Source organism: Marinifilum sp. (assembly GCF_965230805.1).
Taxonomy (GTDB): Bacteria; Bacteroidota; Bacteroidia; order Bacteroidales; family Marinifilaceae; genus Marinifilum.
The window spans coordinates 4,671,388-4,729,058 of sequence record NZ_OZ246019.1; the positions used below are offsets into that span (position 1 = coordinate 4,671,388).

Genomic DNA, 57,671 nt, shown 5'->3' on the forward strand with positions numbered 1-57,671 from the left:
GTCTGTTCTAATTCTTTTGTATTAGAATTAAGAACAATTCAAACTCGCGGTAAACATAGATATTTTTTTTAACTCCCAATTTAAAAGAGCTTATTTTTTAACGATTTTTTTCTTTAATTATAAATGACTAAAAATAAGGCTCATGAATGAATTCACGAGCCCTATTTAGTCTATATTCCATATGCTTTATAACCTATTTGTACTTTCTACTCAAAATCGAGAGCCAATTTTTTCTTGAGAAAAGCCAAAGATGGATTTTTTTCGGATAATAATCTTAAAATATCAGTCTCGTTGTACACTTTTTTTGTGCCCGTTGTTTGCTCCAATCTGGTGATCAGTTCCACTTTAGGATTCTTAAAAATTCGGCGCAAATAATTCTCAAGTTCTAATTTCAGATTGTTGATATCTTCCAATTGGAGGTTATTAAAAGTTTTAACCAGTATTTTTGCTTCCTTGATTTCTATTTCGACAGTAGAAAGTGATATTCTTATTCTTTCATTCTTATTCTTTATTTTGGCGAATTCTTTAAGTTGAGAAAGAACTCCGCCTTTGGTATACTCATAAACTCTATCTGTAGTTGAAATATCGGCTGAGCCTTCTTTAGTATTGCTATTTTTGGATTGAACCTGTGGTCGCTGTATGCCTGTTTTTAATGCTTGCTTAATGGAAACTGTTGGAGAGTAGGAATTTCTGCTAACTCCTGAATTTACACTCTTTTTCTCAGAGGTTTTCTGTGGGTAAGCATTCCTTGAATCGTGCACAGCAGCAGGTGCAGCTGCACTAGGCTTGTCGTTCTTTGGCTGAACAATCAGACTCCTGCCCTCAACAATAATCTTTAATAATTTCTTGGAATTCTTTTTTAGCTTAGCTCCTTTTTTTTTTGATTCAATTATCTGGGACAATTGAATTAAACTAAGCTCTATTAATAATCGGGGATTCTGACTGGATTTGTAAGTAACATCGCATTGATTTAAAATCGTGAGTGCCTCGTACAGGAAATCGACCGGGCACTTCGCGGCCTGATCGACATATTTTTGCTTTATACTATCGCTAACCTCAAGCAATTGAATGGTAGCTTGATCTTTTCCCACAAGCACATCACGAATGTGAGCACTTAGTCCACCAATAAAGTGATGTCCGTCGAAACCTTTTTCGAAGATCTCGTTAAGCATTAACAATACATCCGTAACCTTTCCTTCTAAAGCAGCATCTACCATCTTAAAATAATAATCGTAATCCAATACATTTAAATTGTGAATTACATTTTCGAATGAGATGTCTTTGCCTGAGAAGCTCACAATCTGGTCGAAAATTGAAAGTGCATCACGCATAGCTCCGTCTGCTTTCATTCCAATCACATTCAAGGCTTCTTCGTCGATATTTACAGCTTCTTTCTCGGCAATGCTTTTAAGATGCTTCACTGCATCCTCTACTTTAATTCTGCTGAAATCGAAAATCTGACAACGAGATAAGATGGTTGGTAAGATTTTGTGTTTTTCTGTGGTTGCCAATACAAATATTGCATGAGCAGGTGGTTCTTCCAATGTTTTAAGAAAAGCATTAAATGCTGATGCCGATAACATGTGAACCTCATCGATAATATATATGCTATAACTTCCAATCTGTGGAGGTATTCTTACCTGATCTATTAAAGTACGAATATCATCAACTGAGTTGTTCGAGGCTGCATCCAGTTCGTGAATGTTATAAGAACGATTTTCATTAAATGCTATACATGATTCACACTCATTACAAGCTTCAAAATCAGAAGTTATATTAGAGCAGTTTATTGTTTTGGCAAAGATACGTGCACATGAAGTTTTACCTACTCCTCGAGGGCCACAAAACAAATAGGCATGAGCCAAATGATTGTTTTTAATTGCATTTTTTAAGGTTAGGGTAATAGACTCCTGCCCCACAACTGTAGAGAAAGTTGAGGGACGATACTTACGAGCTGAAACAATAAAATTATCCATATATAAATAAGACCGAAAAGGGTCGATTTTCTTTTTTTGAATTTCAAATATACTGAATCAATATCAATATAGCCTCACGAAATAGTGAAGAATTTAAAAGCAATTTTTCGTCCATTTTATTATCTGCCATGAGCCAATTAATTAGCTTCAATTAGCAACAAAAAATACGCTTTAAAAAAAGAAGTTTTTACCAATAAATTAATTGGGAATCCAAACTTTACTTAAAATCCCAAACCGAAAACTGCTAAGTAACTGTATCATAACGCGACACGCGATGCACACCTTTTATGCGGCGCAGTTTCACTATTAATGTATTTAAATGATCAATATTAGAAACCACTATTGTAAGCTTTCCTTCAAAACTTCCTGCGTTGGTTTCAACTGAAATGGAACGCATCTGCACTCGTAAATCCTTACTAATCACCTCCGAAATATTGGTAATCATTCCCAATTCATCATCACCTGTAATATGAAGAACTGCCTGGTAGGAAGCAGCACCCTTTTCTGTCCAGTTGGCTTTAACCACACGATACGGGTATCTACTCATCATCTCCTTGGCATTTGGACAGCCTACTCTGTGAATTCTAATTCCTTTTCCAATAGTGATAAAGCCAAATATATCATCACCAAAAATTGGATTACAACATTTTGAAAGAGTATAATCTACATTGGCTATATTCTGGTCAACAATTAAAACATCCTCGCCTGTTGAAACTTGATTGTTTCTAGATGTATAATCAGGCATTTCTTCAGGCAATTTCTCTTCAACAAGCTCTTCCCTGGTTAAAATGTCCTTTATTTCTGATAAATCGTGCAGTTCCGTTGCAATACCATAATACAGATCAACCGCAAGCTTGTATTTGTATTCGCTCATTAACTTACGGATATTTTCGTCGCAGAACTCTATCTTCCAGTTTTTCATTCTGCGCTTTAAAGTTTCTTTACCCAAATCGGCCTCTTTGAGCATTTCCTCCTTCATCGATTGGCGAATCTTGTTCTTTGCCTTTGTGGTAACAGCAAAGTTTAACCAATCTGATTTTGGCTTTTGGGTATTTGAAGTTGTAATGGCAACCTGATCCCCATTTTTTAGTTCATGACGAATGGAAACATTTCTCTGATTCACAGTGCCACCAATACATTTCCCCCCTAAATCGGAGTGAATAGAATAAGCAAAGTCTAATAGAGTAGCACCAAGAGGCAATTGCTTTAAATCTCCTTTTGGCGTAAATACATAGATCTCCTTGTTGTATAAGTCAGCTTTAAATTTATCAATCAAGTCAATGGAATCGCTTTCCTGACTTTCCAATACTTCACGAATATCCTGCAACCAATTGTCAAGTCCGCCATCTCCTTTTCCACCTTTATACTTCCAGTGAGCGGCAAAACCCTTTTCGGCAATTCGATTCATACGTTTACTACGAATCTGTACTTCAACCCATCTGTTTTGCGGCCCCAATACTGTAGTGTGCAATGATTCATATCCATTCGATTTTGGAATGGTAATCCAATCGCGCAAACGCTCGGGGTTTGGTCTGTACAAATCACTTACTGCCGAATACACTTTCCAACATTCCGATTTCTCTTTTCTGGGAGAAGCCTTTAGGATAATACGAATTGCAAAAATATCATACACCTCTTCGAACTCTACCTGCTTCTTTTTCATTTTATTTAAAATGGACGCAACGGTTTTTGTTCTTGCCTTTATCTTATATTTCAAATCTTGCAGATCAAGCTCTTTTTTTATCGGATCCACAAAATCTTGAATAAACTTCTCACGTTCTTCTTCCGAATCTTCAAGCTTCTTAACAATCTCAAAATAGATATCCGGTTGCAAGTAACGCAAAGCCAAATCTTCCATATCCGACTTTACATTGTACATTCCCAAACGATGAGCCAGTGGGATGTATAAGAATTCAATCTCTTTTGCCAATGCAATTTGCTCCTCATTAGGCTTATGTTCCATATTTCTCAAATGAAACAACCTGTCTGCCAAAATGATTAGTACAACGCGAACATCATCGGCAAAGCTTAGCAATAGTTTTCTAAAGTTCTCGGTATGTTGTGTAAGATTTTGATTGTATACATTGGTTACTTTTACCAGCCCATTAATAATCTGCGCTACTTTAGGCCCGAAAAGCTCGGTAATTTCATCAATATTAACATGTTCTTTTTGAACAATATCGTAAAGAAGGGCACAGATTACAGAGGTTCTTCCCAAGCCCAGTTCTTCAACAACAATTTGGGCAACCGATAAGGATCTGTAAATGGCCGGGTCGCCATTGCTTCTTCTCGATTCTCCGTGGTCTTGTAAACTTAAATCGAATGCCTTTCTTACCAGTTTGATATCTGCTCGGGTAACAATGTTTTTACAGGTATTAAGTAAGTGTTTGTACCTTAACAATATTTGCCTTCTTTCTTCTTCTTCCCTATTTAATTCTGCCATAACTTTCCCACTTAATCAAGAGATATACCCATATCGGCATGTAACGAATAATGTTTTATTAAGCCTCGCTTCTGTTTTTTTGAGTTTATTAGCCAGTTCGGCTTTCTAAAACTCAATAAAAGTATAAAAGTTAACAAAAACAGACAAGAAGATTAATACTTTTTAACGTATTGCAGGCATATGGAATTTACAACAATTTAATTAAACGATTGTGTAAAACTCATAATCAATCTATTGCCAATTTCTTACCATTTGAGTATTAAAAACTGCTCGGATTTCTTAAATTTGTTTGCTCAGCATTAGAATAAACAGCGAATGAATACTGGTAAATTGCAGAATGTACTCTTCACCCGTAAGATTATCGAGAAGCACTGCGACTTCGGTAAAAAAATGGGATTATCGATTGAAGACCATCCTTTTATTGACATTGAATTATGTAATTTCCCTAATTCAGTCATCGAAGCTCTTAAAACAAAGGAAAATGCTATCTGGGTATTTACTAGCACGAATGCAGTAAGGAGTTTACTTGAATCAATTCCCAATATTTCGGATTACAACAAAAGAAAATGTTTTGCAGTTGGCGAAAAGACGGCTGAAGAGCTCCGAAAACATGATTTCGAGGTAATCGTAGCGGAACAGCACAATGCGGTTTCTTTGGTTGACCGACTGGCGCAAGAGTCAGCCAGTGCCTTATACTTCTATTTCTCAGGGAATATGCGTAGGAAAACAATCACAAACTTTTTTAACAAAAATGAAATCGAGTACCAAGAAATTGAATGCTATATTACTCATTTAATACAGCCCAAATTGAACATCGATCGGTTTAATGCCGTTTGTTTTTGTAGTCCGAGCGCTGTTGTAAGTTTCTTTTCAAAATATCAGCTAAAGAAAGAAGTTGCATGTATTGCCATTGGAAATACCACTGCCCTAAAGCTGTTAAATTACACCGAGAATGTAGTTATGTCGGAAAAGGCAAACATTTATTCTATGCTCGAAATTTGTAATGAATATTTAAATTCTTAAAAACCATACAATATGCATCAATACAAAAGAAGTTCCGAACTATTTGATGAAGCGAACAAGTACATTCCAGGTGGTGTAAATTCGCCTGTAAGAGCTTTTAAATCGGTAGGTGGAACACCTGTATTTATCAAGAAAGCAAGAGGCAGTATTTTAACTGATGCCGACGGTAATGAGTATATCGATTACATTTCGTCCTGGGGACCAATGATCCTTGGTCATGCTTACCCTAAGGTGATTGACGCAGTTAAAGCTAAAGTTGAAGATTCAACCTCATTTGGCGCTCCAACTGAATTGGAAATCGATATCGCCAAATTGATCGTTGAAATGGTTCCTCATATCGATAAAGTAAGAATGGTAAACTCGGGTACCGAGGCTTGTATGAGTGCCATTCGAGTTGCCAGGGGTTACACGGGTCTTAACAAATTCATCAAGTTCGAAGGATGTTATCACGGTCATGCCGATTCTTTCCTGATTAAAGCAGGTAGTGGCGCCAGTACTTTTGGTGTGCCAAACTCGCCTGGTGTAACACCGGGAACTGCTAACGATACCCTAACTGCCAAGTACAACGATATTGAAAATGTAAAACAATTGCTTGCTGAGAATAAAAATGAAATTGCAGCTATTATAATTGAGCCAATTGCTGGCAATATGGGTTGTGTTCTTCCTAAAAAAGGATTTCTGGAAGAACTAAGAGAACTATGCGATCAGGAAGGAATTCTGCTGATCTTCGACGAAGTGATGAATGGTTTCCGTTTGGCAAAAGGTGGTGCACAGGAATATCTGGACATTAAAGCTGACTTGGTTACTTTTGGAAAAGTAATTGGAGGCGGCATGCCTGTGGGGGCTTATGCGGGTTCTGATGAAATTATGAAGCTGGTTTCTCCTCTTGGACCTGTTTACCAGGCAGGAACTCTATCAGGAAATCCCATTGCAATGATTGCCGGTTATACTTTGTTGAAAGAATTAAACGAGAATCCACAATATTTTACCGAACTGGAAGAGAAAACAGAATACTTGCACAAAGGTTTGGATAAAGTTTTTTCTGCTTCGAGATTCGATTACAAGATTAATCGTTGTGGATCGATGATTAGCGTTTTCTTTACAGATGTGGATGTGATTGATTTCGATACAGCAGCTACTGCCAACAATGAGAAATTCCCTCGTTTTTTTCATGAGATGCTGAAAAGAGGCATTTACCTTCCTCCATCATCATTCGAGAGCTATTTCTTGTCAAATTCTCTTACCTATGAAATGTTAGACAAAACCATTCGGGCAGCTAAGGAATCGTTAGAAGCAATGAAGTAATTTGTTTTAAGGCTTTCCGTTTAGAGCTTATTTAGAAATCTATTTATTGGAATATAAGCAGAAGTACAATCGGATATAGATCTGTTACCAGTATTGATTTATGAATTCTCCCCTTTTGGGGAGATCCTGACAAGGGAAAAGGTACTTCAATCCATATATCTTATGCCAAGGTTATCATTTCATTTCTATTGAGGTTCTCCATCAATCACCAATTTTTTGTATCTCGATTCGAAAATCGAAAAATACCTAACCAAACAAGCCATTAAAATGATCATCACCAAACAAAACTTACTCGAAACACATCAAAGAATAAAGAATTACATACACCGAACTCCTGTCCTCACCTCCCATCTGATAAACGAGATGGCGGGATCCGAACTTTTCTTCAAGTGCGAGAACTTTCAGAAGATGGGCGCTTTTAAGATGCGCGGAGCCACCAATGCCATTCTTCAATTATCGAAAACCGAGAAAGAATTTGGTGTAGCAACTCACTCATCGGGTAATTTTGCGCAAGCCTTGGCATTGGCAGCCAAATTGCAGAACATCAAGGCTTATGTTGTTATGCCATCGAACGCCCCTGAAATAAAAAAGGCTGCAGTTTGTGGATATGGTGGCGAAATTATAGAATGTGAACCCAATTTACAGGCCCGGGAGAGTACTTTAAATGATTTGGTAAACAAAACCGGAGCCGTTTTTCTTCATCCTTATAACCATTATCATGTAATTCAGGGACAAGGAACCGCAGCCATGGAGTTAATCGAAGATCATTCGGATTTGGATGGCATTTTTACTCCTGTAGGCGGAGGTGGATTACTTGCAGGAACTGCTCTGGCAGCGCATCATTTCACTAAAGGTACAAAAGTGTTTGCGGGTGAACCCATAGGTGCCGATGATGCATGGCAATCTTTCCAAAAAGGTGAAATCATCCCTCAAACCAATCCAAATACCATAGCCGATGGCTTGTTGACCTCACTTGGCGACAAAACTTTTCCTATCATCAAAGAGCATGTTCAAGATATCCTAAGAGTGGAAGAAGAGGAAATTATTGCCGCCATGCGATTGATTTGGGAAAGAATGAAAATTGTAGCAGAACCATCAAGTACCGTTGCTCTAGCCGCACTCCTTAAAGAGAAAGAAAAGTTTAAAAATCAGAAAATTGGCATCATCATTTCGGGAGGAAATGTTCAGCTCGATAAACTGCCATTTTAACACGGCTTAGCTCATGGATCTAAAAAAATTACTTGACCCCTTCCCAATGAAAAAGGAAGCTGAGCTGGTTGCACGAAGCATCGCCAAAGACCCAAAGTATGTTCAACAATTGTGGGAATGGTGTATCAGCAATGAAAAACATTCATGGCGTGCCAGCTGGTTAATGGACAAGGTATATGATATTGATCCGGCTTTGGTTCGTCCGTATATCTCAAAAATGATTGCTTTAATTCCTGAGCTTAAAGATGAAAGCAAACAGAGACAATATCTAAAATTAATTAGCTGCGAACCGCTTCCGCGAGATATTTCGGGTGAATTTATCAACCGATGTTTCGATTTGCTAACTAATGCAAGCACAGCTGTTGCAGTTAAGGTGCATGCCATGCAAATATTGTATCATTTCTCGCTAATAGAAGCTGATATTAAAAATGAACTCGCCTTGATTATTGAAGAACAGATGGAGAATGGTACAGCAGGATTTTGTTCCAGAGCAAGAAAACTGCTTAATAAACTTAATCAATAAAAACCCAATTGGCATTTGTTTTTTTCCACTCTAAGAGCGCTTAATGCCAAGATTGATTTCTGCTTTATACTCAGCGAAAGCTTTTAGCCTATTGATTTATACTGAAGTCGGAATATGCTTTGTTTAAAGTATTTGAAGATTATTTACAAACCAATGAAACTGTTAAAAAGGCTAAAAAAACTGCATAATAACCTGAACTTTGAACGTTAAAACATGAACTTTTAACGTAAAATCATGAGCTTTGAACACCTAAACCTTAGCTTGTAGCGTTAAAACATGAGCTTTTGACATTGAAAAGAGAACCTGTAACGTAAAAAGGTGAGGTTTTTACGTTACAAGCTTAAGTATTGATGTTTTTTACTGTCCTTTTAGCTTCGAAAAGCATGGTATTTCATTAAAAGTTGAGCTTTTAACGTTCAAAGTTGAGGTGGAAACGTTCAAAGCTTAGGTTTTAACGTAAAAAGCTTAGACGGAAACGTTCAAAGCTCAGGTTTTAACGTTCAAAGCTGAGGTAGAAGCATTCAAAGCTCAGGTTTTAACGTAAAAAGCACAATAAATAACATTATTTTCTAAACCGGGATACTATATTAATGCTTCAATTTTACCTTCCCCAATCCGATTCTTTTACTTTCTTCACCAAATATTCCACATTCTCCACCGGAATGCCTGGCAATAAACCATGACCCAAATTAAAAATCCACTTGTGATCTTTCCTTCCATAGTTCAGGTAATATTCAAATTCACGATTGATGGCTTCGGGTGTTGATTCCAAAATCCTAGGGTCAAAATTTCCTTGAAGAATCATCTCCTCTCCAACGATACTTCTTACCTCGTGCAATGGCATTTGCCAATCTACACTAAGGCAATCGCACAAGTCGTAGTTTACCATATTTATGCCAGTTCCCAATCCTTTGGGCAGATAAATGGTTTTTACTCCTGTTTGGCGAACCGCACCCAAAATCGCTTTTACCGATGGCAGGAAGACTTCTTTATACAATTCAACAGGAATTAATCCTGCATGGGTTTCGAACAACTGGAATGCCTGAACACCGTGCTCAACCTGCTTTAATGCATAATGAATACTCATTTCGGTGATTTTTGCCACCACCTTTTTCATCAATTCCTTATCGCGATAAATCGCGGGAACAAAATCAGGGAAATTTTGATTTCTACTAAATCCTTGGTACATGTAGCAGAGCGTAGTTAAAGGTCCACCACAAAAACCAATCAATGGAATATCTTTAGGTTTAATTTCAAGAATTCGGTCGATTGCTGCATAAATATGATCCAGTCTCTCCGGTTTATCAGTCAGGAAAGTCAAAGGATCGCTAACATCTTTCAAAGCCGTTTTGAAACTCGGGCCTTTGCCTTCAAAACTCAATTCCATTCCTAAAGCTTCGGGAATAACCAGAATATCAGAGAATAGAATTGCAGCATCAACACCTAAAACGTAAATGGGCAAGAGAGTAACATCAGCAGCCAAATTTGGTGTTTCCATCATCTCTTTAAAACCATAGGTTTCTCTTAGTTTCATGTAGGATGGCAACACTCTCCCCGCCTGACGCATAAACCACATAGGCGGTCGTTCACGTTTTACTCCGTTTATGGTATCTAAAAATATGGATTGGCTCATTTTTTTTAATTATCAATGAGTAATTAATCATGAGCAATAAAAAACCAACTCCTATTACTCATTATTCAACATTAATTATTTGATTCCTCTTAAGATTTCTGCTACTTCCTTAGCATGATAAGTAATAATAATATCAGCTCCGGCTCTTTTAATTGACATCATGATTTCCATCATTACACGTTTTCCATCAATCCAATCGTTAGCTTCAGCAGCTTTTACCATCGAAAACTCTCCACTTACATTGTAAGCCGCAACCGGCGCATTAAATTCATGCTTGGTGCGATAAATCACATCCAAATAACTTAATGCAGGCTTCACCATTACAATATCAGCACCCTCTGCAATGTCCATCTCAACCTCGCGCATGGCTTCATCGCTGTTTCTAGGATCCATTTGGTAAGTAGAACGATCACCAAACTGCGGAGCACTGTCGGCAGCATCTCTAAACGGACCGTAAAATCCTGAAGCATATTTAGCAGAGTATGCCATAATTGGAATTTTCTCGAAACAATGTTCATCCAAAGCTTTACGCATGTATCCAATGCGGCCATCCATCATGTCGCTTGGTGCAACCATATCCACACCTGCTTCGGCCATTGAAACAGCTTGAGCCGCAAGAGTAACCAAAGTCTGGTCGTTATCAACATCGCCATCTACAATGGTTCCGCAATGTCCGTGAGTAGTGTATTCGCAGTTACAGATATCAGCAATGATATACATTTCGGAATATTTTTCTTTAATGGCGCGAATGGCACGTTGCACTATCGAATGCTCATGAGTTGCTACTGTTCCGTCGGTATCTTTCGACTCAGGAATACCGAACAACATTACAGATTTAACACCTGCTTCCAATAATTCTCCACATTTTTCGACCAATAAATCAACTGATAACTGGTCATTACCAGGCATACTTTTTATCGGATTCTTAACCTTCTCTCCCGGACAAACAAAAAGAGGCATGATTAAATCATCAACAGAAAGCGATGTTTCGGCTACCATGTTGCGAACTACTTTGCTGTATCGCAATCTTCTCATTCGTGTTTCAGGAAAAAGTGGACGTAAACTCATAGTGTATATATTTTGTAATTATTTATTGATATTTAATTCAATTTTTTGAAAGACTTCTAAAGATAAAAATTTATTCTTTTCGCCTGGCAGGTTTCCTTCATTTGCTTAGCCAATTCTTTTGACTTGGTAAGGCCCTCGGAAACGGCTACTTCTATTTGCTCAACAATGAATTGATTGGTCTTCAAATCACCTACAATGGCTATCATGGTTAGCTTGTTATCGCCAACAACAGCATGAGCAGCCAAAGGAAATTTACAACCTCCTTCAATCTCTGCCATAAACGCTCTCTCGGCTAAAATCGCAAGCCTGGTAGGTTCATGATTTACTTTTTCGGCAATGGCAATGGTATCCATATCATTATCCCGGCATTCAATGGCAATGGCTCCTTGCCCAATTGCCGGAATACACTGATCGACATCTAAAAGCAGGTTCTCATGAAATTCTTTGCCCATTCTGTTCATTCCAGCAGCAGCAAGAATAATGGCATCGTATTCGCCATCCATTAGCTTCTGCATTCTGGTATCTATATTCCCTCTGATTTCTTTAAAGATTGTATCTGGTCGTTGAGCTGCCAATTGAACTCTTCTTCTTGGACTGCCGGTGCCCAAAACAAAACCTTCGTGCATTTGGTCAAGTGTGCTTCCATCACGACTTAAAAAAACATCCCGAACATCTTCTCGTTCTGGAAATGCTACTAGTTTCAAGCCAGCAGGATGAAAACTTGGAACATCCTTTAAACTATGAACTGCAATATCAGCCTCACCTTCGAGAAGTGCATGTTCCAGCTCTTTTACAAACAGCCCGGTGCTACCAAATTCTGTTAGAGAGCGGTTCAAAACCCTATCGCCTTGAGTGCTAAATTTAATCACTTCAAATTCAACATTCGGATTGGCATTTTGTAAAAGCTCTACGGTTTGCATGGTCTGTGTATGCGCCAATAAACTTGGCCGTGTAGCTACTCTTATCTTTCGTTTAGCTGACATTTAGGATTGTTTTTCGTGCATTATTTAGAAATAAAAAAGCCATATAAAACTTGTTTATATAGCTTTTTATCGAAAGCTCAAAAGGCTTTACGAATCAATATCTTTAAAAATCATATTAAGAGTTTCCATTGGGCTCGACTGCTTTTTGTGATGATCTTTCAGGTGATTGATGCATGCTCTGGCAATCTTATTAACAATGTTGGTGGTGATGTGTTCTACTTTCTTTAACTCCTCTTCCGACAATTTGTTTTTGTGATAATCAAGTTCCTTGCGCTGTACATTCTGAAGATTCTCTTTTAAAGCAACGATAACAGGAGAAAGATATTTTACCTCTAACCACCCGTAAAACTCTGCAATGGAAGCCTGAATAATCTTTTCTGCGTCAGGAATACAAGCTTTTCGCTGATCAATAGCAGCTGAAATGTGCTTCGAAAGTTCATCCACTGTAATCACCAGGACATGCTCCAGATCATCAATAGCAGCATCTACATTGCGAGGTACCGAAAGATCCAGAACCAATTTGCATGATTCAACTCCTTTAAAATGATCCAGCTTCAATGTTGGCTTAGAAGCACCTGTTGCAACAATAATAACTTCTGCCTTTTCAACCTCCTGGCTTAAGTTCTCGATTGGCTGATATTGAATTTTATATTTGTTTGCCAGATTTTCTGCTTTCTCAACCGTTCGGTTCACCAAAGTAAGGGAACGATTACTCATGTGCTTTAAAAGGTTGGAAACAGTATCTTTTCCAATATCACCAGTTCCATACAAAAGAAAATTGCATGATTCTAAAGTTGATACCTTATCCTTAATGTATTGAACCGCTGCATGAGAAACAGAAGCTGCACCCTTACTGATTTCTGTTTCGTTCTTTATTTTTTTGCTTGCCTGAAATACGAAAGAGAACAATCTATTCAGAAAAGAATTAACCATTCCCTTTTGTTCCGATTGGTGAAAGGCATTTTTAACCTGCCCCACAATCTGAAAATCACCAATAATTTGTGAATCCAATCCGGCAGTAACTTTATACAAATGACGAATACACTCGTTACCGTGCAAGCTGTATCCATTATAGTTTAAATCGTTTCTACTTCCTTTGGAGTATTTTAAAAACAGGTCTGTGATGACTTCAACCTCCGAAGAATGTGCATAAATCTCGGTACGATTACAAGTAGAAAGAATCACCATCCCTTCTATTTGAAGCTCTTTTGCCTCCCTCAATATGTTTTCCTGATTATCTGATGACAAAGAAAACATCTCCCTCACATCCAGAGCCGTTTTTCTATAGCTAATTCCTATAACAAATAATTTTTGTAGGTTTTCTCGAATTTGTAATGACATAAAAACGGAATTTGTTTGCTCATTCGTTGCGCACCTAATCATTACAGACGCAACAAACCGATTCAAATATAGCGGTAATTATTCAAAAATCCTCCGATTTTCAGTAAGTACATGAAGAAACATTGACCACTTTAATTATTATGAACAGTCCAAAAACCCTAAAAGGATTTTAATATCTTTAATACCAAAATAATCCAACATTCTTTCATAATCTGTGGATTTCTGATATATTGAATCATTCAAAATAAATTTTAAAGAGTTTTATAAAAGCAAATAACTTTAATCAATAACAAATCACATGAACAAAGCAAACTATAGAATAAGCATTTTAGGCTGTGGCTGGTTGGGATTGCCACTTGCGTTTTTTTTTGCTGATCAAGGGTTGGAAGTCAAGGGCTCTTCTACCTCACCTAACAAGCTAGAAGTACTGAAACAAAAAGGCATCAAAGCATATCAAATTGAATTAAACCCCTCTTTAAACAGCAAGTTCAATTCAGATTTTTTTAATACAGATATTCTAGTTGTTAACTTTCCTCCCATAAGAAGAGATGACATTATCGATTGGCATACTCAACAGATAGAATCGCTGATTTCAGCCGTTCGAAAATCTGAAATCAGTAAGCTTATTTTTGTTAGTTCAACTTCTGTTTACGCCGATATTAATAATGAAGTAAATGAATTAAACCGTGAAACTCCATCAAAAAACAGTGGAAAAGCCTTACGAATTGCAGAGGAATTACTTGGCAAGGAAACCGGTTTTAAAAGCTCCATTATTCGATTTGGAGGCTTAATCGGTTACGATAGAAAACCAGGTAGATTTTTTGCAGGCAAAAAAAGCATAAAAAATGGCGATGCTCCTGTAAATTTAATTCATAGAGACGACTGCATTAACATTATTAATCACATCATTAGTAAGAACATTTGGGGAGAAATACTAAATGCCTGCTGCCCCGAACATCCCAAGAGAAAAGAATTTTACAAAGAAGCTGCAATAATTCAACAGTTTAAGATTCCCGAATTCGAAGCTAACACAGAGGGATATAAAATTGTTAGTTGTGATAAACTCATAAAATCGGGCTATGCTTTTCTATATCAAAATCCTATTGATTGTTTAAAGTATTAAGCGATATTTTCTTTTAAACTAAAAAAAGATCAGATCATCCGGTTATTTCGCCCTATAATCAATTTTTTATAAAGCAACTTTTAATTTTAACTATTTTAGTAGAATTAAAGTTTGTGTGATGGTATATTTACTTTTAAAACAGCCTACAAAAAACATAAATTCTTGGACAGAATCCTTCGAACGTTTTTCGGAATATCGAAAAATTGGTGGGGAGATATCATGTAAGATTTATCAAACACCTCGAAACAAGAACGAATTAATGGTTGTGTCGGCATGGCGCAGCATGGATGAGGTAACAGAATTTTTAGAATCACAATCTTTTGAAATGATTAAAGAATTGGAAGAGAAAGAACCAATCATTATCAAAGTTCCCAACAAAAGGAATGTCACCAAATATTTCAAAGAACTACTATCAACTGCGTAAACTATACCCTTTATTTTAGCAAGTCTTCTACTTTTAGAATCATTTCCGAATTAATCGCTAAAATGGTTTTTTCTATCACTTTATGAAGTTGATCGGGGAAGTCATTCTCATAAAGATTTTCATCCAATTCAATTAACATCTCATCTAAGTCAAACCTATTGCTCTTTTCTTGATTAAGATTTCGGAGATATTCCAGTATTTGAATTTCATTTGAATTATCAAATTGGTTAAATGGTAAAATTTTCAGATCCTCTTTCGGAAAAACTTTATAAGATTCTTCTACAACAGAAATAATATATGAGTTTAACACATCTATGGTATCTTCCATATTAACATCACCACCTAATAGGGAAAGTAAATCTTGCATTGCCTCAACAAGCAATGAATTCATTAATAGAAGATACTCTTCCAGTTTCTCAATATGCAATTCGGAAACCCCAGGTTGAATTCTATAAAATTCAAGGATCTCCTGCACAATTGCCGATCTATATTCGGCTGTTGACTCTATAGCATTCTCATTAAATTCCTTCACTTCCTAATTGCAAATGTGTAGTTTCAAAAAATTGAGGACCTAATTTCTTTAGTATTTCAGAAACTGCTTTTGAGCACTGTTCAATTCCCAATATGGCATAACCTTTATTGCCTCTTTGTCCAAGCTTTAAATCCTTAATATTGATATTTTGTGATGCCAAGGCAGATAACAAAATCAATAAAACCCCCGAAGAGTTATTATGAATCGACAATATCATTTCTTTGCTGATAGCAATGGGCAAATTAACACCATCAATTTCCAAAAGATAATTCTTTCCCTTCTGTAATTCCGGAATATCAAGATTATCGCCAACGCGAATCTCAATAAAGCTATCTCCTCCTGTTCCTTTCACAAAATCCGCCGCTTCTTTTATGGCATTTCCATCTCCGCTAAGAGTTAAAAAAGCAGTTGCGGTTCCGTCATTATTGGAATTAAGATATGCAGTTTCTACATTAATTTCTTCTGATGCAAGTGCATTAAAGATCATCGATAATACACCCGGTTCATCCTTATGATGAGAAAACAAACCACTTGATTTTCCTAAAGCATTTTCGGATACAGAATTACTAATTGTGACTGATCTATTGCCTTTTCTTATGCGAATAGCCTCAAAGTCACCCAAAGAAGTAGCATTCTTATGATGTTCTAGAAAAGTTCGGAATTCTCCACCAAAAGAAAATTTAGGAATTCTTCTCTGTTTTCGATCTTCAAACCTGAGATTCAGCATCTCGATACCCAAATTCATTAGCTTGTATTTTTCTTCCTTAAATCCGGAATTTCGCAAAGGCCTTTTTTCCGGTATCGTCTTTGAGAAACTGAAGTAATGTTTATATCCTGCTTGATAAGCAAATTTGATTCCCGTTTCGAAATGATTTCCCAAATTTTGAATGGCATGGGTATCTGTTCCAAGTGAGATAGGAATATCAAGCTGTTTGGCTCTCTTTAAAATCGAAATATCCGGATAAATTCCACATCCTTTATTGATTCCCGCAAGGTTTACATCTAAGGTAAGATTATACTCACTTATCATTTCAAGCAGAAAACGCATTCTGCGAGCCAAAATATGATTGCTTGTTTCTAATTCCAGCAGTGCTTTCGGAATTGGTGCATATAACTTAGGCAAATCTATATGACCTACAACCTGGATCATCTCCCATGATGTATCAACCATTTCAATCAATTCCTCTATATACAGTAACCAATAATTCTCTACTCCCCCTCTCCTTTCAATTAATTCATTCGTTTCCTTCTGAGAACCATCATACGGAATACCTTCTTTCGAAAAATGTAATGACCCTATCACATAATCAGCATTTTGAGCCTGGAAAATCTTGGAACGATTCCATTGCATTCCTAAATCTGGACCTAACCACTCCATTTCAATACCATATTTTATTGAAATCTTATTTCCGTATTTCTCTTTTAAACTTTCTATTTTCTTCGGGTAGTTAAAATAAGCGTTATCACCTCGTATGAATTTTACATCTAATCTTTTTTCCGCAGCATATCGAAATCGCGTTAAGCGTGGCGTATGAATAATAAAGGAAATATTCGGGTGACCATTTGCAATAGCAAGTTCTGTAATCTTGTCCAGTTCGTCTACACCGTGTTTCACATGATCATTTCCAGTTCCTGCATGAATCCCGTGAGTTTCCCAAATGAAATATTCGGGTTTATCAATTCCTTTATTTGGCATTTGAAATTAATTTAGATTAATCGTGCAGTAAAATTAATCATTTGTAAATGAATATAAAGGACAGCTCTCTACAGTTAAAGCAAAAAAAAACAACCATTTCAAATACATACCATTATAAAAAGCAATTGATTCTCATGTATTTGATATGTAGTTCTGTACAGTAAAAGTTAGAGAAGATTATAGGTTAATTAAAAACCTTAATGTAGCATTCTTTTAAAAAAATTAACATTTTTTAGTTCGGAACCAAACGAACTAATTATATATTTGCATCAAAATTATTAAATAAATGATAAGCCTGAAGGAAATAGAAGAGAAAAAGAAAGAAATTGTTGAAAAATATGGTTTGTTTATGGAGAAGAATGAAGATTTCCCTCCTATTGCTGCCAGAATTTTCTCAACCCTACTATTCACTTCAAAGAAAGGAAATACCTTTGAGGAGTTAGTTAACTTTTTGGATGCCAGTAAAAGTACAATCTCTACTAATCTCCAGAAATTAAAAAGCATGGAGATCGTAGATTATTACACCAAACCAGGAGAAAGAAAGAAATACTTTAGATTATCTCCTGTTGGCTTTCTTGCTTTTATTGATAGAAACCTAAAAAAACTTAAAGATGAACGAGATATAATTGAAGAAGTTATTGCTTTTAAAAGTTCGGCAAATAAGGTCATTAAAGAAGCTAGTCAACAATTTGTAGTACACGATGAGCATCCATATCTGGATTATCTAAATAATTCAATTTCTGATATGGAAACACTCAAAAAGAGAATAATCGCCAAATGCATGAATCAATAAGCATTCTACACCTATCATTCCGGTTAAAATTATAAATCTGATCACCCAAACCATCCCTTTTTAATTTTTTAGTATATAAATTCAAATTAGTATATCATCTAACTGGTTCGTTTTTGATCGAACCACAAGAACTAAAGTAAAATAATAATGAGTAAAAACAATTTATTCGCAAGTTTTGCAATCATCCTGTTAGGATTTGCATCATGTCAGAGTGGAAATCAACCGCAAGCGGGCAAAAGTCCAATGCCATTCCCTGTGCAAAAAATTAAAGAATCAAATGTAACTACATATAAGGAATATGCAGCTAATATTGAAGGAGTTCAAAACATAGAAATCAGGCCAAAAGTTGATGGCTATGTCTCTCAGATTTTTGTTGACGAAGGCCAGCAAGTTCAAAAAGGACAACTCCTTTTTAAATTGAGTGCCGAAACCCTTAACCAACAGGCAAATGCTGCAAAGGCCAATATACATGTAGCAGAGGCTAAAGTTGTTTCTTCGCAAGTTGAAGTTGATAAAGTTAAACCATTGGTAAAGAAGAACATCATCAGCCCGGTACAATTAAAAACAGCCGAAAGCAACCTGCATGCAGCTAAAGCTCAATTAATTGCCGCCAAAGCTCAATACCAAAATGCAAAAGAAAACCTCGAATATACGATTATTAAAAGTCCGGTTGATGGTATCATTGGTAATATACCATTTAAGGTTGGGAGTTTAGTTGGGAGAACAGAAAATCAGCCATTGACAACAGTATCTAATATTAAAAATGTATATGCTTATTTTACCTTAAACGAAAAGCAACTATTACAGTTTAATCGTCAGCTAAATGGTAGCAGCGTTAATGAAAAAATTAAACAATTGCCAGAAGTTGAATTGGTTTTGGCTGATGGCTCGCTTTACGACCAAAAAGGAAAAATTGAAACGATTAATGGTATGGTCAATCCAAGAACCGGAAGCATTAGATACAGAGCAATTTTTCCAAACCCCAATAATTTGCTTCGAAGTGGCATAAGTGGTAAAGTAAAAATACCGAATAGAGTTAAAAATATAATACTGCTCCCACAGAAGTCGACATTTGAGCTTCAAGGTAAGAAGTTTGTTTACCTTGTGGATAAAGAGAATAAGATTAAATCGAAAGAGGTTTCAATCGATCTTGCTACAGATACTCATTACATCGTATCCAATGGTGTTGAATCAGGACAAAAGTTTGTTCTTGATGGATTAATTAAACTTCGTGAAGGAATGGAGATCATTCCTCAGACTGAAAATAATACACAATCCAACGCAGCATTTTCTAAAAAGTAAGATATTATACCAGTTTTATTATGAATCGAGCATGATTAAAATTATTAAACATACACGATAATAATTTTAATCATGCTCGATTCATCTTGAATTTATTCGAACTAGGTTTATTATAATTTTCAAATAAAAACATGTTACAAAAATTTATTGAACGGCCGGTATTATCGACCGTAATATCCATACTTATAGTCATTTTAGGGATTCTTGGGCTAACTTCTCTACCAGTTCAACAGTTTCCTGAGATTGCACCTCCAACCGTACAAATACGTACTTCATATCCAGGTGCAAATGCTGAAACACTGCTAAAAAGTGTGGTAATTCCAATCGAGGAAGCCGTTAATGGAGTCGAAGGAATGACCTATATGTCATCTACATCAAGTAACTCCGGAATTGCAGAGGTTAATGTTTATTTTGAATTAGGAACTAATGCTGATATTGCATCGGTAAATGTTCAAAATAGAGTTGCAACAGTAAATAGCCAGTTGCCTGCGCAAGTAATTCAATCAGGTGTAACTACAAGAAAAGTACAAAGTGGTGTTTTGATGTTCTTTGCATTATACACCAACAAAGACAATTTTGATGATACATTTGTTGAAAACTATGCCAAAATTAACCTGATCCCGATTATAAAAAGAATTAATGGAGTTGGGGATGCCAGGGTTTTTGGTTCTCGTGATTATTCGATGCGCATTTGGCTTAAGCCAGAAAAAATGGCTGTTTATGGCCTAACTCCTCAGGATGTTGTGAATGCACTAAACGATCAAAACCTTGAAGCTTCTCCTGGTAAATTTGGAGAAACCTCAGGTCAGGCTTTTGAGTATGTAATCCGCTATAAAGGGAAACTATCTTCACAAGAGGAATACGAAAATATAATTCTTCGATCAGATGGTGACAGCGATTTTCTTAGGTTAAAAGATGTAGCCAAAATAGAGCTGGGTGCACTTAATTACACAACAAAAAATATCACAAATGGTAAACCCTGTGTTGCCATAGGTATATACCAAACAGCTGGTTCAAATGCACAAGAAATTATTCAGGAAATTGAGCAAACGCTGGAAAAAGAACAAAAGAATTTCCCAAAAGGTATTAATTATGTAATTCCCTTTAATACTAATGATTTTTTAGAGGCATCAATTGATCATGTAATTAAAACGTTAATTGAAGCTTTTCTTCTGGTATTCCTTGTTGTTTTCATATTTCTTCAAGATTTTAGATCAACATTAATTCCAGCCATAGCTGTACCTGTGGCTATTATAGGTACATTCTTTTTCTTGCAACTATTTGGCTTTTCAATCAATATGCTTACTCTGTTTGCCTTGGTATTGGCCATTGGAATTGTGGTTGATGATGCTATTGTGGTAGTTGAAGCAGTACATGCTAAACTTGAAGAAGGTGCTGAAAATGCTAAGAAGGCTACTATTTCTGCAATGAATGAAATTTCAGGAGCCATTATTTCCATCACCTTAGTAATGTCGGCAGTATTTATTCCAGTATCATTCCTCGACGGTCCAACAGGAGTGTTTTATCAGCAGTTTGCAATTACTTTAGCAATAGCAATTCTTATTTCCGCTATTAATGCACTTACATTAAGTCCGGCATTAAGTGCATTGCTATTAAAACCCCATAATCCTGGAGATGCGCATAAAAAAGGATTGGCAAATCGTTTCTATATAGCATTCAATACCGGATTCAATACGCTTACAGATCGTTATGCCAACTCAGTTAAATTTCTAATAAAAAGAAAATGGTTAACCGGTGTGATTCTATTATTCTTTATAAGCTTAGCAGTTTGGTTCTTTAAAACAACGCCAAGTGGCTTTATTCCCAATGAAGATCAAGGTATCATATTTTGTGACATTACTTTGCCCCCGGGAAGTACATTGGATCGCACTTTTGAAGTTTGCAAAAATATAGAGAGCATTCTTGATGAAATGGAAATAGCAAAAGAAAACCAATTTATTGCAGGTTTCAGTCTTCTAAGTCGTTCAAGGGGTGCAAATAAATCATTTGGAGTTATCAAGCTAAAAGATTGGAGCGAAAGAAAAGAAGATCACGAAAAAGTTCAGGCCGTTATTAGACAATTATTTGGTAAAACAGCTGGAATTAGAGAAGCACAAATTGTGTTCTTTTCACCCCCAACCGTATTAGGATATGGTAGTTCCAATGGTATTGAAATGCGTTTGCAGGACAAAACAAATGGTACATCCGAAGATTTGATGACCAATAGTAAAAAATTCCTTATGGCATTAAATCAACGTCCCGAATTCCAGTATGCCATTACTTCGTTTAACACAGGTTACCCCCAATATAAAATGGATGTAAATGTAGAAAAAGTTAAAGAAGCCGGCGTATCGGTAAGAAATCTATTCTTAACCCTGCAGGGATATTATGGAAGTTGGTATGCTTCGGATTTCAACCGCTTTGGAAAACAATACCGTGTTATGGTACAAGCCTCGCCTGAAGACCGAGAAACCATAGAATCTCTCAATCATATATTTGTCAGAAATACAAAAAATGAATTGGTTCCTGTTAGTCAATTTATTAACATGAAAAAAGTCAACGGTCCCGATTTCATGAATAGGTTTAACCTATTTAATTCTGCAACAATAAACGCCAATATGAACCCTGGCTATAGCACTGGTGATGGAATCAATGCAATACGCGAAGTAGCAGCACAAACCTTACCTGCAAATTATGGCTATGAATTTTCGGGGATGGCACGAGAAGAAGAGAAATCTGGGAACAAAGCAATTATAGTATTCATTTTAAGTTTGATATTTGTTTACTTCCTGTTGTCGGCGCAATATGAATCATATATTCTGCCATTCTCCATCCTGCTATCTCTTCCTATAGGGATATTTGGAGGTATTTTCTTTGTTAAAATGGCTGGCTTGGAAAATAATATTTATTTCCAGGTTGCCCTGATCATGCTAATTGGCCTATTGGCGAAGAACGCCATTTTAATTGTAGAATTTGCAATACAACGCCGAAAGCATGGAATGAAACTAATTCAAGCGGCTGTTGAGGGTGCAAAAGCTCGTTTACGTCCAATTCTTATGACTTCTTTCGCTTTTATACTCGGTTTGTTACCACTTATGCTTTCGAACGGAGCTGGTGCTGTTGGTAACCGATCAATAGGAACGGGTGCAATTGGTGGAATGTTAATAGGAACTGTTTTTGGGGTCTTTGTTATTCCTGTATTCTTTTTGATTTTTCAAATCATACAAGAAAAAATTAGCGGAGCTCCAAAACCTGAAGAAAACGAATTGGAAACAGCAGAATAAATATTAATCATGAGAAAAAGATATATAATCATTAGTCTGGTGATGGCAGCATTCAGCTTACAATCCTGCTTTGTTGCTAAAAAATACCAGCAGCCTCAAGTCGATATTCAAGATCAGTACAGAAATGTATCAACTACCGATTCCACCACCCTTGCCAATATGCCTTGGAATCAACTTTTTACTGATGCAAACTTAAATGCACTGATCAAAGAAGCTCTTCATGCTAATTTAGACCTTCAGATGGCTATTGAACGTGTAATTGCCGCAGAAGCATATTATAAACAAGGAAAAATGGGCTATTTGCCTACTTTAAATTTAAATGCCAATGCGGGAAATTATGAGGCATCTGACAACAGTCCGTCCGGAATAGCTAACGGAGGAAATGGACCGAACTATGAAAATTACCAATTGAATGGTTCTATCTCATGGGAAGCTGATATTTGGGGAAAAATAAGAAGCAATAAAAGAGCTTCCCGGGCGGCATATTTACAATCTGAGGCATCAAGAAGGGCTATTGAAAGTAGTTTGGTAGCAGATATGGCGTCGGCATACTATCAGCTCTTAGCACTGGATGCACAAGTTGAAGTCGCCAAACAAACAGTAACTACCCGAAGAGAAAGTTTGGAAACCATGATCAGCTTAAAAGAAGCCGGACAGGTAACCGAAGCTGCTGTAAAACAAACAGAAGCACAATTGTATAGCACCCAAATTTTATTACTTGACCTAGAGCAAAATGTGGCTTTATTGGAAAATACAATCTCTCTCTTATTGGGGCGAAATCCAAGCACTATCGCAAGGAGCAATCTGAAAGATCAGGAGATAAAAATACAGCTTCATACTGGTTTCCCGGTACAATTGTTAAGAAATCGTCCGGATGTTATGCTTGCAGAATATGGCTTAATTCAAGCATTTGAATTGACAAACGTATCCAGAAGCAATTTCTATCCCAGAATTAGTGTGAGTGCCAATGCAGGATTTGAAAGTGTAAACTTTGAGGATTGGTTCGATTCGGGATCTGTTTTCAGTAATATTTTAGGAAATCTTAGTCAACCAATTTTTAACAAACGTAGCGTAAGAACACAGTACGAGGTAAGTAAGGCCAGACAATCGCAAGCAAAGCACAACTTTAAAAAAGCAATTTTAAATGCAAGTAGAGAAGTTTCTAATGCTTTGTATGGCTATCAAATTGAACAACGCATTTTTGAAATCAGAAAAAAAGAACTCAAAGCTTTAAGCAAAGCTGTTCAATATTCCGAAGAGTTGCTAAATAATGCCTATCAAAACACCACTTACCTCGAAGTGTTAACGGCAAGAAGCAATGCTTTATCTTCAGAAATCAATCTGATAGATTCTAAATACAAACAGTTAAATGCTATAGTAGAGTTGTACAAGGCACTAGGCGGTGGCTGGCAAAAAGAATAAAGTGAAATAGGGTGAACCTATCCATAGCAAATGAAACAGGTTTATACTGGTTTTTTAATACAATGATCTGTTCACATCCTTTTTCTAATATCTTCATTCATTAAAGATTCAACAGCATCGATTCTTAAGGAGTCGATGCTGTTTTTTTAAAGGATTCGACACAGAGTAAGCACTTTCAACATATGGTTGACATGCACAAACTAACTCACAGGATAAATTGCAGATGGGTTGTTTTGTAAATCCTTAACTCCTTAAACCCAAATTGTAATAAACTAAGTTTGATTAATACCATTTCTAAACCAAAAATTTAAATGTGTCTCCTGTTAAAGTTGCAAGTTGAGTACTTGATTTTACAATTATTTCATCTAAAAACAAGCACCTGAAGAACACATTCGAAATAAGGCTCACAGTGGTAAAACATTCATACCATCACTCATGTGAGAGCATCAAACGTTTTTGAAATTGGTAAACATGAATTGGAAAATAAAATATCAATCATTTTGATTCAGAATTGGCATAACATAGATACAAAAAAAGCTGTCCATATAATATAGACAGCCTCTTTAATTTCATTTGTCATGTAGAAGGAAACCGCAAGATTAAAATAATTATTTTATCATGCTCGTTTCATTTATATATTAACAAATTAGCCTTTCTTCACTTTATCAAGCTCCATAGCCAACTGATCAACCAATTCGCCTAATTGGTTAATAACCGCCATAATGGTTTCAGGCTTTGACAAATCAACTCCAGCTTTTTTCAACTGTTCCATTGGGAAGTCATTTCCTCCCGACTTCAATAATGTTAAGTATCTTTCCAAAGCAGCTTTCCTATCCTTCTTATCTCCTTCCATTACATCCTTGTACAACTTAGCTGACGAAGCAAAACAAGTTGCATATTGATATACGTAAAATGGAGAACCATAGAAGTGAGGAATTCTTGTCCATGGATAGTTTGAATATTTAGTTTTCTCTGTAGCATCGCCATAATACTCATTTGCAATATCTCCCCAAACATTGGTTAATATATCAGCGTTTACTGGTTTTCCCTGCTCAACCATTGAGTGTACCTGGTATTCGTAATCTGCAAACATGGTTTGTGCATAGAAAGTACCTATAATAGCTTCAATCGCCTGAGTTAACAAAGCAATTCTTTCATTAGGATCCTTAGTAGTTTCCATCATATGATCCAACAATAATCTCTCGTTAAAAGTAGATGCTACCTCAGCAACGAAGATTGTATATTTATGAGTTGCAAATGGTTGATTTTCGTTAGATAGTGTTGTATGCATTGTATGCCCCAACTCATGTGCCAATGTAAATACGTAATTTAATGTTTCGTCATAGTTCAATAACATGTATGGGTGAACTCCATACACACCTGCTGAAAAAGCACCCGTTCTTTTACCAGGATTTTCATAAACATCTAACCAACCACTTTCAGTTGCCTTTTTAAGTTTAGCCTGATAGTCTTTACCCAATGGAAGTACCGATTCCACTACGATATCAACTGCATCCTCATATGGATAGTTTTTGCTAAAATCAGTCAAGCTGATGGAACCATCAAAACCATAATATTTCTCAAGACCCAAAACTTTCTTTCTAAGCTCGATATACTTGCGCATTGGAGCCGTATGTTCCCTAACTGTCTTAATTAGGTTCAGATACACATCTTTAGGTATGTTATTGCCTTCTAATGAAGCATCCAAACATGATTCGTAATTTTTAGCACGAGCAACTGCCCAATTCGCTTGAGCAATCCCATTGTAAATGGCAGCATATGTATTTTTGTTCTTATAATAAACATCATACATTGCTTCGTAAACTTTTCTGCGATCTTCCTGGTTTGGATTATTGGTAACAATTTGCGAGTAAACACCTGGTGTTACCTTTACTTTTTTACCATCAGACAATTCAACTTCCTGAAATTCGATATCAGCAGTTGATAATGCTTTAAACACATCACTAGCAGTACCTGTTACTTGAGAGTAGTATGAAAGCAATTGCTCCATTTCTTCGCTTAGCACATGTTTCTGCAAGCGATACATGTCCATTAAATTGAACTTATGATCTTTCAATGCAGGATTTGAATCAATCCATTCTTTCATCGTGGCTTCCGGAATTTGAATCATTTCGGGAGAAATCCAGGCAGTAACAGTACCAAATTTTGCAAACATTAGCTGTACCTTCTGCAATTTTGCCATTAGCTCCATGTTGCGCTGATCAACGGTGCTTTGAAATGCCACAAACTGATACACTTTGTAAGCCTTTTTCATTAAATCTTCCTGAACAGCCAACATCTTAGCCAAATTCTCAGAGCTTTCGCCCAACTTACCTTTAAAAGTCTGGATTTGCTTCATATCATTCGAAATTGCATTAAAATCAACTTCCCATGCTTCCCAACTTTCGTAGATATCAGAGAAATTCCATTTGTATTTAGCCGGAATCTCTTCGCGTGATTCATAATGTACCTGAGCAGTTGCTTGCCAAGCAGTACATGCTATAAGAAGAGCCATTGTAATAATTCTTCTTACATTCTTTAATCTTGTATTCATTTTGATAAGTATTATATAGTTATTGTTTCCTACTTCAGGCAAATATAAAGCTATAATTACAGACACCCCTTGTATCTTAAATCTATTTTCAAGTATTTTAGACGATCACTCAAATAGGTCGTTATTCCGCATTATTTAAAGGATGTATTAACTTGAGCTCAATCAATGCCTGTATTGCAAGCGTCCACTAACTTAATCCAATCATTTTTCTTTTAAATCATTCGAATTATAGATAAACGACAAGCGAATGAGAATCCTTCGTTAATTAAGGTTAATTTTCACTCGATCTTTCATTGAAAATGCACATTTCGCTGTCATAAGATTATCTTTACGTAAATTTTTATAGCAGCATCTTAATCGAAACAAGTATAATTAATTTGACCTTGCTGTTTCCTCTCAATAATAATTGGGATGGCAAATGAAAGAAAATGACAACAAGATGAATATAACAACCAAATTACTACTGGTAAGCACTTTTTTACTCCCCATACATTTACCAGCGCAAACCATGATGTTTAGTGCAAATCCTCTAAAGAAAAATGAGCTTTGTGCTTTTGTTCGTTTTCAACATTTCGAAACCAAGGAAAAATACAATTGGAACTTGAATGAATGGCAAGATTTAACTGCCGACAAAGAAACAGTTAAAAGCATGTACTTGCCCATGATTGGATACGGAATCAATCATAAACTATCGGCCTTTGCACAATTTCCCATTTACCGACAAATCCAAAATCATATTTCAGATTCCTATTTTAACGAAATCCTTTTAATGTCGCGCTATGCACTTATTCCCGCCTCGGGTAAAAAATCCGGCATAAGTTTAATCGGGGCTTTTCGGTTTCCTACCGAATCGGCAGCACACAACCCATTTGCTGATGGAAGTATTGATATAATTCTGGGTGAAATTTTTTCTACCAAATGGTATGGCAAATGGCGAACTCATATCAAATCGGAATATGCCATTACCACTAAAAACGACGCTAAAATTAATCCGGGTGACGAATTTAAAGTTTTGCTCAAGCAAGGATATAAATGGTGGAACATCCAGCTTTACGGGATTACAAAGTACATTCGAAAGTTTAAATCTCGCAATTTAGATGATTCCAAAGTGGATCATTCCCAATCATATAAACTGGTACATTTGTTAGGAGCCGACTGGAAGATCTATAAGAATTTTATTTTTAAATCGAGAATAGAAATTCCAAGTATTGCCAAAGGAGGATCGAATTATCATCAGAAGTTTAGCTGCGATTTGGTTTATTACATTTAAGCAGAAATTCAATGAAGAAAAGCATTATTAGCATCAGTTCATTACTTATCATCTTTTTAATTTGGTTTCTGGTGGCCTTTTTTACCAAAGAAATTAGAGATGTAGATTTTCCCAATCCTTTTTCCACTCTTAAAGGTTTATTGCATAACCTGCAAGGAGAGAAAATTTACGATTACTCGATCTATCAGCATACCTTTACAAGCTTGGGACGCTGGGCTTTCGCTTATTTAATGGCTGTTATTGTTGGAATTTTACTTGGTTTCTTTCTCGGAGTATATCCCCTGCTGCATAAATTATTCATGCCATTTGTATATGCCATACAATTGGTTCCCGGTCTTGCCTGGATACCAATCGCATTATTGCTTTTTGGTTTAGGAAGTACCTCTACACTGTTTATGATTTTTATTCTTGGTGTAATCCCAATCATTATCACTAGCTCATCAGGAATTCGAGAAACATCTCCAGAACTTATCAGTACAGCAACATATATGGGTGCAAATAAAGCGATGTTGTTCAAACATGTTTTGTTGCCATCATCCGTTTTTCATATAGTTGATGGCATGCGAATTGCCCTTTCCAGTTCATGGAGGGTGCTAATCGCTGCCGAAATGATTGTGGGCAAAGGTTTAGGTCTGGGTTATATCATTATTCAATCGCGCTGGTCTTTGGATTATACCTCATCATTTATATCTATTATTATCATTGTAAGCATTGGATTAATAGCAGAAAAATTGGTATTCGAGAAAATAGAAAAACATCTGCGCCTAAAATATGGATATAAGGAATAATATCAATTAATATGTACTTGGAATTACAAAACATATCGAAAACCTGGAAAAACAAAACTGGCGATAATTACAGTTTGCAAGATATTTCCTTAAGCATTTCCCGAAACGAGTTTGTTTGCATTATTGGGCCAAGTGGTTGTGGAAAAACAAGTTTACTAAAAATAATGTCAGGAATTGTGACTCCTGATTCTGGTGAAGTAATCCATAACGATAAAGTTGTGGAAAAAGCAGCCAATGGTCATAGCATGGTTTTTCAGGAACCTTCGCTTTATCCATGGAAAACAGTTGTAGAAAATATCGAATTGGGACTGATCTTCCAGAAATATCCCAAACAGGAACGGAAAAAAATCGTATCCGAAAAAATAAAACTGGCAGGACTCGAAAGCTTTGAAAATCTTTATCCTCATCAGCTTTCGGGTGGTATGAAACAAAAAACACAATTGGCTCGGGTATTGGCTTTAAATCCTGATATTGTATTTCTTGATGAGCCATTTGCAGCAATGGATGAAGTCCTTAAAAACAAGTTTGACAACTACCTGTTAAAGCTGTGGGAAAAAGAACAGAAAACATTTGTTTTGGTCACCCACTCTATAGAAGAAGCTCTTTTTCTTGCCGACCGAATCATATTAATGAGTCCTGATCCCGGAAAAATTCAATTGGAAAAAGAAATAGATTTGCCACGACCGCGTGATCTGTTTTCAAAAGATATTGTAGAACTACGTAAATCCCTACGCAATGAAATTTCAAAATTTTACTAAAACTTTAGTAATCATACTAACATCAACACTTATTTTAAGTGCGTGCTCAAGGCAAGATCAGAAACTTAAACTGATTTTTCCGAAAAAAGTAAACTACGAGTCGTTTATTATTGCAAAACATTTGGGCTATTTTGGCGAAAACGTGGAAGCAATAACCGTTAAATCTGGTATAAATGCTGCCGAAGCAATGACTTTAGGAGATGCAGATATGGCGGCCATGGGCGATGGCCCTACGGTTATTCTTCTGTCCAAAAACAAAAACACCTCTATTGTAACCCGATATGCCAAAGGTGAAAGAATTCACCGCTTAATTGCTGCTCATACAATCAAAAGTTCCAGTGATTTGAAAGGGAAAAAAATTGGCATTCAGATTGGATCGAGTACACATGCAGCTTTGTATGCATGGTTGGCAAACAAGCACTTTACCTCAGATGACGTAGAACTTGTGCCAATGAATCCATCAAATATGCCAGAGGCAATGAAAAGCAAACAGTTGGATGCCATTGCCGGAAGTGAACCCTGGGGATTAAATGTGGAAAAATTATGCAAGGATGAGGTTCATGAACTAGCCAATTTAAGCAATCCCGAAAATCACTCTCCCCACATATTGGTTGCTAAAAACAAGGTATTGTCCTCGCAAATTGAAACTGTGCAAAAAGTGGTGGAAGCTTTAAAAAAAGCAAATCAATTCATAAAGGAAAATCCTGATGATGCAGCAAAGATTGCAGCCAAATACATTGGGTTAAATTTTACAGATGAAGCCAAGTGCATTTCACGATTAGATTGGACTTTAGGCTGGGACAAAAGCGATAAAAATAGCATTAACAACACCGCCCGGTTTTTCTTAAAATCAAAGAAAATTAATGATATTCCAGATATTGAGAACAGATTAAATCTGTTTTATTGATTCGCAAAAAAATAAACTATAGCCTAATAAGCCTTAGTTCATGCCCTATGCTGATAAACCTATGAAGAATTTGGATAATTAAATCGAAATGCTTTATCATTGCATTCAAATCACAACTAAATTGAATATACAATGTCTGAAAACTACAAGTTCGTGCAAAATACAAAGTGCGAATATTTCCCATGCCATGAATGTAAAAACACAGCTGAGTTTAATTGTTTGTTTTGTTATTGCCCTTTGTATATGTTAGGCAACAAATGTGGTGGTAATTTTTCGTATACCGAAAATGGAATTAAAAACTGTGCCGATTGCACATTACCTCATTCAAAAGGAGGATATGATCATGTAATGAGCAAAATGGGTCTGGTAATGGAAAAAGGAAAAAAAAGAGATTAATACCAATATTTCTATTCACAACAGGTCTTCTTCTCAGATCTAAATAGGTTTAAAAGAACCGAAACAAAACAAATTTGCGTAATGGCTGCAATACCAGCCATAAGCATCATAAAACCACCAAGAAATAATGCATATAAATTCTCACCAATCAAAAACATGTAACCACTAAGAGACAGAACAATAGCCCCAAATGCACAACCAAAGCTTCTTGCCGAAGCCAATGGAGGTACTTTTACTTTTGCAAACAGATTGTATACCCTATCGTACATGCTATTCCTCGAAAATGCTCCTACCAAAGTTGTAGCTGCTGCCAACCACATAATGTATGGGGAATGAAGAAATAAACCTACAGATGTTAAAACAATACAACTAATAGGCGTTACGCGCATGGCCTTTTTTAGATTCATTGATTCCTGTTCACTCATAGGACATTGTAACTGATCATTGATTCGCTTGGCTTCTTTTTTCATGATTCATTAATGAGTTGTTAATGCAAAACTAATAGCATTTTCATCTGCTTATAATTTTTCCCATTTGCAAGATGGAAGCAACAAGATCAAAATAATCATTAGTGTGTGTTTAATCATTATTTTAATCAGGCTCGTTTCTTCAAAATACTTGAATGCACCAGCAAATATATAATAAATATAACTTTCTGTGGATAGAATTTTACGTCGAACTCACGTTAATTATAGAATGGAGATGTATAAAAGGCACGAGCTGATTGTCGTTCTGAGTATCAGGGAAAATCTCAATGCATAAAAAGCAGCTGTTTCGCTTAGTTCAAAATCCCAAAAAGTTATTGATCTTACTTCCTGCACAGCTTTATTAGGCTTTGTAAGCGGTATTATGCCCGTTAGAGTTGCGATTTGGCAGGACGATTGCATTTAATGGGCAGCTTCATTGACAAGCATAATCTGATTTTGAGATAAAGAAATGCCTTCCATTATTTCAATCCAAACCCCTTCGCCTGTTTCCATAACATCAACAATTAAGGTATAAATACGTTGATAGGCCTTCGCACTACTGCTCAAAAAACCTTCTTCCATAATATTGTTACTTACCCCATCGCCTACTAAAATACATGCATCTATATCTTTTGTTGTATTGCCAAGATGAATGTAAATAAAATCAAAATCAGGCACGTCAATAAGTTGCAACATTCCCCTATGAATACTAGGAAATTTCTGGCCATACCGATGATTCTGACCTCCTTCGCTTCTTAATGTAATTCCATATCTTCCGGTCGGAATGCAGGTTTTTCCAGGTATTTTTTCATCACGAACAGCATCTTCCAAAGTATAACAAGCAAAATATCCATCGATATATAACATCCCTAATGTAGATGTAGGTGACATACTGTATCTTATTAATTGTAGGTTCATAATGTTAAAATATAAAGCAAAGGAAATTAAATATAATAAGGAGAAGATAAAAAGTCAATAGCAAAAGTCAATCTTTAATTAATAATATATTTTTTTAGTGATTGACTATTATACTGGGAGTGTTCAATTTTATTTATTAGTTTTGCACTTGCAATAACCCTGTTGCATTTTGCGCAATGTTATGGGTTTACTGACATTACCATGCTGCGCAAAACCAGCAACAGAGTTTATTGTTTCTTAAGAATAGTGAGCCAATATTATACGAGCCCTTTGGTTCACTATTCTTTTTAGCTAGTTTCTGGCAAATCTTCTTCTACAGGTTCATTTTTAAGATATCGATACTTAAAACCATAAGATCTCATTACTCTTCGGGTGGTAGAGCTTGATTTCTTTCTCAAATTAAAGTGCAAATACTCTGCTACCTCTCTAATTAATTCATCAACAGGCTCGCGCATTTGGCTAATTTCAAATTGAACTTCCTGATAGGAACTGTCAGCCGGACCAACATCTTTCAATTCTTTTCTTGCATTTAGCAATTCAGTTTCAACCTCAGCTGCTGTTGGGTTTTCCATGGCAGGAAATCCTTTTTCCACTGCTTTTGCTTCACCGCTAATAATATGTTCGGCAGCATTTAATAATTTTCTTTCCGTTTTTATATCAGGAATATCACCATTAAAACTTATGTTGTAAAGTCCAAAAATATCAGCTTTATGTTCTAAACGATATGTTCTTCGTTTTAAAACTTCGTAAAAATCACGAACATAACGCTCAACACGATCCATAGACTCATTTTTCTCTCTAACCTCCCTATGTCTTTCGGTTAAAAGAGAAGAACCTTTTAGGTAAACCGACTTAAAATCAGTAAGGGTACTTTTTAAATTGACGACAATATTTTCGGGCAAATAATTTTTACCTTTGGCGATGTCGCTTTCCGCCATACCTGTGCAAGCCTCCAAAAACTCAAGGCGAAATGCATCAGAACTCGGGTATTCCAAAAATGGCATATACAAACAATTTAAGGGTTAAACATGCGGATTACCAAAGTAGTAATCCATTATCTAAAAAAATTTTGTGAGTCTGGAATATACATCCGACAACAATCTATGTGGGTTTCTGGTAACAGGAAGCAGCCGCAGCTCAAATCGCGAAAGGCTTCGTGTAACACGAGGGGAGTAAATCCCTGAGACTTAACAGGCTTCTGTCACCAAAAATGGGCTACTCCTGAAATCGGCAAAGGTTCTTGGTGCCAAAAAGATACTCCGACTGAAATCGGCTAGGGTTCTTGGTACCAAAAAGATACTCCGACTGAAATCGGCAAGGGTTTTTGGTGCCAAAAATGGGCTCCGACTGAAATCGGCAAGGTTTTTTGGTGCCAAAAAGTGAGTCCTTCTTGAATCTCAGACGATTTTTAATTCAGGAATATATCTTTTGGGAAGTCTCACGAACCGCAATTCCAATCAGCTCGTGTTTGCTGTGATAATAAAACAAAGTAGTGAGTCAATAAGTAGTAGCATAATTGTTAATTTTAAAAATCCCTCTATTCACTATTTCGATATGAAATAGGTGTTGAAAGTAAAATTATTGTTTCAAATATCAAAACTTTATCGAAACTATTTTGTTAATACAATAATTAAAAAACAGAAACTACGCCTATTTGTATTGTTTTTTTTATGATCTTTTTGTTTGTAGATGATATGATGATTACATTTAGCCTGGCAAGAGCAAAACAAAGCTAAAACTGGAGCAACTCTATTCGCAAAACATGAAACGAACATGATTAAAATAATTATTCATCATATAGGCAATGATTGTTTTGATTTTGGGGCTTTCATCCCACAAATAAAAAATTACAAACAGAAAAACAATCAAAAATAAAATTTGAATGCAAGATCAAACAATCATCATCATCTTTGCAGTAATCGTTGCCATTGTATTTTTAATGGTATTTTTCTTTAGCAAAAAAGCGATTGTAAAACGCAAATTAAAGCAATCAGAACGAAAGAGTCTTTCTGATTTTAGAAGTGGCGAAACCGCCCGAATAGTTGGGAAAGTTAAATTTGTTGAAGATCCCTTAATTGCCCCTCTAAGCGGACGCCGGTGTTCCTACTACCATATATTGATAGAACAAAAGAAATCAAGCGGAAAAAGTTCAACTTGGTATACCCTTGTTAATGAAGAAAGAAACAGCAAATATTTAATTAAAGATGGTAGCAAATATGCTTACATAAACGATTCTTTTTTGAAATCATACATTGTTTACGATGCCAAGTACCGTTTAGGCTTTTTAAACGATCCTACTGAGAATATGGAATCTTTACTAAGTAGTAAAGGAATTGATACGACAGGTTTCTTTGGGCTTAACAAAACCCTTAGGTGCAAAGAGGGAGTTCTTGAACAGGATGAGGAAATTGCAATATACGCTCATGGTGAATGGAAAGATGCACTAACACTTGGTCTACACGAAAAATATGGTAAAGTTTTAGAATTAACTGCCACTGGCGAAGAAGTCATTTATTTGAGCGATGATCCGGATACTACAAAGGAAAATAAAGATAAGCATGCCTCGAATAATAAAAAACAAGAAGCAAAAAGAGAGCGATACAGGAAATAGCCGTGTAGTGCTTTATATCATAGGCCGTCAACGCTTGAAAACCCCGACAGTGCTATAAAAGAATTAAACTGTGTAAACTCCCTACCACTTCTGCTTTAATCTTTATATTATCATTCATGGGTTCATATTGTAACTTGACAAGCTTAGACTGTAATTTCATCAACAACAATAAGGCTTATATTATAAAACAGCATTTGCAGAAGCTTAATTTTGTATGTTTACATACCATAAATTAAATAACAAATCATATGAAAAAACTTTACTACTAGTTGCCGTACTATTTGTTGGTACAAGTTTATTTGCTCAAGATGTTAAATTCGGTTTAAAAGGTGGTTTAAACTTTGCAAATTTTAAAGGAGATGATCCAGACGGTGATGTCAAAACAGACATCTATCTTGGTGGTTTTTTAAGAGTTGAATTAACCGAAACTATAGATTTTCAACCTGAATTGGTATATTCTCGTCAAGGAATGAAAGTGAAAGAAGATGGAGTTGATGGAAAGTGGAAGACGAACTATTTAAACCTACCATTACTTCTTAGAGCCAGTATGTTTCAATCAGAAAGTTTTCATGGTATTTTTGGCCCACAAATAGGATTTCATTTAAGCTCAGAAGTAGAAGGCTCGGAAGGTGATCTTACTCAATCTGTTGATGTAGATGATATGATGAGAGGTATTGATTTTTCATTAGCTTTTGGCTTTGAATATGACATTAACGAACAGTTTTCTATTGGATTAAGATATAACTTAGGTCTTTCAGAGATTATTGATTATGAAGACCTTGAATCCGATGCTAAACATTCAGTATTTCAATTAGGTGCTTCCATTGCATTTTAGAATATAAATACTTTAAAATATTAAACCTGTTCTTTTGGACAGGTTTTTTTTGCTTTAAACCATCTTCCTTTATCAATATTTATAGGAACAAAGCATATAAAAACTATTTTTGTCGCAAATTTCCATTTGGAGACCAACAAAAAATAGAAAAGCAAAAGAAATGATTGACTTTATAGTTGCTGAAGATAAATGCATAGAATGTGGCCTTTGTAAAGATGATTGTCCGGTTGGTATCATCAAGCTTACTCCTAAAGCTTCAATCGCAAAAGAGAAAGAAAAAAACTGTTTAAAATGCCAGCACTGCTTGGCAATATGTCCAACGGCAGCAATTTCTATCTTGGGCAAAAAACCCGAAGATTCGGTTTCTTGTAAAGCTGAATTACCTTCGGCCAATGCCATAAGCAATCATATCAAAACCAGAAGATCCATTCGAAAGTTTAAACCCGAAAATGTAGATCAAGATTTAATTCAACTAGTAATAAAAATCGCCTCTCATGCTCCGACCGGGCACAACGATAATGCAGTTTTATTCTCGCTTATCGATAATATTGAAGACATGAATATGTTACGGGATTCCATTTATGGAGCCATTGAGAAAGCTGTGGCTGAAAATAGGCTTCCTAAAAAATACATCTCCTTGGCATCCTTTCAAAAGGTTTGGGAAAAAACAGGAATGGATATCATTTTTAGAAACGCCCCTCACCTACTCATTGCTACTGCTCCGGCAAAAAATGCTTCGCCTAAAGTTGATTCATTAATTGGCTTAACTTATTTCGAATTTGCTGCCAATGCCAATGGATTAGGAACACTTTGGAATGGAATGATCACTTGGGTAATTGAAGAAATAGACCAATCGATACGAGATGTAATTGGCATTCCACGAGACCATAGCATTGGGTATACGCTATTATTTGGAAAACCTGCTATAAAATATGCAAGAGGAATTCAATCGGAAGGTTTGCATGTAAATCGCATCAGTTTAGCCAAAAATTAATTTCTTTATCCGTTACCCGAATAGGAATTGTTTTACTGTAAGATGTAATAAGTCCCCTTAGCAAGTGTGTAGCATCCTGTTTTTTAAGCGCAAACGCTTGCAAAACCCCAAGTATCTATCTAAATAACGTGAGTTCGACGTAAAATTCTATCCACAGAAAGTTATATTTGCGATAGATTGGCATTAAAAATTTGGAAAGAATAGCGGGTTATTTTGAGGAATTTTTAATGTGAAGATGTCGTAAAGAGAACTTTCCATTATGTGTTTGCCTGCTTTCGGCATAAATCTCCTCAAATCTTCTTGAAATATCTCGATATTCCTTCGAAAATTTGAGAAAATTTCTACTCAAAATCAGTGCAAACTGTGAACGAATTTTACCTCGAACTCACGTTATTTAGCTTGACAGAACTCAAAATTCTCAATACAATCTACGACTCGTTTCATATTAATACTGATATTAATCTAGAATTTGTTTTGATATTAATGGATGTTTCTATTTAACGCATCATGGTTAAATAGTAAAATTACATATGATGCATTGTATTGCTTTATTTTATTGATTTTTTATTTAGAATATATATAAACTAGCACAGAGTTAAATTGCAATCCACACATTACAAAACTCCACATTTACCGTATAATGGAACATGCAGCGCAGCCTTTATTTAGAAAAATCATAACAGTTTGGTATTGCACAGCAAATAATTTGTATGTTCCTTTGCGCTCGAAAGGGAAAAAGGACAAAAATGTCCTGTTTATTTACCAATCAAAATTGTTCATTTTTTTTGGACAGTAATCGCAAATTTAACAATTGAAAAGCAAGCATGATTAACGCCAACAATTCGAGACATCCAAAATTTGAATTATTGACTTGATCAAAGTGGAAGGTTCAATCTTTAAACTATTACTAGCAATGGTAAAAACGCAATTTAAAGCCGGCGAATGGCAAAAGACAATTAACGTTAGAGATTTCGTTAGCAACAATCTAACCTCATACACTGGGGATGCATCATTCTTAAGTGGTGCTACTGAACGTACCAAGCAACTATGGCAAATTTGTCTTGATGCTGTTAAGGAAGAGCGTGCCAACAATGGAGTTCGTTCTATCGATACAGAAACTGTTTCAACAATTGCCTCGCATGGTGCAGGTTATATCGACAAGTCTTTGGAGATAATCGTAGGATTACAAGCCGATGAGTTGTTGCGCAGAGCAATGAAACCATATGGTGGTATTGCAGTTGTAGAAAAAGCTTGTAAAGAGCAAGGTCTTGAAGTATCAGATCGCGTAAAAGATATTTTCCGCAATTTTGCAAAAACTCACAACGATGGAGTTTTTGACGCATATACTGCCGAGATTCGTAAATTTCGTTCGTTGGGATTCCTAACCGGATTGCCCGACAACTACGCACGAGGCCGTATAATTGGTGATTACCGTCGCGTTGCTCTTTATGGTATCGATCGTTTGATTGAGGCTAAAAAAGAGGACTTGGCCGGATTAATCGGTCCGATGACTGAAGGCCGCATACGCTTACGCGAAGAAGTTGCAGAACAAATCAAAGCCTTAGGTCAAATTAAAGAATTGGGCGCCAAGTATGATTTAGAATTGGGTCGTCCTGCCGAGACTGCTCAGGAAGCAATTCAGTGGACCTACATGGGATACCTTGCTGCTGTAAAAGAACAGGATGGTGCTGCTATGTCATTGGGTAATGTTTCTACTTTTCTTGATATTTATATCCAAAGAGATTTGGAAGAAGGAACTATTACCGAAGAGTTTGCACAGGAAATGATAGATCAATTCGTAATGAAATTGCGCATGGTTCGTCATCTTCGTATGAATGCATATGATGAGATTTTTGCCGGTGACCCAACTTGGGTAACCGAATCGATTGGTGGCAGAACCATAGATGGAAGGTCAAAAGTTACAAAAACTTCTTTCCGATTCTTGAATACCCTATACACCTTGGGTCCATCTCCGGAACCAAACATGACAGTGCTTTGGTCTGATCAATTGCCTGAAGGATTTAAAAAGTTTTGTGCACAGGTTTCTATCGATACTTCATCCATCCAATACGAAAACGATCAGTTAATGACTGATACTCGTAATTCCGACGATTACGGTATTGCCTGTTGTGTATCCTACCAGGAAATTGGTAAGCAAATTCAGTTCTTTGGTGCACGCTGTAACTTGGCTAAAACCTTATTATTGGCGCTAAATGGTGGCCGTTGCGAAAAAACCGGCACTCTGTTAATCCACGGCATTCCTGCAATAAAAAGCGATGAGTTGAACTTTGATGAAGTGATGGCTAACTACAAAATTGCAATGAAGGAAATGGCTCGTGTATACAACGAGTCGATGAACATCATTCACTACATGCACGATAAATACTACTACGAAAAGGCTCAAATGGCATTGGTTGATACAAATCCTGCTATCAATTTGGCATATGGTATTGCTGGTCTTTCAATTGTTACTGACTCTCTTTCTGCAATAAAAAATGCTAAAGTAACTGCCATTCGTAATGAAGAAGGATTGACTTGTGACTTTAAAATTGAAGGTGAATTCCCATATTACGGGAACGATGATGATCGTGCAGATTGTTTTGCCGTTGAAATACCGAAAATCTTCAATGGCTTGTTAAAAGACCTAAATACTTATAAAAATGCAGAGCCAACAATGTCTATCCTAACCATTACTTCAAATGTTGTTTATGGTTTAAAAACAGGAGCTACTCCTGATGGAAGAGCTGCTGGTGTTCCCTTTGCTCCGGGTGCAAACCCAATGCACGGTCGCGACACCAACGGGGCAATTGCTTCTTTGAACTCAGTTGCTAAAATCGACTATGCCGATTCATTGGATGGAATCTCAAATACATTCTCAATTGTTCCTAAGTCATTAGGAGCTTCAGCTGATATTCGTCAGGATAACTTGGTTACAATGATGGATGCATACTTTATAAAAGGAGCTCATCACTTGAATGTAAACGTGTTGAATCGTGAGATGCTGGAAGATGCTATGGAACGTCCTGAAGAATATCCGCAATTAACCATTCGTGTATCAGGATATGCTGTAAACTTTGTGCGTTTGACTCGCGAGCAACAGCTTGAGGTAATCTCAAGAAGTTTCTTCGAAAAAATGTAAGAGCGTTTTAAACATTTATATCGAGATCCGGGAGTATTTTATACCAGTATTATACTTTCCGGACTCGTTTTTTATTTGAGAGTTCACATTCTCAATCATTCATCAACTAATCAGCCATGTTAAACGTTCATTCATACGAATCGTTGGGAACTTACGATGGTCCCGGAATTCGTTTGGTAGTATTCCTGCAAGGGTGTGCATTCAAGTGTCTATACTGTGCAAATCCAGATACCATTAATTTTAAGGGAGGTACCCCTACTCAACTCGAAGAAGTGATGAGAAAAGCACGAAACCAGCGTCCGTTTTTTGGCAAGCTTGGTGGGCTAACCATTTCGGGAGGTGAGCCATTATGGCAAGCTGCTGAATTAAAGAAACTATTCAAACAACTTAAGGATGAAGATTTTAATACTTGCATTGATACCAATGGTAATGTTCTTAACAATGATGTTAAGGAATTATTATCGAATACCGATTTGGTTTTGCTTGATATTAAACACATCAACCCCGATTGGCATGTGAAAATTACGGGTAAACGGAACGATACGACCTTAAAATTTGCCAAACATCTTCATGAGCAAAATACTAGAACTTGGTTGCGCTATGTTTTGGTTCCCGGATATTCCGATCAGCCAGAATATTTGCATGAAATGGGCAAACATTTTCAGCAATACACCAACATAGAAAAACTTGAAATTCAACCATATCACAAATTGGGAGTTCATAAATACGAACATTTAAATTGGGAATACAAGTTAGAAGGAGTACCAGAAAATACAATTGAACAATTAGAGGCTGCAAAAGAAATTCTAAGTCTGTATTTTAAAGAAGTAATCATTAATTAATTTCCAAGTAACGCATTACAATTCTCATAAAACACAATCCTGTAATTATTAATTCATAATTTACATGACATATAAAGATATCAATGAAATTATTGAAGTGGCAAATCCCAAAATCGAAGTATCGATTAAGGAGCAAAACAACTTCAATTCTCCTAACGAAATTGTTGAGGTTATAAATCACACTGCTAAAGTAAAGAAAGAAACATCGGTAAATAAGACTTTTGTTTTGGCTTTATTGGCTGGTGGATACATAGCCATGGGTAGCCTTTTGGCACTGGTTGTGGGCGGTGCAATGCCTGGTCTTGCAGTCAGTAATCCAGGATTACAAAAATTCTTTTTTGGTGCGGTTTTCCCTTTGGGTCTGATCCTTTGTGCAGTAGCTGGCGCTGAATTGTTTACAGGTAACACGGCCTATTTTGTTCCATCAGTATTCTCAAAACGCATGTCGGTTAAAGTACCCTTAAAAAACTGGGGTATTGTTTACATCGGAAATTTTATCGGATCAATAATCGTTGCTTACTTTCTGGTATATCTTACAGGTGCTATCATGAATTCACCTTCAGTTGATTCTGCCATAAATATTGCTATTGCCAAAACTTCAAATCCCTTCTACAAAACCTTTTTAAAAGGAATTGCCTGCAACTGGATGGTAGCATTAGCAATGTGGTTGGCTTATGCCTCAAAGGATATTGCAAGTAAAGTTTTAGCCATATGGTTTCCGATAATGGCTTTCGTAGCAATGGGGTTTGAACACTGTGTAGCCAATATGTTTTTTATTCCTGTGGCTATTTTCCATGGCGCAGATATTACTTGGTTGGATTTCGTAATAAAAAACCTCATCCCTGCCACTTTGGGCAATATTGTTGGCGGAGCACTATTTGTAGGAACTGCTTATTGGTATGTTTACGATAAAAAGAAGTAATCAGAAATATACTCGCCGCTAGTCCTGATTTGCAATCAGGGCTTTTGGAGCTTAGGATTTTTAATTCGAAAAAAACTGTAAATAAGGTTAGGATTACACCCCCTTTATATGCACACGATAATCATTATTTTGACCTTATGGCTTCCTTCAGGCAAATGAAAAGAAATTATAAACAGATCGAGTCTTAGCTTGTTTTGAGAATAAACTCAAAAAAACAAGACTTATTTCATGTCAAAACAAGTTTGAAAAGATCAATAAAGCTGTATTTATCAGTCAATTACTTAAAAAATGCTTTATTTTTTGATTAAAATTACTCCTTAATTTAATTAAGTGATTAACCTCAGTTAAATGTTAATCTATTGAGACTCTATTGTTAATTTATTTATTTCTATCTATTTGTTCGTGAGTTTATTTGATGGAATGCATAAGCAGTTCGTGAATTGAAGTTTTGAATTATGACACTAAACATAGGTTTATTATATTGATTTGCAGAACATTGAGACTTTCGGTTTTTTCTAATCAACTCTTTGATCTCATTTTGGATCTTGTAGTTTTGCCCTTTAAACAATGCGAGTTCTACATGATCAGAAAGATTAAATACTTATTTGCTCTTACATCGAAAAAACGATTCCTTAGGTATCTAAAAAACAGAGGTGTTAAGATGGGTAAAAATGTCTATTTTAAGAATGTAAAAACAATAGACATTGATCTTACGCGGCCATGGTTGATAGAAATAGGAGACAATGTATTCTTTAATAAGAACTTTACATTGCTCACTCACGATGCTGTATCGAGATTATATAAGGAGAAGTACAACGATTTTCTGCCCCTTCATTCCACCGGAAAAGTAACCATTGGGAATAATGTATCATTTGCAAGGCAAGTTACCGTGCTAAAAGGAGTTACCATTGGAGATAATGTATTTGTAGGTCATGGTTCTTTAGTGTCAAAGGATATCCCATCAAATTGTATTGCAGTTGGAAGGCCAGCTACACCTGTATGCTCACTCGATCAATATTACGAAAAAGCCAGAACAAGGTATGCCGAGGAGATGAAAGCGCACTATTATCACATCAAGAACACCGAAAATAGAGAACCTACCATCGATGATTTTAAAAATGAATATTCCTTATTTATTAATGGAGATAAGATTGATGAGTTTATAGAGTCTTTAGATAAGAAATCTGGTAAATGGGTTAGAAACAACATCGGCAAATCATATGAATATTATAAAAATCATCATAAAGCCATATTTAATGGTTTTGATGAAATGATTACCAGTTTTAAAGGCTAGTTAGAACTTCGCAGAATATCCTAAACAATCTGCTTTCCGCACAAATCGGCACACCTTTATCTGCGTATATCTGCAAGAAAATTTGTGAATCCCTTTTTTCAGATTTAAATTTTTCGGATTAAAAATCCCAAGCTCCAAAAGTCCTGATTACAAATCAGGACTAGCAACGATAGTATAGATGAGCCTGTAAAAATATCATTCGCACAAGTACAAATAGAGGATCAACTTTTCACTTTAAATACTTTTCTTAGTATATCGTCCATTAAACACCATTTTGATATGGATGACTGTAATAGATTTGCACCTACAAAGGCAGTTAGCAACAACCAATTCATGTTTACATAGAATGCCAACAGAACACTTATTAATACGATTGTTCCGGCAATTGCTCTAATCATTCTTTCTCTCATAATCAATTTGATTTACTCATTTACATTTTCTATTCCATCCTTCATTTCAGGATACTTCTTTTTCTCGGTCATATAGAAGATTAATGGAACAATTACCAAGGTAAGAAATGTTGATGCGATAGATCCTCCCATTAATGAAATGGCTAGTCCTTGAAAAATTGGATCGAATAAAATGACCACAGCACCAATCACAACGGTACCTGCTGTTAATAGAATCGGAGTGGTTCGAACAGCTCCCGCTTCTATTACGGCCTCCTTTAATGGCACATTTTCTGCCAATCGCAGATTGATAAAGTCAATCAACAGAATCGCATTTCGAACCATAATACCAGCTAAGGCAATCATTCCAATCATTGAAGTTGCCGTGAAGAATGCGCCCATCAACCAATGGCCTATCAATATCCCCACAAGGGAAAGTGGTATGGAAACCATCATTACAAATGGAACTTTAAAATTCTGGAACCATCCAATTATCAACATATAAATCACCAATAACACCACTGCAAATGCTGCACCCAAATCACGAAACACTTCGAACGTAATTTGCCATTCTCCATCCCATTTTAAACTGTAATTGTCTTCGAAAAACGGTTGTTTCGTATACTCTTCCAAGAGCTCGTAGCCTTTGGGGATTTTCACATCGCTTAAGTGATCAGAGATTTCTATGATTCCATAAACCGGACTTTCTAATTTTCCGGCAACGTCAGCGGTAACGTATACCACTCTCTTCTGATTCTTTCTGTAAATGCTCTTCTCTTTAATTCTTTTATGGATATCAACAATATCTCCAATCGAAATCATCTGTCCCGATTGAGTCAATAGGTTTACTTTTTTTAGATCGGTAACACTGCTTCTATCTTTTTCATGAAGACGCAAGTTAATACCAATTTGTTCATGTTCGTGTTCCTGATACAGTTGAGAAACTTCTTTTCCCTTTAATACCATACTTAAAGTATGTACAAGCTGCTTTGTTGAAACACCGGCAAGCATAGCTTTCTCTTTGTTCACATTAAATTGATATTCAGTTTGATCATCTTCAACCAACCAATCCACATCTACCACATCATTGGTATTGTTAAAAATGGATTTAACTTGCCTGGCAACATCAATTTGACCTTCGGTATTTGGCCCATAAATTTCTGCCACCAATGTCGACATTACCGGAGGTCCGGGTGGTACTTCAACTACCTTAACATTTGCATTAAATCTTTCTCCGATCTGTTGTAAACCTGGTCGCATTGCTTTTGCTATATCATGACTCTGCAAATCTCTATCATGCTTTTGTGTCAGATTCACCTGAATATCTGCAACATTTGAGCCTCTGCGTAAATCGTAATGACGCACCAAGCCATTAAAGTTGATTGGTGCAGAAGTACCTACATAAGTCTGATAATCAACAACGTTTTCTTGCTGTGCAATGTATGCAGCCAATTCTTTTGCAACAACAGCCGTTCGTTCGAGTGTAGTACCCTCAGGCATATCAATTATTACCTGGAATTCATTTTTATTATCGAAAGGCAACATTTTAACCGCAACCAATTTAAAGTAAATCAATGTTGTTGATGCCAATAATAATACGCTAACCGTTCCGATAAATCCCCAACGCTTGACTTTCGATTCCAGCATGGGACGAATGGTAGCCGCATACATTTTATAAATCACAGAATCTTCAAGTTTAAATACCTTTTCTTTTTTGATCTTCTTTTCGTTATGGTTCAACAACCTAAAAGCCAAATAAGGGGTAATTGTAAGCGCCACAAGCAGCGAAAATATCATGGCTAACGAGGCACCAATTGGCATTGGGCTCATATATGGCCCCATTAGTCCTGATACAAAAACCATTGGCAAAACGGCTGCAATAACAGTAAATGTTGCTAAAATGGTTGGATTCCCAACTTCATCAATAGAATGTAAGGCTGCTTTCATAAATGAAATTTTCTTCATTTTAAAATGCCTATGCATATTTTCCGCAATAATAATTGAATCATCAACTACAATGCCTGTTACAAAAACCAAGGCAAAAAGCGTAATCCGATTTAATGTGTAATCCAGAAAATAATAACTGAACATGGTTAAAGCAAAAGTGATGGGTACAGAAAGAAATACCACCAAACCTCCGCGCCAGCCCATTGCCAGCATCACTACAAAGGTTACCGCCACAATGGCTCCTAAAAGATGCAGCAACAATTCAGCTACTTTATGAGAAGCCGTTTCTCCGTAGTTTCTGCTTACATCTACCTGAACATCCGAAGGAATTAAATCTTTTTTAAGCGATTCGATTTTACTTAAAATCTGTTCGGATACCTTCATGGCATCAGCTCCTCTGCGTTTGGCCACAGATATTGTTACGGCAGGATATTCTCCTTTAAATTGCACTTTGGCATCGTTAATTTTTCCGTAACCGAAACTTACATATTGAGATGGAATTTCCGGACCATCGATTACTTCAGCAACTTGTTTTAAATAAATGGGACTCCCTTTGTATACACCAACAACCAAACTGGAAATGTCTTCAGCATTTTCGAGAAACCTACCCGATTCAACCAAATACTCCTGATCATTGCTATTAAATGAAGCTGATCCTAATTGTTGATTAGAGATTTTAATTTGTTCAGATATACTTAATGCATCCAGCTTATATCCTGCCATTTTTTCCCGGTTTAAAATTACCCTTACCTGGCGCGAACGACCTCCAATCACTTTAGTCTCCGATACTTCTGCTACTTTTTCAATTTCGTTGTTCACCTCCTGGGCTATTCTTTTCAACTGAAAATCGCTATAGGTTTCGCTCCAAAGTGTTAGCCCAAGTACGGGAACATCATCAATTGCACGTGTTTTTATCAATGGCATGGATGTTCCTTTTGGCATTTCATCCATGTGTTTCATAATTTCGTTGTACATTTTCACCAGAGATCTTTCCACATCTTCGCCTACAAAAAACTGAACAATTAAAATGGCCTGCCCTGGCATCGAAGTTGAATATACATATTCAACCCCTGGAATATTTGCCACAACCTTTTCGAGAGGCTGCATCACACGAGATTCTATTTCCGACGGACTAGCCCCGGGATACATTAAAAAGATATCAGCAATGGGAACATCTATTTGTGGTTCTTCCTCTCTTGGGGTTAAATAAGCACTGTATACACCAATTACCATAAAGGTGACCATTAATAGAGGGGTCAGTTTTGAATTAATAAATAAATTGGCTATGCCGCCTGCAAATCCTGTTTTCATCTTTTAAGAGGTTTGATATTGTAATTCAAATTTTCTTTTAACATCCGTATTATACCAGTTATATTGCGAAACAAACCTTTAATGGTTTTGAGAATTTTGAGTTTAGTAAAGGCTAAAAATAGAGGCACAGCTTTAGCTACAGCGGTACAATTAACGATTAATAAACTTAAAAGGACACAAAAATGATACTGATTATATTGGTTTATAATGTTTTCCGCTGTCAGATGGAAGCCACAAGATCAAAATAATCATTACCATATATGTTTAATAATTATATTTATCATGCTCCTTTCATCGCATTACTGGTATTACTTGATGCTTAATTTTGCACCATCCCAAATCTTACCCTGATAAGATACAATGTACTGTTCTCCATCGCTTAAGCCCGACAATACCTCAGTCCTATCATCGATGGTTTTACCAATACGAACCCAACGTAAAATTGCCGTTCCCATTTGACTAACCGTGTACACTCCTGTAAGCTGTCCTTTTTTTACCAATACCTTGTTAGGGATAAAAATGCCGGGTGCACCTTCCTTCTCTATCACAACCCGGGCATACATTCCACTATATAAGCTTGCTTTTTGCTCAGCTGTTGGCTGTAAAGCAATCTTAGCTTCGAATTGATTGCCTGTATACAAAGCAGAAGGGTTTACCTCGGCAATCGTACCATCAATAGTTAGGCTAAGTGCTGATATTTTCACCCTTACATGATCTCCATTTTGAATTTTAGATATTTCAGTTTCCGGGATTCTAGCCATAACTTTGTATTCTCCTTGTTTCTCAATAGCCAACAATGGCATTCCTGGAGAAGCCATATCACCAACATTCATATATTTTTTGGTAACAGTTCCATGGTAAGGAGCTTTTATGGCAGAGTAGCTTAACATCTCACTCACTTCTTTCATTCTTTGTTTTACTGATTCCAATTCGGCTTTAGTCATGTTGTAATGTGTGGTAACGTCATCCATTTCTTTCTGCGTAGCACTCTTTTGTTCCAATAAAACTGTGAATCTATCGTAATCTTTTTTTGCATTCTCGAAAGCAGCTTCAGCCTTCGTCAAATTGGCTATAACCTGTGCTTTTTTAGCCTTAATATCCTGATCTCTAATCTGAACTAACAATTGTCCTTTTCTTACTTTTCGACCTGGCTCAACATATATTCTTGCAATTTGTCCCATAATTCTGGTACTGATATTCGCATGTGTTTCTGCCTCAATCTTACCCGAAAAGCTCATTATTTCAGCTTGATTTAAGCTTTTTACAGTTTGCACACTTACCAAAAGATCGGCCTTCTGTGTTCTTTTTGAATTTGATTCACTACCGCACGATTGAAATCCCCAAGCAAGTGTGGCAGTTAATGCTAATAATACTATGTTCTTAGAGTTCATTTTTATGTTTCTTTTAAGATATTGATTTTGCTTATTGTAACACCTTTTCAAGCAATAATTCCAATTGAAAAACTGCAACATGATAATTGTATAATGAGTTGATGTAATCAAGTTTCTTCATCAAAGCCATTGATTCAGCATGCAATACATCTATGGTTTTTTCCAATCCCTGCTTATACCTGTTGGTTCTTATTCTAAATGCCTCTTCGGCTTGTTCCTTGGCAAGTTTGTTGGTTTCAATTCTATTGAATGTGAGTTTCAAATTCCGCTTGGCAGCTATAATCTCCATATTCGATCTGGACTGATAATCGGTAAGGTCAAATTTTGCAATTTTTAATTCCGCTTCGGCCTTTTGCACTTTCCCTGCATGTTTATAGCCAGTAAAAATATCCCACGATAAACTTGCGCCCAACATATAATTATTGGCCGAAGTCCCGAAAAGCTTTGAGTCGTTCCATCCGTAAGCACCAAAAGCATTTAATCGAGGTAGAAATCTCATTTTCTCTGATTTCAACATATTTTCATGCGACTCCAGACTTTTCTTGTAAGCCATGATATCCGATCGCATTCCTTCATCCGACTCGCTTAATGCCTGTAGTAATGAAGGTACGTGATTCAATTTGTCGGTAGTGACAATAGTAGTCTGAATATCCAAGCCTAGGATGTATGCTAACCATTCTCCTGCCTGCCGTTGCGAATTTTTAGCATCTTCGAGTTGATTATTTACCTCAAGTAAGTGCACCTTAGCAGAAAGTAAATCAGCCTCTTTCGCATATCCCTGTTCTAAATTGTGTTTTGTTTGCCGTAGTGCCGATTTGGCAGTTTCCACTGATTTGGCAATTACATCTACCGCTTCTTGTGCTAATTCTAATTGGTAGTATGCTTTCTTCACCTCAAACTTTGTAAAGTTAATGGCACGTGCAGTAGTAAAATCAACAGCTTGCATTTTTGTATTGGCTGCTTTTCTAAGGTAAAATCCATCAAAATTAAGAATGGGTTGCTGCACTGTAATTTTGGTATTGTAGTTCTCAATTCTATCAGGGTCATTTAACAAGATTGGATTAAAATCCTTACTGGTAGTAATTTTCTGTTTTAACTTAAAACCAAAACTTGCTAATGGATCATTTGTCGCTACCGCAGTATGCGATAAATTTAATTTGGGAAGAAATACCGAATTTGTTTGACGAAATTCTGCTTTTGCAACTCTTCCCTGCTCTTTCGCTTTGTTAATTTGCCTGTTATTATCAGTAGCTGTTTGTAAAGCTTCTTGCAGGCTTAACTTCATTTCTGTTTGTTGTGCCAACAGCTTACTTATCTCACTTACAATAAGAAAACAGATGAATAGGCTGATAATTTTTCGCATGTCTATTTATTGATTGTTTAATGATTTTTGTCCAAATGTATATATTTTAATCTATATATCCAAACATCTAGATGTTTGAGTTTGGTTTTAAAACCTATCTCCTCAATATCATCTGGTTTTGCACATTGAAATTTAGAACAATATACAATAACAATCAACAAATATTTTATATAATATTTTCTGTAAGGGTAAAAAAACTTGCACAATGCAAGCTCACAATTCATTTATTCTGAAATACCAGTATTAGAATAAAACAAATCTCGTTCTTTTGTCCATTTGAGTTTATTCTTGTTAAAAGAAATCACTTAGCTAAAAACCTAAATTCAATTTAAATTTCTTAATTAAGTTTAAAAGACTTTGCCTCTATGTTTAACCTTAACAAACTCCAAATTTTTAAAACCATTGAAGGCTTATTTCTGTTTATATTTTTTTCATTTGCCAGGTAGAAGCCACAAGATCAAAACAATCATTACCGGGTAAATCATGCTCGCTTCAGAAATGGTACAGTTACTTCTCTAATTCCTTTCGCAGAAGGTTTAATACCCTAAAGGCAGAAATTTTAATATTCCTTTCACGCACCTTATACAATTCCAATTTTTCTGATTTTACTCCAAAATCTCCCGCAAGGGCAATCCAAACCGTCCCTACAGGTTTCTCATCGGTTCCTCCATCCGGACCTGCAATTCCAGAAGTTGCAAGAGCATAATCAGTACTCAAAACACGTTTTGCACCTAATGCCATTTGTTCAACAACTTCTTTACTTACCGCACCATGCACCTCCAAATCTTTCGCATTAACTCCTAAAACATTCTCCTTTATTTCATTTGAATAGGAAACAACACTTCCTTTAAAATAAGCAGAACTACCTACATTCGAAGTAATTAGATGAGCAATATATCCACCCGTACAACTTTCTGCAGTACCTATCGTTTTATTTTTTGCTAAAAGTAGTTCTGCAACACGTTCCTCAATGGCTGTATCATCGTAAGCAAAAATATTATCGGGCAAGATCTTTTGGAGTTTCTCAACTTCCAATTGAACCATTTGTTTCAACTCATCTTTATCGTTGCCTGTGATACTTAAACGTAATCTAACTTTACCTGGCGATGGCAAATAAGCCAGTTTCATATCTTTTGGCAAATTCTCCTCCCAATCAGTAAGCATGTCAGCCAAAACCGATTCTCCTATTCCCTCTGTCATAATCGTTTTATGAACGATTTCGGGAGTTGCAAAATGACTCTTTATTCTTTCAATTAAGCCATTCTGCATAATTCCTTTCATTTCGAAAGGGACACCCGGCATTGATGCAAGAACTCTATTATCTTTTTCGAACCACATACATGGAGCAGAACCAAAATTATTAGGAATAATTTTAGCCCCATCAGGAACAAGAGCCTGCTCGCAATTAAACCGATTCATCGGGATTCCATACTTTGCCAATCTATCTTGAATTTTTCGATACAATTCATCGTCCTGAATCAAGCACATTCCAAAATAATCGCTTAATGTTTTTTTAGTGATATCATCATTGGTTGGGCCTAATCCTCCTGTCATTAATACAAGAGGAGCTCTATTCATGGCAGCTTTTATAGTATTTACAATATCATCCGCCTGATCTGAAATACTTGTTATTTTGGATACACTAATTCCATTTTTATTTAATTCTTTAGCCATCCATGCCGAGTTGGTATCCACAACCTGTCCTATTAGTATTTCATCGCCTATCGTAATAATTTCTGCTTGCATTTTTCCTGATATTTAAGCTTTATTTTTTGTAAAGTTAATTGCTTTTAATCTTTGCAATAATGTTGGATGAGAATAATAGAAGAACACATACGCTTTGTGTGGTGTAAGATTACTTAAAGTACTTACCGATAGTTTTATTAGAGCATCTCCTAATGATTGTCCTTCATAATTATTCTTTGCATATTCATCAGCTTGATATTCATTCGCTCTTGAAAGTAGGTTCATACCAAGTCCTAAAATACTGGAAATTGGTGAATATAGAATTCCAAAAGCGATCAATCCTAAATGGAAACCATGCTGCTCGGCTCCTAAAGCTTCTGATAACTTAGGATTAGCTATAAAAATGGAAAAAATGTAAAACATTAATCCTGTTTGAAGTAATGATAAAATGATTCCGCTTTGAGTGTGTTTTTTCTTGTAATGCCCAATCTCATGAGCTAAAACAGCGACAATTTCTTTTGTTGACAACTCAGATAATAATGTATCGAATAATACAATGCGCTTTTTAGCTCCCAAGCCGCTAAAATATGCATTCCCTTTTGAGGATCTTTTAGATCCATCCATTACAAAAACATTATCGAGCTTAAAGCCTGTTTTTTTAGCAAACTTCTGTATCTCAGCTTTCAATTCTCCTTCCTCTAAGGGATTTTGCTTGTTGAAAAGTGGCACAATCAAGGATGAATAAAACATGGTCATAAATATCATGAAAGCTGCTATAACAGCCCAAGTCATCCACCAAAAATTATTGGTTGTTTGCAAGTAAATCCAAATCAGCAAAGCCAATAAACCTCCACCAATCACCATTCCCAAAAATGCTCCTTTAAATAAATCGAGTATAAAAGTTTTTATGCTGGTTCTATTGAACCCATACTTTTCTTCAATCACAAAAGTAGAATAGTACGAAAATGGCAGGCTAATAATACTTGATGCCAACATAATTACTCCAAAGAACCATAACGCAAGCCAAATGGGATTTGTAGTATACTCTCTTATCAATTCATCGACCCAGGCAAAACCACCTAAAACAATCATTAAGATACTGGCTACAAAACTTATAGCAGATGAAACAAAGCTTAACTTATACTTCTCTTTCTGATAATCCTGAGATTTTAGGTACTGTTCTTTTTCATAAATACCTTCTAATAGTTTAGGAAGTGTAGGAGACCAATTTTTAAGGTTTAAAATATCCAGAAATCGTTCCAATATAAAATCAAAAATCAATATGCCCAATAGGATATACAAAATTGTTGTTACAGTCATCTATTCTAATTTTTAATTTGCAAAACAAAATTAAGAAGCCCAGAAAGTACATACTTTCAAGGGCTTATTTTTATTTTGTTTTTTCTTTTCCAAAAAACTTATCTAAAAGGTAGCTATTTTGGATTCTTTGGGTTAATTCTTTATAGTATTCTTTTATGAACTTGTATTCTGACGGCTCTTTGTCTAAATCTTGATAATATTTGATGGATTTTTGTATCCAAACATTTGCTTTTTGAAAATCCTCCTTCAATTCATAGGCCATTGCTAAATTATAACATGCTCTTCCTGCAATCTTTAAATCCACTGAGTTAGTGTGTTTTTTCCACATTTCTATAGCTTGGTTCAAATTTTCATTACTCAGATAATAATAAGCTAAAGAAAAATCCTCATGACCGGCAATAAAGTAGGTTCTGGTTAGTTCCTCCCAAGTTGGGGAAATTAAATTTGCATAATTACGACCAACTTCATAGGAAACTTCAGCATTAAGCTCCTTGCGCGTTGGCATCTTATCTTCAATTAATTTGGTAAAAGAATAAGAGCTAACTTCTGTGTAAAGACTATCCGAAATCATTCTTTCATCATGAAGTTTTTGAAGCAAGGGATCATAAATTCTCCAAACAGCATAGTATCTTATATCCGTTATCCCCCAATTTTCTTCACCTTTTATCGTTTCATATTCATTAAAAATTTGTAGATCTTCTAAGCAAATTATGATATCAGACCCACTAGATTCACAGACACTGTCAACCTGCTCCCATGTCATGGGATCATACTTTCTTTCTCCCTCGATATGCTTAATCGAAAATCGAGTAAACGAGATGCTATCTAGTGCATAGTAGTTAGATAAATTTTCGCTTAATCCAAGATGGCAATTAATTGCACGAATTTTATCGTAATTAGCTGTATCCTTTACGGTTAATGCGTTTGATTGATAATATTCTGATAATGAATCCGAATCAAAACTAAGATTCCGATCGACAAATCCTATGGTTTTTACATCTGGAGGGACAATAATTTTTGGTGCTTTTAAACTCTCAAATGTATATAGTGCCATTGTTTGACAACTACCAAAAATCAAAGGAAAAACTCCAAATAACAGATATTTATTAACATTAATTCTTGTAGGAATTCTTAGCATATTCATTCTTACTAAATTATTGCGGTTAGGATTAATTTCCAAGCCAATATCTTCTCAAAAACCATTCCGAAACCATTAATATAATAATAAAAAGTAATAAATAAAGTGAATCAACAGCCTTGTCATAACTTGTTTGATATACAATCGTAGGTTTCCTCCTGTTGTCTTTCAATAAATCATCTTTAATTTTTATTGAACTGATTTCACTATAATAATTTCCTTGTGATAAAGCAGATATTTGTTTAAGTGTTAATGGATTTGCTTGTAAATTTTTTGATTCAAGATTATTCTCTCGCACAATAAACTCTCCAAATCGCTCCAGGTTTTCTTCTAAGCCAATACTTGAAACTTTATACTTATATCTTCCCTTTCTCAGAGAATTTATACTTAAATCATAAGCATCCTCATTTTTTGAAAATCTATAGTTGTAAGTATTATTCTCAGCATCTATTAAAACAAAATTAAGTTCGGCTTTGTTTGAAAGTTGATAGCTTTTGTTGTACAACTCAGCCTTAAAGTGAATTTGATTACCCTCAGTAAAGTCCTTTTGATGATTAACAACTAAGTGATCCTTTTTTACATTTAATGCCAAATATTGAACGATTCGGTTAATAAGGTCATTAAATCCTGAATTTGTATCGAACTGTTTAAATTCATTTAACTTCCAGCGCCATAAACCTTCTCCAAATATCCAAGCCATTTTTCTATCTTTCATAATAGAAAAAGCCATCAACGGATATTGCGTATCAATATTTTTTATTCGCTGATAAGCTAAAACATTGTATTCTGATTTGAAATGAATTTCACCAAAGGGTGCTAATAAAGGTGGAAGCTTCTCAAAACTATTCTTCTTCTTTGATTCTAAATTAAACAATGAAAAGTTTTTATTTCCTTTGAACAACACATCCTGAAAGTAGGCATTTTCATTATTGATATTCAGCCCCAGGTTTAAAGAGTTCAATTTAATCAAGTCAGTACTACCACCGACAATAAACAAGCTAGGTATCCTTTTATATTGCAGTTGTCGAAATAAATCTATATGACTACTTCCTTTTGAAGGAATCTGATAAGCAATTACCAAGTTAAGGTCATCAAAATTAACCTGCTTTTCTGAAAGATTTATTAATTGAAAATCAATGTTAGGATTTTCAAGAAAAGCCGATCTTATTGCTCCTAAATCAGGATGATATTGATCGAAAAACAAGGCAATCTTCTTTTTAGAATCCAGAATATCGACAACAAAGTCGGCTTTATTATTTTTAAAAGAATATTCTAAAAAGTTAGATTCTAATTCTGCGGTAAACCGTTGCAATCCTTTCTCATCAGTATCAATAAAGTAATCCTTTTCTTGATAAAAGTTCTCTGAATTTACGATAATCTCATCTTGTAAGATCAGTTTATTTTTATTCTTTATTTTAAAACCTAGCTTCTTGTGCTTAGAATTTTGAGCTTTAAAACCAACTCTTACCGGCAATTTCGTATTGGTAAATCCAATTCTGTTCGAGCGAATCGAATAAACAGAAACATCTTTAATTTTGGCTGTATCTCCAAGCTGTATCGTATGAACTGGTATTCCCAGATCAGGAATAAGATATCGTGGATTAGCTCCTGAATTAAACAAGCCATCACTTGCAATCAGCAATTGAACTTGATCCATATTACCATAGTTATCTTTTACAAACTTGAACAATGATGAATAATCCGTTGACTTCTCATTAAAGTCAATCTTTGTTGCAACTTCAACTTTATCTCCAAAACTTAACCGTCGAATAGAATAGTCATCTTCAAACTCTTTTAACAGTTCATCAATTTCAGAATAATAGCTACTTAAATAATAACTTGAATCTTTCCCAAACCTCAATGAAGCTGAATTATCTTGAGCAAAGATTAGAATTGGCTTATTTTCAATCGTTTTTTGATATCTAATCCCAGGCTCGAGTATTAAAATTAATAAAGTCAAGATTGCTAGAAATCGCAGGATAATAAGGCTGAAATTTTTCCAAACTGCCAATTCCTTATGCAAATTTTGCCTGTGAAAATATGTGCGGATAGAAATTGCCGATGCCAAGATTAAAATCGGCAACACCCACCATATCGAGTATTGTGTAACCAGTGAAATATCCAACTTTCTTTCTTTTGATCCAGCAAATTTAACAAAGAAATCCGTTACTAAGGCCTTTAATGATTATTGTTCGTCCACTTTTTGTGTTTAAATAGATTTATGCAATTCATTTTTGGCTTTAAGCCGAAAGATTCACACCAATGATTTAATTCAATTACTAGCATGCCAGCTTAAATTCCCGGATCGTTTTCTGCTATAAATTTCACTCCATGAATGATCTTAAAATCAAACACAAATTCCTCTTATCACTTGAATGGCTAAAAAGATCAGTAAAAAAAACACTTATCCAAATAACTAAAAGCATTACAACAAAATAAACCTCTCCCTATGTCCTTTTGAGTTGATTTTTCTTTAAAAATATAGCCGTAGTTATGGGTATGATTCTATTGTTTCACTTGACTAGACTCAAATTCTCAAAACAAGTTAAGATGCTTTTTTTTTTAACAATTTGCCCATTTATTAGATGGAAGCCAACAGGTCAAAATAATCATTATCATGTATGTTCAATAATTATTTTAATCCTGCTCGTTTCATTCTATCAATTTTTATTCTAAAAAAAAATATAAAAAGCTATCAATCTATAGTTTTAAACTTCTTTAACACTTTTTCGCAGCGCTTAACCGTTTTTAAACGTACATTTGTAATGTAACAGAATTGAAAAGTGTTTTTCATAGAGTTATAGGGTTAAAAAGTGAATATAGAAGAGTCGGGGGTGGTTTCCCGACTTTTTTGTGCATAAGACAGATATTGAACCACCATTCTCTGCACTTAAATATCATTATTATCGCAGTAATTAATTCTGATTTACATAACAACAATCAATACAAGCTGATTTTTCTTTTTCCCAATCAGTGTATTCAGCTCCACTTGTAAAGTAAAAATATCCCAAAACCATTTCAAATTATTCCTTGAGGTAGGCAAAATCATGAATAATATCTATATCCCATGGTTGGTTGAAATTATACTTAGATATCAAACCCAGGACGCACAAAATTTCTTGCTTCAGGAAATACTTCTTCGGTCAAAGTTCGTAAGCCAGATAATAACAGTAAAATAGGCAACATTCGGTCTTCTACTCCTGGAAACCTGTTCATGTAATATGTCCAGGCTTCAATAGAGTTATCAATAGAAATCAACACCACTTTTGCTGAGGCTACGCTATCGTGAGCATAAAACTCATTTCCTGTTTCATCCGTATTGGATTTACTACGAAGGGCTCTAAACAATTTACTTGGGATGATAAACTGAAACCATTTAATAATCTCAGATTTATCAAACACTAGCAATTCTATATCATTCATTTCCTCTTCCTCTTTAAAATCAAAAATCTCCTTTAAAGTTTGAGATCCTATGAACAAAAGTGATTCAAAATCTGCAAACCAAGAATCTACCAACTCAGAGTATTTATCTGCCTGTAGCATTAACTGGCTATTAAAAATTAATTCATCTTTTTTTACTTCTATCTCTGTATTAAATTCATCTGATTGTTTAGGAAGTTCCATACCCAAATCTTTGGCTGCTTGATTCAATAATTCCATACTGAGTTGAAACATTTCATCCAAATTCTCCATTGCTGACGAAGCTTCTGCCTCAGCATCATGCTCTGCTGATTTTAAGTCTGGAACTCCTTCTTCCATCATCTTATAATTTAGACAATTGGCGGTAAACTTGCAGCGGTCACACCATCCATCACAATAGTTGTATATGCCGGGAATTAGGTTTGGGTTTTGTATTAATGCAAAGAGTAAGTCTTTATTCATTTAGTGTAGTGATCTTAAAATAATAGCATAATATATTAAAACAAAACAGATTACATCTTTGTTAAATCAAAAAGTAACATTTTTGATTCAAAAGTTTATTTTGCTAATAAAGTTCTTGCTTTGCTTAGACATCCGTTCAAGCTGCATGCAGCCTCAAAGTTTATTGTACTAAACATTTACAATTTGGTTTCATAAAAATCTAATGTTTTTTTAAAACAAAACAGATTCAAAAACTTTAATAGTGCTAATTCTCTTTTGATCAGCATCTCTATTGCTATTATACCAAGTTTTATTGAAGTTGAAATTGTTAGAAAACTGGATGTAAACTCTCTATTTTTTGGCTTTTTCCCTAAATCTTCTTATTACATTGGTTTATCCCATGTGCAAGTTTGAAGTATTAGAGTTGAACTTCTGTATCAGAAGGAATCAAAACAAAGAAACCACTTCCGTAGAAATGGTTTCGTAGTAT

At 35.7% G+C, this 57,671-nt stretch carries 43 protein-coding genes; 22 read left to right on the forward strand and 21 right to left on the reverse strand.

Annotated elements, in window-relative coordinates:
- Positions 1-206: 206 nt before the first annotated feature.
- Both ACO05S_RS18180 and ACO05S_RS18185 read right to left on the reverse strand, forming a co-directional pair.
- Complete coding sequence (locus ACO05S_RS18180) at positions 207-1,976, reverse strand: DNA polymerase III subunit gamma/tau (RefSeq protein WP_421919436.1); 1,770 nt, start codon at positions 1,974-1,976, stop codon at positions 207-209.
- Positions 1,977-2,220: 244 nt separating this feature from the next.
- Complete coding sequence (locus tag ACO05S_RS18185; protein WP_421919437.1) at positions 2,221-4,419, reverse strand: RelA/SpoT family protein; 2,199 nt, start codon at positions 4,417-4,419, stop codon at positions 2,221-2,223.
- 315 nt (positions 4,420-4,734) lie between these two features.
- On the opposite strand from ACO05S_RS18185, the gene ACO05S_RS18190 reads away from it, so the two are divergent.
- From ACO05S_RS18190 to ACO05S_RS18205, 4 genes are all read left to right on the forward strand, one after another.
- Positions 4,735-5,442, forward strand: coding sequence for a uroporphyrinogen-III synthase (locus tag ACO05S_RS18190; protein ID WP_421919438.1), 708 nt, complete (start codon positions 4,735-4,737; stop codon positions 5,440-5,442).
- Positions 5,443-5,454: 12 nt separating this feature from the next.
- A complete protein-coding gene (gene hemL / locus ACO05S_RS18195) occupies positions 5,455-6,747 on the forward strand; it encodes a glutamate-1-semialdehyde 2,1-aminomutase (RefSeq protein ID WP_421919439.1) in 1,293 nt (430 codons plus the stop codon).
- 267 nt (positions 6,748-7,014) lie between these two features.
- Positions 7,015-7,956, forward strand: coding sequence for a pyridoxal-phosphate dependent enzyme (locus ACO05S_RS18200; protein ID WP_421919440.1), 942 nt, complete (start codon positions 7,015-7,017; stop codon positions 7,954-7,956).
- A 13-nt stretch (positions 7,957-7,969) separates the two neighbouring features.
- The gene (locus tag ACO05S_RS18205) at positions 7,970-8,479 is read left to right on the forward strand and encodes a hypothetical protein (RefSeq protein ID WP_421919441.1); all 510 of its coding nucleotides are present in this window, start codon (positions 7,970-7,972) and stop codon (positions 8,477-8,479) included.
- A gap of 601 nt (positions 8,480-9,080) precedes the next feature.
- Here the strand turns inward: ACO05S_RS18205 and hemE are convergent.
- From hemE to hemA, 4 genes are all read right to left on the reverse strand, one after another.
- Positions 9,081-10,112 (reverse strand): uroporphyrinogen decarboxylase, encoded by a 1,032-nt coding sequence (gene hemE, locus ACO05S_RS18210; protein ID WP_421919442.1) that lies wholly within the window; start codon positions 10,110-10,112, stop codon positions 9,081-9,083.
- Positions 10,113-10,187: 75 nt separating this feature from the next.
- Positions 10,188-11,180 (reverse strand): porphobilinogen synthase, encoded by a 993-nt coding sequence (hemB, locus tag ACO05S_RS18215; protein WP_421919443.1) that lies wholly within the window; start codon positions 11,178-11,180, stop codon positions 10,188-10,190.
- A gap of 56 nt (positions 11,181-11,236) precedes the next feature.
- On the reverse strand, positions 11,237-12,163 hold the full coding sequence (gene hemC, locus ACO05S_RS18220) for a hydroxymethylbilane synthase (protein WP_421919444.1): 927 nt from the start codon (positions 12,161-12,163) through the stop codon (positions 11,237-11,239).
- An 87-nt stretch (positions 12,164-12,250) separates the two neighbouring features.
- Positions 12,251-13,504, reverse strand: coding sequence for a glutamyl-tRNA reductase (hemA, locus tag ACO05S_RS18225; protein ID WP_421919445.1), 1,254 nt, complete (start codon positions 13,502-13,504; stop codon positions 12,251-12,253).
- Positions 13,505-13,802: 298 nt separating this feature from the next.
- Between hemA and ACO05S_RS18230 the strand changes: the two genes are divergently transcribed.
- Positions 13,803-14,627, forward strand: a complete 825-nt coding sequence (locus ACO05S_RS18230) for an NAD(P)H-binding protein (protein ID WP_421919446.1) — start codon at positions 13,803-13,805, stop codon at positions 14,625-14,627.
- A gap of 118 nt (positions 14,628-14,745) precedes the next feature.
- A complete protein-coding gene (locus ACO05S_RS18235; RefSeq protein WP_421919447.1) occupies positions 14,746-15,051 on the forward strand; it encodes a hypothetical protein in 306 nt (101 codons plus the stop codon).
- 10 nt (positions 15,052-15,061) lie between these two features.
- On the opposite strand, the gene ACO05S_RS18240 is transcribed toward ACO05S_RS18235, so the two are convergent.
- Together ACO05S_RS18240 and ACO05S_RS18245 are read right to left on the reverse strand one after the other, a co-directional pair.
- Positions 15,062-15,583: a hypothetical protein gene (locus tag ACO05S_RS18240; RefSeq protein ID WP_421919448.1), complete on the reverse strand. Its 522-nt coding sequence runs from the start codon at positions 15,581-15,583 to the stop codon at positions 15,062-15,064.
- Complete coding sequence (locus tag ACO05S_RS18245) at positions 15,570-17,279, reverse strand: histidinol-phosphatase HisJ family protein (RefSeq protein ID WP_421919449.1); 1,710 nt, start codon at positions 17,277-17,279, stop codon at positions 15,570-15,572. The genes ACO05S_RS18240 and ACO05S_RS18245 overlap by 14 nt, the downstream gene beginning before the upstream one ends.
- A 286-nt stretch (positions 17,280-17,565) precedes the next feature.
- On the opposite strand from ACO05S_RS18245, the gene ACO05S_RS18250 reads away from it, so the two are divergent.
- From ACO05S_RS18250 to ACO05S_RS18265, 4 genes are all read left to right on the forward strand, one after another.
- Positions 17,566-18,072: a GbsR/MarR family transcriptional regulator gene (locus ACO05S_RS18250; RefSeq protein ID WP_421919450.1), complete on the forward strand. Its 507-nt coding sequence runs from the start codon at positions 17,566-17,568 to the stop codon at positions 18,070-18,072.
- 147 nt (positions 18,073-18,219) lie between these two features.
- Positions 18,220-19,374, forward strand: a complete 1,155-nt coding sequence (locus ACO05S_RS18255) for an efflux RND transporter periplasmic adaptor subunit (protein ID WP_421919451.1) — start codon at positions 18,220-18,222, stop codon at positions 19,372-19,374.
- A 131-nt stretch (positions 19,375-19,505) separates the two neighbouring features.
- Complete coding sequence (locus ACO05S_RS18260; protein WP_421919452.1) at positions 19,506-22,658, forward strand: efflux RND transporter permease subunit; 3,153 nt, start codon at positions 19,506-19,508, stop codon at positions 22,656-22,658.
- 9 nt (positions 22,659-22,667) lie between these two features.
- The gene (locus ACO05S_RS18265; RefSeq protein WP_421919453.1) at positions 22,668-24,080 is read left to right on the forward strand and encodes an efflux transporter outer membrane subunit; all 1,413 of its coding nucleotides are present in this window, start codon (positions 22,668-22,670) and stop codon (positions 24,078-24,080) included.
- Positions 24,081-24,726: 646 nt separating this feature from the next.
- On the opposite strand, the gene pepF is transcribed toward ACO05S_RS18265, so the two are convergent.
- Positions 24,727-26,634, reverse strand: coding sequence for an oligoendopeptidase F (gene pepF, locus ACO05S_RS18270; protein WP_421919454.1), 1,908 nt, complete (start codon positions 26,632-26,634; stop codon positions 24,727-24,729).
- Positions 26,635-27,073: 439 nt separating this feature from the next.
- On the opposite strand from pepF, the gene ACO05S_RS18275 reads away from it, so the two are divergent.
- The 5 genes from ACO05S_RS18275 (at position 27,074) to ACO05S_RS18295 (ending at position 30,753) form a co-directional block, all read left to right on the forward strand.
- Positions 27,074-27,904 carry a hypothetical protein gene (locus ACO05S_RS18275; RefSeq protein ID WP_421919455.1) on the forward strand — a complete coding sequence of 277 codons (831 nt, stop codon included), beginning with the start codon at positions 27,074-27,076 and terminating at the stop codon, positions 27,902-27,904.
- Positions 27,905-27,915: 11 nt separating this feature from the next.
- The gene (locus ACO05S_RS18280) at positions 27,916-28,692 is read left to right on the forward strand and encodes an ABC transporter permease (RefSeq protein WP_421919456.1); all 777 of its coding nucleotides are present in this window, start codon (positions 27,916-27,918) and stop codon (positions 28,690-28,692) included.
- A gap of 11 nt (positions 28,693-28,703) precedes the next feature.
- Complete coding sequence (locus ACO05S_RS18285; protein ID WP_421919457.1) at positions 28,704-29,450, forward strand: ABC transporter ATP-binding protein; 747 nt, start codon at positions 28,704-28,706, stop codon at positions 29,448-29,450.
- A complete protein-coding gene (locus ACO05S_RS18290; RefSeq protein ID WP_421919458.1) occupies positions 29,428-30,357 on the forward strand; it encodes an ABC transporter substrate-binding protein in 930 nt (309 codons plus the stop codon). Before ACO05S_RS18285 ends, ACO05S_RS18290 begins: the two co-directional genes overlap by 23 nt.
- A gap of 132 nt (positions 30,358-30,489) precedes the next feature.
- Positions 30,490-30,753, forward strand: a complete 264-nt coding sequence (locus ACO05S_RS18295) for a cysteine-rich small domain-containing protein (RefSeq protein ID WP_421919459.1) — start codon at positions 30,490-30,492, stop codon at positions 30,751-30,753.
- Between the two features lie 11 nt (positions 30,754-30,764).
- On the opposite strand, the gene ACO05S_RS18300 is transcribed toward ACO05S_RS18295, so the two are convergent.
- From ACO05S_RS18300 to ACO05S_RS18310, 3 genes are all read right to left on the reverse strand, one after another.
- Positions 30,765-31,223, reverse strand: coding sequence for a DUF4395 family protein (locus tag ACO05S_RS18300; protein WP_421919460.1), 459 nt, complete (start codon positions 31,221-31,223; stop codon positions 30,765-30,767).
- 417 nt (positions 31,224-31,640) lie between these two features.
- Positions 31,641-32,138, reverse strand: a complete 498-nt coding sequence (locus tag ACO05S_RS18305; protein WP_421919461.1) for a DUF5675 family protein — start codon at positions 32,136-32,138, stop codon at positions 31,641-31,643.
- Between the two features lie 287 nt (positions 32,139-32,425).
- Positions 32,426-33,142 (reverse strand): hypothetical protein, encoded by a 717-nt coding sequence (locus ACO05S_RS18310; RefSeq protein WP_421919462.1) that lies wholly within the window; start codon positions 33,140-33,142, stop codon positions 32,426-32,428.
- An 878-nt stretch (positions 33,143-34,020) separates the two neighbouring features.
- Here ACO05S_RS18310 and ACO05S_RS18315 point away from each other — a divergent pair.
- From ACO05S_RS18315 to ACO05S_RS18345, 7 genes are all read left to right on the forward strand, one after another.
- A complete protein-coding gene (locus tag ACO05S_RS18315) occupies positions 34,021-34,749 on the forward strand; it encodes a hypothetical protein (protein ID WP_421919463.1) in 729 nt (242 codons plus the stop codon).
- A gap of 214 nt (positions 34,750-34,963) precedes the next feature.
- Complete coding sequence (locus ACO05S_RS18320; RefSeq protein ID WP_421919464.1) at positions 34,964-35,584, forward strand: porin family protein; 621 nt, start codon at positions 34,964-34,966, stop codon at positions 35,582-35,584.
- A 160-nt stretch (positions 35,585-35,744) separates the two neighbouring features.
- Entirely contained in the window at positions 35,745-36,578 is an 834-nt protein-coding gene (locus ACO05S_RS18325; RefSeq protein WP_421919465.1) for a nitroreductase family protein, read from the forward strand.
- 913 nt (positions 36,579-37,491) lie between these two features.
- Complete coding sequence (gene pflB, locus ACO05S_RS18330; protein WP_421919466.1) at positions 37,492-39,717, forward strand: formate C-acetyltransferase; 2,226 nt, start codon at positions 37,492-37,494, stop codon at positions 39,715-39,717.
- Between the two features lie 116 nt (positions 39,718-39,833).
- Complete coding sequence (gene pflA, locus ACO05S_RS18335; RefSeq protein ID WP_421919467.1) at positions 39,834-40,559, forward strand: pyruvate formate-lyase-activating protein; 726 nt, start codon at positions 39,834-39,836, stop codon at positions 40,557-40,559.
- A gap of 64 nt (positions 40,560-40,623) precedes the next feature.
- Entirely contained in the window at positions 40,624-41,481 is an 858-nt protein-coding gene (locus ACO05S_RS18340) for a formate/nitrite transporter family protein (RefSeq protein WP_421919468.1), read from the forward strand.
- A gap of 580 nt (positions 41,482-42,061) precedes the next feature.
- Positions 42,062-42,775, forward strand: a complete 714-nt coding sequence (locus tag ACO05S_RS18345) for an acyltransferase (protein ID WP_421919469.1) — start codon at positions 42,062-42,064, stop codon at positions 42,773-42,775.
- 221 nt (positions 42,776-42,996) lie between these two features.
- On the opposite strand, the gene ACO05S_RS18350 is transcribed toward ACO05S_RS18345, so the two are convergent.
- The 9 genes from ACO05S_RS18350 to ACO05S_RS18390 all read right to left on the reverse strand — a co-directional run bounded on the left by ACO05S_RS18350 (position 42,997) and on the right by ACO05S_RS18390 (position 57,202).
- Positions 42,997-43,185, reverse strand: coding sequence for a YgaP family membrane protein (locus tag ACO05S_RS18350; RefSeq protein WP_421919470.1), 189 nt, complete (start codon positions 43,183-43,185; stop codon positions 42,997-42,999).
- 12 nt (positions 43,186-43,197) lie between these two features.
- Positions 43,198-46,422, reverse strand: coding sequence for an efflux RND transporter permease subunit (locus tag ACO05S_RS18355; RefSeq protein WP_421919471.1), 3,225 nt, complete (start codon positions 46,420-46,422; stop codon positions 43,198-43,200).
- A 308-nt stretch (positions 46,423-46,730) separates the two neighbouring features.
- Entirely contained in the window at positions 46,731-47,813 is a 1,083-nt protein-coding gene (locus ACO05S_RS18360) for an efflux RND transporter periplasmic adaptor subunit (RefSeq protein WP_421919472.1), read from the reverse strand.
- A gap of 31 nt (positions 47,814-47,844) precedes the next feature.
- The gene (locus tag ACO05S_RS18365; protein ID WP_421919473.1) at positions 47,845-49,176 is read right to left on the reverse strand and encodes a TolC family protein; all 1,332 of its coding nucleotides are present in this window, start codon (positions 49,174-49,176) and stop codon (positions 47,845-47,847) included.
- 507 nt (positions 49,177-49,683) lie between these two features.
- On the reverse strand, positions 49,684-50,922 hold the full coding sequence (locus ACO05S_RS18370; protein ID WP_421919474.1) for a competence/damage-inducible protein A: 1,239 nt from the start codon (positions 50,920-50,922) through the stop codon (positions 49,684-49,686).
- Positions 50,923-50,934: 12 nt separating this feature from the next.
- Positions 50,935-52,182, reverse strand: a complete 1,248-nt coding sequence (locus ACO05S_RS18375; protein ID WP_421919475.1) for a M48 family metallopeptidase — start codon at positions 52,180-52,182, stop codon at positions 50,935-50,937.
- A 70-nt stretch (positions 52,183-52,252) separates the two neighbouring features.
- Positions 52,253-53,362: a DUF6340 family protein gene (locus ACO05S_RS18380; RefSeq protein WP_421919476.1), complete on the reverse strand. Its 1,110-nt coding sequence runs from the start codon at positions 53,360-53,362 to the stop codon at positions 52,253-52,255.
- Positions 53,352-55,280 (reverse strand): hypothetical protein, encoded by a 1,929-nt coding sequence (locus ACO05S_RS18385; RefSeq protein ID WP_421919477.1) that lies wholly within the window; start codon positions 55,278-55,280, stop codon positions 53,352-53,354. The genes ACO05S_RS18380 and ACO05S_RS18385 overlap by 11 nt, the downstream gene beginning before the upstream one ends.
- A gap of 1,127 nt (positions 55,281-56,407) precedes the next feature.
- Complete coding sequence (locus ACO05S_RS18390) at positions 56,408-57,202, reverse strand: hypothetical protein (protein ID WP_421919478.1); 795 nt, start codon at positions 57,200-57,202, stop codon at positions 56,408-56,410.
- Between the last annotated feature and the right edge of the window lie 469 nt (positions 57,203-57,671).

Excerpts from the sequence above, each read along its gene's own strand:
- ACO05S_RS18180 (WP_421919436.1), bottom strand. The coding sequence starts at position 1,976 with ATGGATAATTTTATTGTTTCAGCTCGTAAGTATCGTCCCTCAACTTTC.
- ACO05S_RS18185 (WP_421919437.1), bottom strand. The coding sequence starts at position 4,419 with ATGGCAGAATTAAATAGGGAAGAAGAAGAAAGAAGGCAAATATTGTTA.
- ACO05S_RS18190 (WP_421919438.1), top strand. The coding sequence starts at position 4,735 with ATGAATACTGGTAAATTGCAGAATGTACTCTTCACCCGTAAGATTATC.
- hemL (WP_421919439.1), top strand. The coding sequence starts at position 5,455 with ATGCATCAATACAAAAGAAGTTCCGAACTATTTGATGAAGCGAACAAG.
- ACO05S_RS18200 (WP_421919440.1), top strand. The coding sequence starts at position 7,015 with ATGATCATCACCAAACAAAACTTACTCGAAACACATCAAAGAATAAAG.
- ACO05S_RS18205 (WP_421919441.1), top strand. The coding sequence starts at position 7,970 with ATGGATCTAAAAAAATTACTTGACCCCTTCCCAATGAAAAAGGAAGCT.
- hemE (WP_421919442.1), bottom strand. The coding sequence starts at position 10,112 with ATGAGCCAATCCATATTTTTAGATACCATAAACGGAGTAAAACGTGAA.
- hemB (WP_421919443.1), bottom strand. The coding sequence starts at position 11,180 with ATGAGTTTACGTCCACTTTTTCCTGAAACACGAATGAGAAGATTGCGA.
- hemC (WP_421919444.1), bottom strand. The coding sequence starts at position 12,163 with ATGTCAGCTAAACGAAAGATAAGAGTAGCTACACGGCCAAGTTTATTG.
- hemA (WP_421919445.1), bottom strand. The coding sequence starts at position 13,504 with ATGTCATTACAAATTCGAGAAAACCTACAAAAATTATTTGTTATAGGA.
- ACO05S_RS18230 (WP_421919446.1), top strand. The coding sequence starts at position 13,803 with ATGAACAAAGCAAACTATAGAATAAGCATTTTAGGCTGTGGCTGGTTG.
- ACO05S_RS18235 (WP_421919447.1), top strand. The coding sequence starts at position 14,746 with ATGGTATATTTACTTTTAAAACAGCCTACAAAAAACATAAATTCTTGG.
- ACO05S_RS18245 (WP_421919449.1), bottom strand. The coding sequence starts at position 17,279 with ATGCCAAATAAAGGAATTGATAAACCCGAATATTTCATTTGGGAAACT.
- ACO05S_RS18250 (WP_421919450.1), top strand. The coding sequence starts at position 17,566 with ATGATAAGCCTGAAGGAAATAGAAGAGAAAAAGAAAGAAATTGTTGAA.
- ACO05S_RS18255 (WP_421919451.1), top strand. The coding sequence starts at position 18,220 with ATGAGTAAAAACAATTTATTCGCAAGTTTTGCAATCATCCTGTTAGGA.
- ACO05S_RS18260 (WP_421919452.1), top strand. The coding sequence starts at position 19,506 with ATGTTACAAAAATTTATTGAACGGCCGGTATTATCGACCGTAATATCC.
- ACO05S_RS18265 (WP_421919453.1), top strand. The coding sequence starts at position 22,668 with ATGAGAAAAAGATATATAATCATTAGTCTGGTGATGGCAGCATTCAGC.
- pepF (WP_421919454.1), bottom strand. The coding sequence starts at position 26,634 with ATGAATACAAGATTAAAGAATGTAAGAAGAATTATTACAATGGCTCTT.
- ACO05S_RS18275 (WP_421919455.1), top strand. The coding sequence starts at position 27,074 with ATGAATATAACAACCAAATTACTACTGGTAAGCACTTTTTTACTCCCC.
- ACO05S_RS18280 (WP_421919456.1), top strand. The coding sequence starts at position 27,916 with ATGAAGAAAAGCATTATTAGCATCAGTTCATTACTTATCATCTTTTTA.
- ACO05S_RS18285 (WP_421919457.1), top strand. The coding sequence starts at position 28,704 with ATGTACTTGGAATTACAAAACATATCGAAAACCTGGAAAAACAAAACT.
- ACO05S_RS18290 (WP_421919458.1), top strand. The coding sequence starts at position 29,428 with ATGAAATTTCAAAATTTTACTAAAACTTTAGTAATCATACTAACATCA.
- ACO05S_RS18295 (WP_421919459.1), top strand. The coding sequence starts at position 30,490 with ATGTCTGAAAACTACAAGTTCGTGCAAAATACAAAGTGCGAATATTTC.
- ACO05S_RS18300 (WP_421919460.1), bottom strand. The coding sequence starts at position 31,223 with ATGAAAAAAGAAGCCAAGCGAATCAATGATCAGTTACAATGTCCTATG.
- ACO05S_RS18305 (WP_421919461.1), bottom strand. The coding sequence starts at position 32,138 with ATGAACCTACAATTAATAAGATACAGTATGTCACCTACATCTACATTA.
- ACO05S_RS18310 (WP_421919462.1), bottom strand. The coding sequence starts at position 33,142 with ATGCCATTTTTGGAATACCCGAGTTCTGATGCATTTCGCCTTGAGTTT.
- ACO05S_RS18315 (WP_421919463.1), top strand. The coding sequence starts at position 34,021 with ATGCAAGATCAAACAATCATCATCATCTTTGCAGTAATCGTTGCCATT.
- ACO05S_RS18320 (WP_421919464.1), top strand. The coding sequence starts at position 34,964 with ATGTTTACATACCATAAATTAAATAACAAATCATATGAAAAAACTTTA.
- ACO05S_RS18325 (WP_421919465.1), top strand. The coding sequence starts at position 35,745 with ATGATTGACTTTATAGTTGCTGAAGATAAATGCATAGAATGTGGCCTT.
- pflB (WP_421919466.1), top strand. The coding sequence starts at position 37,492 with ATGGTAAAAACGCAATTTAAAGCCGGCGAATGGCAAAAGACAATTAAC.
- pflA (WP_421919467.1), top strand. The coding sequence starts at position 39,834 with ATGTTAAACGTTCATTCATACGAATCGTTGGGAACTTACGATGGTCCC.
- ACO05S_RS18340 (WP_421919468.1), top strand. The coding sequence starts at position 40,624 with ATGACATATAAAGATATCAATGAAATTATTGAAGTGGCAAATCCCAAA.
- ACO05S_RS18345 (WP_421919469.1), top strand. The coding sequence starts at position 42,062 with ATGATCAGAAAGATTAAATACTTATTTGCTCTTACATCGAAAAAACGA.
- ACO05S_RS18350 (WP_421919470.1), bottom strand. The coding sequence starts at position 43,185 with ATGAGAGAAAGAATGATTAGAGCAATTGCCGGAACAATCGTATTAATA.
- ACO05S_RS18355 (WP_421919471.1), bottom strand. The coding sequence starts at position 46,422 with ATGAAAACAGGATTTGCAGGCGGCATAGCCAATTTATTTATTAATTCA.
- ACO05S_RS18360 (WP_421919472.1), bottom strand. The coding sequence starts at position 47,813 with ATGAACTCTAAGAACATAGTATTATTAGCATTAACTGCCACACTTGCT.
- ACO05S_RS18365 (WP_421919473.1), bottom strand. The coding sequence starts at position 49,176 with ATGCGAAAAATTATCAGCCTATTCATCTGTTTTCTTATTGTAAGTGAG.
- ACO05S_RS18370 (WP_421919474.1), bottom strand. The coding sequence starts at position 50,922 with ATGCAAGCAGAAATTATTACGATAGGCGATGAAATACTAATAGGACAG.
- ACO05S_RS18375 (WP_421919475.1), bottom strand. The coding sequence starts at position 52,182 with ATGACTGTAACAACAATTTTGTATATCCTATTGGGCATATTGATTTTT.
- ACO05S_RS18390 (WP_421919478.1), bottom strand. The coding sequence starts at position 57,202 with ATGAATAAAGACTTACTCTTTGCATTAATACAAAACCCAAACCTAATT.